This is a genomic window from Bradyrhizobium sp. USDA 3262 (genome assembly GCF_054060035.1).
In genome coordinates this window covers 1-55149 of the sequence record NZ_JBSSCT010000001.1, presented here as the reverse complement: position 1 = coordinate 55149, position 55149 = coordinate 1, and the positions used below count along the sequence as shown (strand labels likewise).

54 protein-coding genes, 1 tRNA gene and 3 pseudogenes (1 of these 58 only partly in view) are annotated in these 55149 nt (G+C 63.7%); 37 read left to right on the top strand and 21 right to left on the bottom strand.

Going from position 1 to position 55149, the window contains the following annotated elements:
• Positions 1-571 carry the 5' portion of an alpha/beta fold hydrolase gene (locus ACVWYP_RS00290; protein WP_304497316.1) on the bottom strand. Its footprint begins 239 nt before the window's first position, so only the first 571 of its 810 coding nucleotides appear in the window; the start codon lies at positions 569-571; its stop codon lies off the left edge, out of view.
• Positions 572-715: 144 nt separating this feature from the next.
• On the opposite strand from ACVWYP_RS00290, the gene ACVWYP_RS00285 reads away from it, so the two are divergent.
• A complete protein-coding gene (locus tag ACVWYP_RS00285) occupies positions 716-1258 on the top strand; it encodes a methylated-DNA--[protein]-cysteine S-methyltransferase (RefSeq protein ID WP_028341914.1) in 543 nt (180 codons plus the stop codon).
• 251 nt (positions 1259-1509) lie between these two features.
• On the opposite strand, the gene ACVWYP_RS00280 is transcribed toward ACVWYP_RS00285, so the two are convergent.
• From ACVWYP_RS00280 to ACVWYP_RS00260, 5 genes are all read right to left on the bottom strand, one after another.
• On the bottom strand, positions 1510-2379 hold the full coding sequence (locus tag ACVWYP_RS00280) for an MBL fold metallo-hydrolase (RefSeq protein WP_304497315.1): 870 nt from the start codon (positions 2377-2379) through the stop codon (positions 1510-1512).
• Positions 2380-2452: 73 nt separating this feature from the next.
• Positions 2453-2629 carry a hypothetical protein gene (locus ACVWYP_RS00275; RefSeq protein WP_155258589.1) on the bottom strand — a complete coding sequence of 59 codons (177 nt, stop codon included), beginning with the start codon at positions 2627-2629 and terminating at the stop codon, positions 2453-2455.
• A 21-nt stretch (positions 2630-2650) separates the two neighbouring features.
• Positions 2651-3265: a glutathione S-transferase family protein gene (locus ACVWYP_RS00270; protein WP_038385276.1), complete on the bottom strand. Its 615-nt coding sequence runs from the start codon at positions 3263-3265 to the stop codon at positions 2651-2653.
• Between the two features lie 297 nt (positions 3266-3562).
• Entirely contained in the window at positions 3563-4405 is an 843-nt protein-coding gene (locus ACVWYP_RS00265; RefSeq protein WP_026191869.1) for a fumarylacetoacetate hydrolase family protein, read from the bottom strand.
• Between the two features lie 152 nt (positions 4406-4557).
• The gene (locus ACVWYP_RS00260) at positions 4558-5211 is read right to left on the bottom strand and encodes a TetR/AcrR family transcriptional regulator (protein ID WP_304497314.1); all 654 of its coding nucleotides are present in this window, start codon (positions 5209-5211) and stop codon (positions 4558-4560) included.
• A 157-nt stretch (positions 5212-5368) separates the two neighbouring features.
• Between ACVWYP_RS00260 and ACVWYP_RS00255 the strand changes: the two genes are divergently transcribed.
• Entirely contained in the window at positions 5369-5740 is a 372-nt protein-coding gene (locus ACVWYP_RS00255) for a hypothetical protein (protein WP_304497313.1), read from the top strand.
• Positions 5741-6176: 436 nt separating this feature from the next.
• Here ACVWYP_RS00255 and ACVWYP_RS00250 read toward each other — a convergent pair whose 3' ends face one another.
• Positions 6177-7028, bottom strand: a complete 852-nt coding sequence (locus ACVWYP_RS00250; RefSeq protein WP_304497312.1) for an MBL fold metallo-hydrolase — start codon at positions 7026-7028, stop codon at positions 6177-6179.
• 118 nt (positions 7029-7146) lie between these two features.
• Here ACVWYP_RS00250 and ACVWYP_RS00245 point away from each other — a divergent pair, with 118 nt between their 5' ends.
• A complete protein-coding gene (locus ACVWYP_RS00245) occupies positions 7147-7560 on the top strand; it encodes a DUF3775 domain-containing protein (RefSeq protein ID WP_304497311.1) in 414 nt (137 codons plus the stop codon).
• A gap of 212 nt (positions 7561-7772) precedes the next feature.
• Here the strand turns inward: ACVWYP_RS00245 and ACVWYP_RS00240 are convergent, their stop codons facing one another.
• The 3 genes from ACVWYP_RS00240 to ACVWYP_RS00230 form a co-directional block, all read right to left on the bottom strand.
• Positions 7773-8762 carry an NADPH:quinone reductase gene (locus ACVWYP_RS00240; protein WP_304497310.1) on the bottom strand — a complete coding sequence of 330 codons (990 nt, stop codon included), beginning with the start codon at positions 8760-8762 and terminating at the stop codon, positions 7773-7775.
• Positions 8763-8942: 180 nt separating this feature from the next.
• Positions 8943-9725 (bottom strand): SDR family oxidoreductase, encoded by a 783-nt coding sequence (locus tag ACVWYP_RS00235; protein WP_304497309.1) that lies wholly within the window; start codon positions 9723-9725, stop codon positions 8943-8945.
• Positions 9726-9873: 148 nt separating this feature from the next.
• Positions 9874-10389, bottom strand: a complete 516-nt coding sequence (locus ACVWYP_RS00230) for a CvpA family protein (RefSeq protein WP_028341925.1) — start codon at positions 10387-10389, stop codon at positions 9874-9876.
• A 112-nt stretch (positions 10390-10501) separates the two neighbouring features.
• Here ACVWYP_RS00230 and ACVWYP_RS00225 point away from each other — a divergent pair, with 112 nt between their 5' ends.
• A complete protein-coding gene (locus tag ACVWYP_RS00225) occupies positions 10502-11263 on the top strand; it encodes an SDR family NAD(P)-dependent oxidoreductase (protein ID WP_304497308.1) in 762 nt (253 codons plus the stop codon).
• Between the two features lie 449 nt (positions 11264-11712).
• On the opposite strand, the gene ACVWYP_RS00220 is transcribed toward ACVWYP_RS00225, so the two are convergent.
• Positions 11713-13320 (bottom strand): GMC family oxidoreductase, encoded by a 1608-nt coding sequence (locus ACVWYP_RS00220; protein ID WP_304497307.1) that lies wholly within the window; start codon positions 13318-13320, stop codon positions 11713-11715.
• Between the two features lie 114 nt (positions 13321-13434).
• Positions 13435-14868, bottom strand: coding sequence for a coniferyl aldehyde dehydrogenase (locus ACVWYP_RS00215; RefSeq protein WP_304497306.1), 1434 nt, complete (start codon positions 14866-14868; stop codon positions 13435-13437).
• A gap of 317 nt (positions 14869-15185) precedes the next feature.
• Between ACVWYP_RS00215 and ACVWYP_RS00210 the strand changes: the two genes are divergently transcribed.
• Positions 15186-15262 (top strand) — tRNA-Met (locus ACVWYP_RS00210).
• Here ACVWYP_RS00210 and ACVWYP_RS00205 read toward each other — a convergent pair.
• On the bottom strand, positions 15219-16877 hold the full coding sequence (locus ACVWYP_RS00205; RefSeq protein WP_129964784.1) for a recombinase family protein: 1659 nt from the start codon (positions 16875-16877) through the stop codon (positions 15219-15221). The genes ACVWYP_RS00210 and ACVWYP_RS00205 overlap by 44 nt on opposite strands.
• A 556-nt stretch (positions 16878-17433) precedes the next feature.
• Between ACVWYP_RS00205 and ACVWYP_RS00200 the strand changes: the two genes are divergently transcribed.
• Positions 17434-17736 carry a hypothetical protein gene (locus ACVWYP_RS00200; RefSeq protein WP_028343822.1) on the top strand — a complete coding sequence of 101 codons (303 nt, stop codon included), beginning with the start codon at positions 17434-17436 and terminating at the stop codon, positions 17734-17736.
• Positions 17733-18182: a type II toxin-antitoxin system VapC family toxin gene (locus tag ACVWYP_RS00195; RefSeq protein WP_028343823.1), complete on the top strand. Its 450-nt coding sequence runs from the start codon at positions 17733-17735 to the stop codon at positions 18180-18182. Before ACVWYP_RS00200 ends, ACVWYP_RS00195 begins: the two co-directional genes overlap by 4 nt.
• Positions 18183-18255: 73 nt before the next feature.
• Here the strand turns inward: ACVWYP_RS00195 and ACVWYP_RS00190 are convergent, their stop codons facing one another.
• The gene (locus ACVWYP_RS00190; RefSeq protein ID WP_129964776.1) at positions 18256-18468 is read right to left on the bottom strand and encodes a hypothetical protein; all 213 of its coding nucleotides are present in this window, start codon (positions 18466-18468) and stop codon (positions 18256-18258) included.
• Between the two features lie 202 nt (positions 18469-18670).
• Complete coding sequence (locus ACVWYP_RS00185; protein WP_129964775.1) at positions 18671-18934, bottom strand: DNA -binding domain-containing protein; 264 nt, start codon at positions 18932-18934, stop codon at positions 18671-18673.
• A 289-nt stretch (positions 18935-19223) separates the two neighbouring features.
• Between ACVWYP_RS00185 and ACVWYP_RS00180 the strand changes: the two are divergent.
• From ACVWYP_RS00180 to ACVWYP_RS00145, 8 genes and pseudogenes are all read left to right on the top strand, one after another.
• A pseudogene (locus ACVWYP_RS00180) lies at positions 19224-19502 on the top strand (helix-turn-helix domain-containing protein); the annotation flags it as partial.
• Between the two features lie 691 nt (positions 19503-20193).
• Positions 20194-20671, top strand: a pseudogene (locus ACVWYP_RS00175) (DUF932 domain-containing protein); the annotation flags it as partial.
• 102 nt (positions 20672-20773) lie between these two features.
• On the top strand, positions 20774-21748 hold the full coding sequence (locus ACVWYP_RS00170; RefSeq protein WP_051448100.1) for an ArdC family protein: 975 nt from the start codon (positions 20774-20776) through the stop codon (positions 21746-21748).
• A 255-nt stretch (positions 21749-22003) separates the two neighbouring features.
• Positions 22004-24139 carry a ParB/RepB/Spo0J family partition protein gene (locus ACVWYP_RS00165; RefSeq protein WP_028343827.1) on the top strand — a complete coding sequence of 712 codons (2136 nt, stop codon included), beginning with the start codon at positions 22004-22006 and terminating at the stop codon, positions 24137-24139.
• A gap of 99 nt (positions 24140-24238) precedes the next feature.
• A complete protein-coding gene (locus ACVWYP_RS00160; RefSeq protein WP_028343828.1) occupies positions 24239-24652 on the top strand; it encodes a hypothetical protein in 414 nt (137 codons plus the stop codon).
• Positions 24653-24928: 276 nt separating this feature from the next.
• A complete protein-coding gene (locus ACVWYP_RS00155) occupies positions 24929-29254 on the top strand; it encodes a strawberry notch family protein (RefSeq protein WP_028343829.1) in 4326 nt (1441 codons plus the stop codon).
• Complete coding sequence (locus ACVWYP_RS00150) at positions 29254-30321, top strand: DUF7146 domain-containing protein (RefSeq protein ID WP_028343830.1); 1068 nt, start codon at positions 29254-29256, stop codon at positions 30319-30321. Before ACVWYP_RS00155 ends, ACVWYP_RS00150 begins: the two co-directional genes overlap by 1 nt.
• A 332-nt stretch (positions 30322-30653) precedes the next feature.
• On the top strand, positions 30654-31583 hold the full coding sequence (locus ACVWYP_RS00145; protein WP_028343831.1) for a DUF2493 domain-containing protein: 930 nt from the start codon (positions 30654-30656) through the stop codon (positions 31581-31583).
• A gap of 68 nt (positions 31584-31651) precedes the next feature.
• On the opposite strand, the gene ACVWYP_RS00140 is transcribed toward ACVWYP_RS00145, so the two are convergent.
• Entirely contained in the window at positions 31652-32320 is a 669-nt protein-coding gene (locus ACVWYP_RS00140) for a hypothetical protein (protein ID WP_028343832.1), read from the bottom strand.
• A gap of 295 nt (positions 32321-32615) precedes the next feature.
• On the opposite strand from ACVWYP_RS00140, the gene ACVWYP_RS00135 reads away from it, so the two are divergent.
• Positions 32616-33056: a hypothetical protein gene (locus ACVWYP_RS00135; protein WP_028343833.1), complete on the top strand. Its 441-nt coding sequence runs from the start codon at positions 32616-32618 to the stop codon at positions 33054-33056.
• 111 nt (positions 33057-33167) lie between these two features.
• Entirely contained in the window at positions 33168-33323 is a 156-nt protein-coding gene (locus ACVWYP_RS00130) for a hypothetical protein (RefSeq protein ID WP_210291445.1), read from the top strand.
• On the opposite strand, the gene ACVWYP_RS00125 is transcribed toward ACVWYP_RS00130, so the two are convergent.
• Entirely contained in the window at positions 33320-33598 is a 279-nt protein-coding gene (locus ACVWYP_RS00125) for an HU family DNA-binding protein (protein ID WP_028343834.1), read from the bottom strand. The genes ACVWYP_RS00130 and ACVWYP_RS00125 overlap by 4 nt on opposite strands.
• Before the next feature lie 601 nt (positions 33599-34199).
• On the opposite strand from ACVWYP_RS00125, the gene ACVWYP_RS00120 reads away from it, so the two are divergent.
• Positions 34200-34337, top strand: a complete 138-nt coding sequence (locus ACVWYP_RS00120) for a hypothetical protein (protein ID WP_155258729.1) — start codon at positions 34200-34202, stop codon at positions 34335-34337.
• A 594-nt stretch (positions 34338-34931) separates the two neighbouring features.
• A complete protein-coding gene (locus ACVWYP_RS00115; protein ID WP_456683974.1) occupies positions 34932-35258 on the top strand; it encodes a DUF736 domain-containing protein in 327 nt (108 codons plus the stop codon).
• Here the strand turns inward: ACVWYP_RS00115 and ACVWYP_RS00110 are convergent.
• Positions 35215-35805 carry a hypothetical protein gene (locus ACVWYP_RS00110; protein ID WP_245466956.1) on the bottom strand — a complete coding sequence of 197 codons (591 nt, stop codon included), beginning with the start codon at positions 35803-35805 and terminating at the stop codon, positions 35215-35217. The two genes, ACVWYP_RS00115 and ACVWYP_RS00110, sit on opposite strands and share 44 nt — an antisense overlap.
• A 161-nt stretch (positions 35806-35966) precedes the next feature.
• The gene (locus ACVWYP_RS00105; protein ID WP_028343837.1) at positions 35967-36200 is read right to left on the bottom strand and encodes a helix-turn-helix domain-containing protein; all 234 of its coding nucleotides are present in this window, start codon (positions 36198-36200) and stop codon (positions 35967-35969) included.
• 241 nt (positions 36201-36441) lie between these two features.
• Between ACVWYP_RS00105 and ACVWYP_RS00100 the strand changes: the two genes are divergently transcribed.
• The 14 genes from ACVWYP_RS00100 to ACVWYP_RS00035 all read left to right on the top strand — a co-directional run bounded on the left by ACVWYP_RS00100 (position 36442) and on the right by ACVWYP_RS00035 (position 47026).
• Positions 36442-36705: a DNA -binding domain-containing protein gene (locus ACVWYP_RS00100; RefSeq protein ID WP_028343838.1), complete on the top strand. Its 264-nt coding sequence runs from the start codon at positions 36442-36444 to the stop codon at positions 36703-36705.
• 138 nt (positions 36706-36843) lie between these two features.
• Positions 36844-37053 (top strand): transcriptional regulator domain-containing protein, encoded by a 210-nt coding sequence (locus ACVWYP_RS00095; protein ID WP_028343839.1) that lies wholly within the window; start codon positions 36844-36846, stop codon positions 37051-37053.
• 61 nt (positions 37054-37114) lie between these two features.
• Complete coding sequence (locus ACVWYP_RS00090) at positions 37115-37630, top strand: DUF2285 domain-containing protein (protein WP_028343840.1); 516 nt, start codon at positions 37115-37117, stop codon at positions 37628-37630.
• 204 nt (positions 37631-37834) lie between these two features.
• A complete protein-coding gene (locus ACVWYP_RS00085; protein WP_028343841.1) occupies positions 37835-38086 on the top strand; it encodes a helix-turn-helix transcriptional regulator in 252 nt (83 codons plus the stop codon).
• Between the two features lie 13 nt (positions 38087-38099).
• Entirely contained in the window at positions 38100-39197 is a 1098-nt protein-coding gene (locus ACVWYP_RS00080) for a replication initiator protein A (protein WP_028343842.1), read from the top strand.
• Positions 39194-39832 (top strand): ParA family partition ATPase, encoded by a 639-nt coding sequence (gene parA, locus ACVWYP_RS00075; protein ID WP_028343843.1) that lies wholly within the window; start codon positions 39194-39196, stop codon positions 39830-39832. Before ACVWYP_RS00080 ends, parA begins: the two co-directional genes overlap by 4 nt.
• The gene (locus ACVWYP_RS00070) at positions 39829-40083 is read left to right on the top strand and encodes a hypothetical protein (protein ID WP_028343844.1); all 255 of its coding nucleotides are present in this window, start codon (positions 39829-39831) and stop codon (positions 40081-40083) included. The genes parA and ACVWYP_RS00070 overlap by 4 nt, the downstream gene beginning before the upstream one ends.
• Positions 40080-40598 (top strand): DUF2840 domain-containing protein, encoded by a 519-nt coding sequence (locus ACVWYP_RS00065; protein WP_028343845.1) that lies wholly within the window; start codon positions 40080-40082, stop codon positions 40596-40598. The genes ACVWYP_RS00070 and ACVWYP_RS00065 overlap by 4 nt, the downstream gene beginning before the upstream one ends.
• Positions 40595-41140, top strand: a complete 546-nt coding sequence (locus ACVWYP_RS00060; RefSeq protein WP_028343846.1) for a S26 family signal peptidase — start codon at positions 40595-40597, stop codon at positions 41138-41140. The genes ACVWYP_RS00065 and ACVWYP_RS00060 overlap by 4 nt, the downstream gene beginning before the upstream one ends.
• A gap of 35 nt (positions 41141-41175) precedes the next feature.
• Positions 41176-41511 carry a DUF736 domain-containing protein gene (locus tag ACVWYP_RS00055; protein ID WP_028343847.1) on the top strand — a complete coding sequence of 112 codons (336 nt, stop codon included), beginning with the start codon at positions 41176-41178 and terminating at the stop codon, positions 41509-41511.
• 4 nt (positions 41512-41515) lie between these two features.
• Complete coding sequence (locus ACVWYP_RS00050; protein WP_244980935.1) at positions 41516-42436, top strand: lytic transglycosylase domain-containing protein; 921 nt, start codon at positions 41516-41518, stop codon at positions 42434-42436.
• A 354-nt stretch (positions 42437-42790) separates the two neighbouring features.
• The gene (locus ACVWYP_RS00045; RefSeq protein WP_028343849.1) at positions 42791-44530 is read left to right on the top strand and encodes a relaxase/mobilization nuclease domain-containing protein; all 1740 of its coding nucleotides are present in this window, start codon (positions 42791-42793) and stop codon (positions 44528-44530) included.
• A 41-nt stretch (positions 44531-44571) separates the two neighbouring features.
• Positions 44572-46554 (top strand): conjugal transfer protein TraG, encoded by a 1983-nt coding sequence (locus ACVWYP_RS00040; RefSeq protein WP_028343850.1) that lies wholly within the window; start codon positions 44572-44574, stop codon positions 46552-46554.
• A gap of 7 nt (positions 46555-46561) precedes the next feature.
• Positions 46562-47026: a hypothetical protein gene (locus ACVWYP_RS00035; protein WP_028343851.1), complete on the top strand. Its 465-nt coding sequence runs from the start codon at positions 46562-46564 to the stop codon at positions 47024-47026.
• Between the two features lie 50 nt (positions 47027-47076).
• Here the strand turns inward: ACVWYP_RS00035 and ACVWYP_RS00030 are convergent, their stop codons facing one another.
• Together ACVWYP_RS00030 and ACVWYP_RS00025 are read right to left on the bottom strand one after the other, a co-directional pair.
• Complete coding sequence (locus tag ACVWYP_RS00030; RefSeq protein WP_028343852.1) at positions 47077-50715, bottom strand: DEAD/DEAH box helicase; 3639 nt, start codon at positions 50713-50715, stop codon at positions 47077-47079.
• A gap of 8 nt (positions 50716-50723) precedes the next feature.
• Positions 50724-51674, bottom strand: coding sequence for a hypothetical protein (locus ACVWYP_RS00025; RefSeq protein ID WP_028343853.1), 951 nt, complete (start codon positions 51672-51674; stop codon positions 50724-50726).
• A 384-nt stretch (positions 51675-52058) separates the two neighbouring features.
• Here ACVWYP_RS00025 and trbB point away from each other — a divergent pair, with 384 nt between their 5' ends.
• The 4 genes and pseudogenes from trbB to ACVWYP_RS00005 form a co-directional block, all read left to right on the top strand.
• Positions 52059-53009 (top strand): P-type conjugative transfer ATPase TrbB, encoded by a 951-nt coding sequence (trbB, locus tag ACVWYP_RS00020; RefSeq protein WP_051448102.1) that lies wholly within the window; start codon positions 52059-52061, stop codon positions 53007-53009.
• Positions 53006-53347: a TrbC/VirB2 family protein gene (locus ACVWYP_RS00015; protein WP_028343855.1), complete on the top strand. Its 342-nt coding sequence runs from the start codon at positions 53006-53008 to the stop codon at positions 53345-53347. The genes trbB and ACVWYP_RS00015 overlap by 4 nt, the downstream gene beginning before the upstream one ends.
• On the top strand, positions 53347-53622 hold the full coding sequence (locus ACVWYP_RS00010; protein WP_028343856.1) for a VirB3 family type IV secretion system protein: 276 nt from the start codon (positions 53347-53349) through the stop codon (positions 53620-53622). The genes ACVWYP_RS00015 and ACVWYP_RS00010 overlap by 1 nt, the downstream gene beginning before the upstream one ends.
• A 7-nt stretch (positions 53623-53629) precedes the next feature.
• Positions 53630-55149, top strand: a pseudogene (locus ACVWYP_RS00005) (conjugal transfer protein TrbE); the annotation flags it as partial.

Below are 55149 nucleotides of genomic sequence, written 5' to 3'. Positions count from 1 at the left end.
TCAGCGTGGTCGCATTGTCGCGCAACAGCTGCTTGGAGGTTGCCGGAATCCGCTTCCACGCGCCGGGGCCTTCGAGCGCGTCCATGAATATCTGCAGGCCGCCGTCGATATCGCCTTTGGCGATTTCCGCCGCACAGGCCGCGAAGCGTGCTGCCAGCGGTGAGGGGCCCGGCTTGAAATCTGGATCAAGGGTCTCGTCGAGCTCGCCGCCCGGCTCGGCGAGGATCAGCTTGCGCAACAGGTCGGGCCGCCGCTGCGCGGCGCGGAAGCAGATATGACCGCCGCGGGAATGCCCCATCAGGTCGACCGGTCTGGTGTCGAAGGCCTCGATGAAGCCGATCACATCATCGACATGCTGCGCGATCGAATAGGTGTCGCCAACGCCGTCCCACCGCGCCGGGAAGAAATGCCGCAGGCTGACCGCGATCACGCGGTGCCGGCGCGTCAGCGGGCCGAGCACCGCCGACCAGATCCGGAAGTCGCACAGCGAACCGTGCACGCAGACCAGCGGCGGGCCCTCTCCGACATCAAGATAGGGCATATCGAAACCGTTGACGTGGAGGCTGTGCATTTTGGGCTCGCGGAGAGGAGGTAGATGTTGTTGATTTGACCGAAGTTCCCACGGAATTCGGGTGGATAGCAACATTCTCCAAGCCTAGATTCCGGATCAACAGCAAGCTCACGCGAGAGCTGAAGGGAACATCTGGAGCGAGCCATGACCGGCCAGCATTTTGCAATCTTCGAGACCATGATCGGCGCCTGCGGCGTCGTCTGGGGCGAGCACGGCGTTACCGGCGTGCAGCTGCCGATGGGCACCGAGGAGAAGACCCGCAAGCGGATCTTTCAGCGCAACGGCGAGGTCACCGAGGCGGCGCCGCCGGCGGAGGTGCAGCACGCGATCGATGGCATGATCGAGCTGCTCGCCGGCAAGCCGAACGACCTTGCCGACATCGTGCTCGATCTCGACGGCGTGCCGGAATTCAACCGCGGCGTCTACGACATCGCGCGGAAAATTCCGCCCGGCAAGACCATGACCTATGGCGACATCGCCAAGCAGCTCGGCGGCGTCGAGCTGTCGCGTGACGTCGGCCAGGCGCTCGGCCGCAACCCGTGCCCGATCGTGGTGCCCTGCCACCGCGTGCTGGCGGCGGGCAACAAGCCGGGCGGCTTCTCGGCCAATGGCGGCGTGGTCACCAAGCTGAAGATGCTGCAGATCGAAGGCGCGATCGTGAACCACACGCCGAGTTTGTTTGATTGATCTTCTCCCTCTCCCCGTTCTTTACGGGGTCGAGACGAGCGAAGCTCGCTCTTAGAGGGTTGGGGTGAGGGGCTCTCTCCGCGAGGAGGTGTAAGCCGAGAGACCTGTACCCCCCTCACCCGGATAGCATTTTGCTTCGCTGCATGCGACATAGCCGAAACTCCGTTTCGGCGTTCTTCAAGACGGCCGCTGAAAGCGGCCTGTGCCTCTCCCCGCAGGCGGGGCGAGGTAAGCGCAGCAGGAGGCGCTAGCTACACCGTCTCGCACACAAACCCGTTGCCCTTCCGCCTGATCTTGCCAATCGACGGCGAAGGGAAATGCGCCGGGCAGCACAGCGTGTCGGTGTCGCAATAACGCTCCAGGAAACCGCGCCGCGTCTTCGCGGCTTGCGCCTGGTCGACATCGAACTTCGCCGACAGCTCCGGATAATGCGTCTGGATCGGCGAGTGCATCAGATCGCCCGAAAAGACCGCAGCGTCCTTGCCGCGGCCGAAGGCGAAGGCGACGTGGCCCGGCGTGTGGCCGGGCGTCGGCAGGATGCGGGCGTGGTCGCCGATCGCAAAGTCATGGCCGACGATCTCGGCGCGCTTGGCCTCGACCACCGGCAGCACGCTGTCCACGAAAGGCGGGACCTCCGCCTTCGCGTTGCTCTCGGTCCAGTAGTCGAACTCGGCCTTGTCGAACACGTAGCGCGCGTTTGGAAAGGTCGGCACCCAGCGGCCGTTCTCCAGTCGCGTGTTCCAGCCGACGTGATCGACATGCAGATGCGTGCACATCACATAGTCGATGTCACCGACGGAGAAGCCGGCTGACGCCAGACTGCGCAGATAGTTGTCGTCGGTCTTCATGTTCCATTTCGGCCGCGCCGGCCGCGGCTTGTCGTTGCCGATGCAGCTGTCGATCAGGATGGTGTGGTGCGGCGTCTTCACGACATAGGACTGGAACGCCAGGATCAAGGTGTCGCTGTCGTCGAGCGCGCCGGTGGCCTGCATCCAGCCGCGGTTCTCGGCGAGGACTTCCGGCGTCAGCCCGGGCAGCATGTCGTGCGCGGGCAGGAACGTCGTCTCCTGCTCGACGATGCGATGAATGGTGAGATCGCCGGCGGCAAACTTCAGGCTCATGGTGATTCCTTGGCGTTGGTGTTTTCGAGCGAAGTGGAGTCCGGTTCGCGTGAAGAAGACGCGAAAAAAGATTCTAGTGCGCGTCGCGCACGGCGGGAATGATGATGTTGGCGAGGATATCCATCGCCGCAAGGCCTTCCTTCGGCAGCCCGGTACGGCCGTCGTCGGCCCTCACATCAGTGCCCAGGACGGTCAACGCGAGCACAAGGCTCGCGCCGAAGAAATGGAAGAGGGGGAAGCGATCGCGCATCTTGCTTTCCCCCTGCCTTGGCTACGCCGCCGGCGGCGCCGAGATCTTCACCGACGGCCGCTCCAGCATTTTCTGGTAGAAGGCGTCGAGCTTGGGATAGGCCTTGCGCCAGCCGCAATCGGCGAAGCGGAAATCGGCATAGCCGAGCACGCAAACGAGGCCGATCTGCGCGATGTCGAACGACGAGCCGTTCAGCACGTCCGGCCGGTTCTCGAACCGCGCCATGCCGGCCCAGGCCCTATTCCAGTGATCGTCGTGCCAGGCCTGCCACAGCGAGCCCTGCGGCCGCACCATCTTCTCGTAGCGGCACAGCAGCATGGAATCGAGCATGCCGTTGAGCAGGGAGTGATCGGTCTTCAGCTTCCAGCGCCGCGGGCCGTAGCCCGGGATCAGCCGGCCGCCGCCGAGCTCGTTGAGATATTCGACGATGACATAGGAATCGAGGATGACGTCGCCGTGGTCGAGGATCAGCACCGGCAGCTTCTTCAGCGGTGAGATCTTGGAATATTCGTCGTTGGCCGTGCCGGGCGCGACGGTCGCCGGCACCAGCTCGATCTTGTCGATCAGGCCAAGCTCGATCGCCGCGATGCGCACCTTGCGGGCGAACGGAGAGGCGGGAGAGAAGGTGAGTTTCATGAAGATGACCTCGTTTCGCAAACACGGTCGTCATCCTGAGAGACCGTGAATGTATGACTCTCGATGACGCAACGTGCTCGATGTCGTCCCGGCCTAGTGCGCAATTGCGCAAGGGAGCCGGGACCCATAACCACCGAAGGTCATTGTTGCGCGACGCTGGGGCCACAGCCTTCTAACAACTCAACCCTGTGGTTATGGGTCCCGGCTTTCGCCGGGACGACGAGGGGAGAGATTGCGCTGTATCCCCGTCATCCCGCGCAACGGCAAAGCCGTTGCGCGGGATGACGATCCCGTAAACTACGCCCCAACGATTTCCTGGCGCTGCTCGCCGAGGCCTTCGATGCCGAGCGTCACGACATCGCCGACATTGAGGTATTGCGGCGGCTTCATGCCGGTGCCGACGCCGGGCGGGGTGCCTGTCGTGACGATGTCGCCGGGCAGCAGCGTCATGAACTGCGAGACGTAGGAGATGCACTTCGCCATCGTGAAGATCATGGTCGAGGTCGTGCCGGTCTGACGGCGCTGGCCGTTGACGTCGAGCCACATCGACAGCTTCTGCACGTCGGCGATTTCGTCCTTGGTGGCGAGCCACGGGCCGACCGGGCCGAACGTGTCGTGCGACTTGCCCTTGGTCCACTGGCCGAGGCGTTCGATCTGGAAGTTGCGCTCGGAGACGTCGTTGCAGATGCAGTAGCCGGCGACGTGGTTCAGCGCGTCGGCCTCCGAGACGTATTTGGCGCGGGTGCCGATGATGGCGGCGATCTCGACTTCCCAGTCGAGCTTGGTCGAACCGCGCGGCTTCTCGACCGGATCGTTGGGGCCGGACAGCGCGGTATTGGCCTTCAGGAAGAAGATCGGCTCGGACGGGATCGGGTTGCCGGTTTCCTTGGCGTGGTCGGAGTAGTTCAGGCCGATCGCGACGAATTTGGAGATGCCGGTGACGGGGGCGCCGAAGCGCGGCTTGCCGGCGACGGCGGGCAGGGAGGCAGGATCGAGGGCAGCAAGCTTCTTCAGCGACTCCGGCGTGTAGGCATCGCCGGTCAGGTCCTTCAGATGGGCCGAGAGGTCGCGGAGCTGGCCGGATTTGTCGATGAGACCGGGCTTTTCCGCACCCTTTTCGCCATAACGAACAAGCTTCATGTTGATCACTCCCTACGATGTCCTGAGGATTGTTACTGGTATACCTCGACACGCTTCATGGAACAGCGCGCCGGGAAATTCAACCGCTTCACAGCCATGGCATTGCAGCCATCACCTTCCGGGGTGGCCGCTTTGAGCCCTTCGATCGTCGGTCATGATCGCGGATGGGGCGCCGCCAGCATCCGCGTGAACATCTCTTCCAGCAGCCGGCACGGTGGCTCGGGATCGCGCGTGCCCGCGACGATCGCATCGTCGGCCACGGCATGCATCCCGTCGAACACGATCAGCGCCGCGCTGCGGGCGTCCGGGAAAGCCCAGACGCCGGCTGTCCTGCCATCCTCCAGCACGGCGACGACCTGGGCGATCACGTCGTCCTTTTCTTGCGACTGCCGCTGATGATGCGGGAAGTCGTGAAACACGACGTCATGCAGCTCGACATTGGCGAGATAGGTTCCGACGGCACCGCGCAGCCAGGCCGACAGCCGTCCGGGATGATCGTCCGCGGCGCGCTCGGCGATCGCCGCCGCCACCCGGGCGAGGAAGTCCTGCGCGAAGCGCGTACGCAGGGCGATGATCACATCCGCCTTGGTCGCGAAGTAATGGTAGAAGGTGCCCTTCGCGACGCCGGCCCGGGCGGCGATGTCGTCGATCGTGGTGGCCTCGATGCCCTTCGCGATGAAGAGGGCCGCCGCAGCCGACATCAGGTCGTCGACCCTGACCTCGGCGGGCTGGGTCCGTCTCCAGCGTTGCGCCGCGCCGCGCGTGGCTGCTGCCTGCCGCTTCCCGATCATACCGTCAGCATCCATCCGTACCTGATATCCGATTCTTGGATCGCATATTTAGAATGACTTTGAAATGGCTTAGATACATTGACCGACCGTCAGTCGATAGATATTTCTGCCGGCGGCCGTCCGGGTCTGCGCGATCGGCACGGTCTGGCGTCGTCATCATGAGGAAGCTTCCATGAAATTCTTTCGCGAGGCCGAGCCCGGCATCTTCATCGCAACCGGCCGTCTGCAGACCGAGCAGGACGGCTGCGACTGGACCGCGGAATACAGCGAGCTGCTTGCCGCGGACCGTCCGATTGCCGTGATCGTCAACGTCAACGATCAGCCGGAGGTCGCCGCCGGCAAGCCGATGGTGCTGTGGATGAAGGCGCGCAAGGCCGAGCTCGGCCGGTTGATCCGGGTCACCATCTATATCGCCGATGACGAGGAGGAGCGCGCCGAGCTCGAGCGCAATCTTCCCGGACGGGCCAAGGCCTTGCCCTATCCGGCCGCGATCGCCGCCAGCGAGGCGGACGCGCTCTTCCTCGCGCGCGCCAGTTTGATCTAGGAAACGAGGCTGGATAAAACTGCGCTCCCTCTCCCGCTAGCGGGCAGGGCTATCGCATTTCGTGGCGGTGCCCTCGTGGCCATCCTTCGAGACGCCCGCCTTCGGCGGGCTCTTCAGGATGAGGTCTTGTTTTGCGGCACAACAGTAGACCCTCATGGTGAGGAGCGCCGCTTGCGGCGCGTCTCGAACCACGAGGCCCAGCACTTGCGCGGTCGCCAAGGGGCATATGCGATAGCCCTGCGCTTGCGGGGGAAGGCTGGGGTGGGTCTCGCCGCGAGTCACCTGGTGGAGAGAGCCTCCACCCGCCGCGCTCTGGCGCGCAAGTGCGCTGCCGAGCGCGTCGACCTAAGAGCGAGCTTCGCTCGTCTCGACCCCGCAAGCGGGAGAGGTGCAGCGAATCTGTTGCGACACTGATTCAACCGAGAAACATCACGCTCTATGCCTCCAGCGCGATGAACCTGAACGCGTCGCCATCACGTCTGATGTGGCCGGCGTTGAAATGCCCGCCGATCACCAGCGTCGGCGTGTCGGCAAAGCGCGAGAACAATTCGCGCCGCGTCGCGGCCGATTGCTTCTGGTCGGAGTCCGCGGTCGACGACCAGTCGAGGTGGTACATCTGACAGGGATGATGCGCGACATCGCCGGTCAAGAGGCCTTCCTCGCCGCCGGACCTGATGTGGATGCTCATATGGCCGGGGCTGTGACCTGGCGTCGGGATCAGCGTGATCTCCTCGGTCAGGCGGTGGTCGCTCGACACCAGCTCCGCTTTGCCGGCATCCGCGATCGGCTTCACCGAATCGGCGAACACAGCGGCATGCGCGGGATCGTCGCTATGGTCACGCCAGTGCTCGTATTCGGTCTTGCCGAACACGTAGCGCGCATTGGCGAAGGTCGGCACCCATTTGCCGCCGACGAGTTTTGTGTTCCAGCCGACATGGTCGACGTGCAGATGCGTGCACAGCACGGTGTCGATGGTGTCGGGCGCAAATCCGGTCGCGGCCAGTTTTTCCAGGAACGGATCGCTGCGGTTGTTCCAGGTCGGCACATTGCGGCCCTGCTTGTCGTTGCCGAGCCCGGTGTCGACGATGATGCGGTGCTCCGGCGTCTCCACCAGCAGCGAATGGATCGACATTTTCAGCCGGCCCTCCTCATTGGCGAAATGCGGGATCAGCCAGGGCAGGCTCTGGATCTCCTCCCGGCCGGCCAGCGGCAGGATGAAGCGGGTGCTGCCGACGGTCTCGAGCTCGACGACCTTTGTGATTTTGACCTTGCCTACGGTCCAGTGCATGCGGCGTGCCCTCCGTTTCTTGTTGCTCTTGCCGGACCATGCGGGTTTCCGCGCGCCGGCGCAATGGATCAAGTCGGCGCCTCCCGCGTTACCGCCTCGTTGGAAGAAGGAGTGTGCAATGCCGGAACTCGCAATCTCCCCTGAAAAAGTTGGCTTCTTGATCGAGAAGGCGCGGGAATTCGATGTCAAGGAAGGGATCGTCGATCCCGACTCCGGCTCGAACGGCGCCGACGACGAGATGATCGACGTGCTGGAGGACGACGGCAACGATCCGGTGGCGCGCGAGATCACCGGCTTCATCAACGCGCTCAGCGAGGACGAGCAGGTCGACCTCGTCGCCTTGATGCGGCTCGGCCGCGGCGACGGCACGATCGAGGAATGGGCTGATCTCCGCCGCGAGGCCGCGCGCGGACGCAACGGCCGTACCGCGAGCTATCTGCTGGGCGAGCCCATGCTCGGCGATTTCCTCGCCGAAGGGCTCGACGAGTTCGGCCTGTCGCCGAGTGACGAGCGCATCACGCCGATCCAGTAGGTAGTAGAAGCGTGCTGTTCTCCTTACCTCGCCCCGCTTGCGGGGAGAGGTCGGAATTCAAGCGAAGCTTGAATTCCGGGTGAGGGGGCCTCCGCAGTCTTTGTCTTCACCGCCTTTGCGGTGACGGCCCCTCACCCCGACCCTCTAAGAGCGAGCTTCGCTCGTCTCGACCCCGTAAGAACGGGGAGAGGGAGAAGGAAAACATTCGCTTGCTAACGCGCGCAGTCGACGATCACGGTGCCGATCTTGTCGCCCTTCTCGACGGCGAGATGGGCGTCGGCGGTCTCGGCGAGCGCGAATTGCCCGGCGATATTGTGCACGCGGGTACCCGACGCCAGCCATTGGGTGATGTCGGCCTGCGCGGCCGCGAGCAGCGGCGGCGGCAGCGCGAACAGCACCAGCGACCGCACGGTGATGCATTTCTCCATCAATTCGCGCACCGGCAGTGTCGGCGTGCGGTTGCCGTTGGTGGCGTAGACCGCGATCGTCGAGTTCATCGCCATGATCTTCAGCGTGGTCGCGAGATTGCCGCCGAAATCGACGTCGATCACGCGGTCGACACCGCGGTTCTCGGTGAAGGCCATCACCTTCGAGACGACGTCCTCGGTCCGGTAATTGACGACGGTGTCGGCGCCGGCGAGCCGTGCCTCGACGTCCTTGACCTGCGAACTGACGGTCGCAATCACGCGCGCGCCGCCCCATTTTGCCAATTGCACGGCGTAGTGACCGACCGCGCCGGCGCCGCCGGTGACCAGCATCGTCTGCCCCGAGATCGGGCCGTCCGCGAACAGCGCGCACCACGCGGTCATGCAGGGGATGCCGAGCGTAGCGCCGGCCGCGAACGACACGTCCTGCGGCAGCGGCGTCACCAGATAGTCGGCCAGCGTGATGTATTCGGCCGCGGTGCCGAAGGCGCGGCCATTGCGCTGGCCGTTGAACAGCCAGACGCGATCACCGACCGCAAAGCGGGTGACGCCTTCGCCGACCTGGTCGATGATCCCGGCGCCGTCGCTGTTCGGGATCACGCGCGGGAATTCCATCGCGCGATAATTGCCGCTGCGGCGGCCGACATCGGCCGGGTTGACGCCGGACGCCTCGAGGCGAACCCGGACTTCGCCGGGACCGGCTTCCGGCGTCGGCATCTCGCCGACGGTGAGCACCGTCGGCGCCGCACCGGTCCGTTCGTACCAGACCGCTCTCATCTAGCGTCCCTTTTCCGAAGTTCGTGAACTCGTCCAGCGACCTCTTGCGCGAACTGCGGAAAGCAAGAGGGCGCTGGCAAGAGTCATAGGTCTCTGTGCCGCTTGACCGATTTGAAGCTCCCAATCGGTCTCGCCGCATATAGTGCAGGAGCTTAGTGCAGGAGCTTCAAATCGGCGGCACTAGAGGGTGCCCGGGAAGGCGCCGCCATCGAGCAGCAGGTTCTGCCCGGTGATGAAGCCGGCCTTGGCGCCGCACAGGAATGCGCAGGCATAGCCGAATTCGTCGGGATCGCCGAAGCGGCCGGCGGGGTTCAGCTTGGCGCGCTCGGCCAGGACCTGCTCGGCCGAGATGCCGCGCTTCTCGGCCTCGGGCTTCGCGGTGCCGCGCAGGCGGTCGGTCTCGAACGGGCCCGGCAGCAGGCCGTTGATGGTGACGTTGTTGATGACGGTCTTGCGCGACAGGCCGGCGACGAAGCCGGTGAGGCCGGCGCGGGCGCCGTTGGACAGGCCGAGGATCTCGATCGGTGCCTTCACCGCGGCCGAAGTGATGTTGACGATGCGGCCGAACTTGCGCGCCATCATGCCGTCGACGGTGGCCTTGATCAGCTCGATCGGCGTCAGCATGTTGGCGTCGATCGCCTTGATCCAGTCGTCGCGGGTCCAGTTGCGGAAATCGCCCGGCGGCGGGCCGCCGGCATTGTTGATCAGGATGTCCGGATCGGGGCAGGCCTTGAGCACGGCTTCGCGCCCGGCCGGGGTCGTGATGTCGCCGACGATCTCGGTGACGGTGACGCCGGGGTGGGCTTTGCGGATTTCGGCGGCGGTCTGCTTCAGCGCCTCGGCGCCGCGCGCCGTCAGGGTGACATGCACCCCCTCATTGGCGAGCGCGATCGCGCAGGCGCGGCCCAGTCCCTTGCTCGATGCGCAGACGATGGCGCGGCGGCCTTTGATTCCAAGATCCACGGTTCACTCCCTGTCATGTCGGGTAGGTTTGTAAAGGTTTGATGGCGGCATTCTAGCCAAGCTCGGCGGCGCCGATAAGGGACGTGCAATGCATAAGTGCATGCCGGGCAGGAACAGGCGGGTGAGCACGTTGGCGCAGGGCAGGAGGCTAGATGCGTTGCTCGCGCCGCAGCCGCTCGATCGCCATGGTGGCTTCGGGCGGCAGCGAGCGGAATCCGGCCTGTCCGGCCGCGGAGAACAACGGCCGCAATTGCGATCCATTGAGGAACTGCGGCTGCCTGGCGAGCGGCACCAGCTGATCGAACACCAGTACCAGCGTGGTCACGACGAGACCGACCCTGATGGCGCCGAGCAGCGCGCCGCCGAGGCGGTCGCCGATCCCGATCTCCGAGCCGATGGTGTCGTCGAGCATCGTCCGCGCCATCTTTCCGAGGATGACGCCGATCAGGAGGAAGAGGCCGAACAGCAGCACGCCATTGGGCGGAAACGGCGACGACGGCAGCGTCGCGATGTGGGGCCCGATCATCGCCAGCGCGGCGACCGCGAGCGGCATGGCGACGAGATAGGCCAGGATGGTGACCGCGCTGCGCAACAGGCCGGTCGTGAAGCCGGTCACCACCGCGAACACCAATCCGACGATGATGGCAAGGTCGAAGAGGTTCATGGATTAAGGAATTCCCTGCCCCAATCTCCTACTGTCCCCTGGTTGAGCAAACCTGCTTACATCAGGGACAATTGTCGCTATCACTCGTCCGCTTCAATCCGGGAACCTGTCGATGTCCGACCTATTCGATGTCAGTAAAGAAATCATCCTCATCACCGGCGCCTCGCAGGGGCTCGGGCGACAATTCGCCCGCGTGCTGGCGGCGCATGGCGCTGCGGTGGTGCTGGCCGCGCGCCAGGTCGCGAAGCTGAAAAGCCTCGAGGAGGAGATCAAGGCCAAGGGCGGCCGCGCCGCCGCAGTGCAGATGGACGTCGCGGAAATTTCCGGCATTGCGAAGGCGCTCGACGCCGCTGAAGCCGCGCTCGGTCCGGTCACGGTGCTGATCAACAATGCCGGCATCGCAATCGAGAAACTGTCGACCGAGCAGACCGAGGCGGATTGGGACGCCGTGATTGGTGCGAATCTGAAGGGCGCCTACTTCCTCGCCACCGAACTTGCGCGGCGCATGATGGCGCGCAAGCAACCGGGCAATATCATCAACGTCGCATCCGTGCTCGGACAGGGCGTGCTCAAGGCAGTGTCGCCCTATGCGATCTCCAAGGCCGGCATGATCCAGGGCACCAAGGCAATGGCGCTGGAGCTCGCCGGCAACAACATCCGCGTCAACGCGCTGGCGCCGGGCTATATCGACACCGAGATGAACCATGATTTCTGGTCGACGCCAGCGGGCGAGCGGCTTGCCAAGCGCATTCCACAGCGCCGGGTCGGCGCCGAGTCCGATCTTGACGGCGCGATCATGCTGCTGGCCTCGAACGCCTCGCGCTACATGACCGGGACGGTGGTGACCGTGGATGGCGGGTTTCTGCTGAACTAGCTTTGTAGCCCGGATGAAGCGCAGCGAAATCCGGGGAGCATGCGTGAAGGTCCCGGATTACGCTTCGCTCCATCGGGCTACGATTGCAACGGATCCGCGTATATCGTCGTCCACCGCCGTCATCGCCCGGCCTGTGCGCAATTGCGCACATGGACCGGGCGATCCAGTACGCCGCGGCCGCTCGGCTCAAGCACTGCGGTCTCTGGAATACTGGATCACCCGCATGCGCGGATGATGACACGGAGCAAGCTGAGGGCGTCTGCGCAATTTTCGGGATAATAGAATAATGCCGCTGATTTGCCCGACGAGTCAAGTCGCCGTGTCGAAGCCGGCAGCCCCGGCTCCTTTGCATGGGGTTGTTTTCGATATTTTGGCAGTGCGGCCCTGCGACGGCAGCCTCACAGGGTGGGCAAAGGCGCTCTTTCGCCGTGGCCACCCTACGCATCTGGTCACCCCGCCCGCATCTCCGCCCCGATCATGTCCGCCGCCTTCTCGCCGATCATGATGGTCGGTGCGTTGGTGTTGCCGCCGATCAGGGTCGGCATGATCGAGGCGTCGACCACGCGCAGGCCTTCGAGTCCGTGCACGCGCAGCTTCGGATCGACCACCGCAAGCGGATCGCCGGTGCCCATCTTGCAGGTGCCGACCGGATGATAGACCGTGTCGACGCGCTCGCGCAGGATGCTGCGGATGTCGTCGTCGGTGCGGACGTTGGATGTGAATACATCCTTCTGCTGCAGGGCGCGCAGCGCCGGCGCTTCCATCAGCCGCCGTGTGGTCTTGTAGCCCGCCACCATCGATTCGAGATCGTCTTCCTCGCCGAGGAAGTTCGGGTCGATCAGCGGCGCCTGCATCGGGTCACTGCCGGCCAGCGCGACGCTGCCGCGGCTCTTCGGCCGGAGCAGGCAGACATGGCAGGAGAAGCCGGTGCCGCCGTGGCGCTTGCGGCCGTGGTCGTCGACCATCGCCATGCCGAAATGCAGCTGGATGTCGGGGATGTCGAGATCGGGCCGCGTCTTCAGGAAGCCGCCGCATTCGGCGAAGTTCGAGGTGAGGGGACCGCGGCGTTCCCGTCGATACTGCATGATGGCGCGGACGAGCCGCGGCATGCCCTTCAGCGAGAGGCCGGCGAAGTTCGGATTGTCGGACATGTAGCCGAAGATGAAGTCCGGATGGTCCTGCAGATTCTGTCCGACGCCGGCCAGGTGATGCACGCTGGCGAGACCATGCTTGCCGAGCGCTGCGGCATCGCCGACGCCCGACAGCATCAACAGCTGCGGCGACTGGAACGCGCCGGCGGCAAGCAGGACTTCGCGCCGCGCGCGGAGTTGCTTCAGCTCCTTGCCCTGCCGGTATTCGACGCCGACCGCGCGCTTGCCCTCGAACAGGATGCGCGTTGCGTGCGCATTGGTCTCGACGCGCAGATTGGCGCGCCTGCCGATATGCGGATGCACATAGGCGCGCGCCGCGCTCCAGCGCTCGCCGTTGCGTTGGGTCACCTGGTAGATGCCGAGGCCCTCATGGTCCTCGGCATTGAAATCCTCGCGGATGCGGAATTGCGCCTCCTGCGCCGCCTGCAGGAAGGTCTGCTGGATCGGATTGCCGGAGCGCAGCTTGTTGACGGCGAGCGGGCCGCCCTTGCCGTGGTACTCGCCGTCGAAATCGGCGTTGTTCTCCGAGCGCTTGAAATAGGGCAGTACGTCGGCGAACGCCCAGCCGGTATTGCCGAGCGCGGCCCAGTGGTCGTAGTCGGCGCGATGGCCGCGGATGTAGACCATGGCATTGATCGCCGAGGAGCCGCCGAGCCCCTTGCCGCGCGGCTGATAGCCGATGCGGCCGTTGAGCCCCTTTTGCGGCACGGTGTTGAAGGCCCAGTTGTTGACGGTGCCCGCAACCATCAGCACCAGTGCGCCGGGCGTGGTGACGACCCAATTGTCATTGGTGCCGCCGGCATCGAGCAGCGCCACCGAGGTCGCCGGATCTTCCGACAGTCGTCCCGCCACCGCGCAGCCGCCGGAACCTGCGCCCACCACCACGAAATCGAATGTGTCAGTCACGAATGTTCCCCCTGGTCTTCGTTTTGCGTCATTGCGAGCGAAGCGAAGCAATCCATCTATCCGTTATGCGGCGCCATGGATTGCTTCGCTGCGCTCGCAAAGACGGTGTGAATCCTACGACAACAACCGCATCAGCTTCTCCAGCCGCGCGATTTTCGCGCCATAGGGCGGATAGAGATCGGCAAGCCGGTTGAACCGCGAGCGGTAGAACACCGGCTTGAACTTGGTCAGCGCCTTGAATCCCCACTCGCCGTGATAGGCGCCGGTGCCGGAGGCGCCGACGCCGCCCATCGGCTGATAGGCCTGCGCGAAGTGGAACAGGCAGTCATTGACGGTGACGCCGCCGGACACCGTACGCGCCAGCACCGCATCGCGGGCGGCGCTGTCGGTGCCGAACCAATACAGCGCCAGCGGGCGATCGCGCCTGTTGACGAAGGCGATCGCCTCCGCCGCATCGCGCACGCCGATGACCGGCAACAGGGGCCCGAAGATCTCCTCCTGCATCACCGTCATGTCCGGCGTCGCGTCGACGATTACGGTCGGCGGAAATTTGCGCCTCGCCTTCCACTCGCGGTCGTTCGGCGCTGCCGGCTGCATGATGGTCGCGCCTTTCGCGGCGGCGTCGGACACCAGCCCCTCGAGCCGCGCATAGTGCCGATCCGAGACGATCGACGTGTAATCGGCGTTATTCGGATCGGTACCGAACATGTGCTGCATGTGACCGTGCAGCCGCATCGCGAAGGGCTGCACCGCGGCCTGCGGCACCAGCGCGTAATCGGGCGCGATGCAGGTCTGGCCGGCATTGAGCAGTTTGCCATAGGCGATGCGCTGCGCGGCTTCATCGATGTCGGCGGAGCCGTCGACGATCACGGGCGATTTGCCGCCGAGCTCGAGCGTCACCGGCGTCAAATTGCGGCCACAGGCTTCGGCCACCAGCCGGCCGACGCGGGTCGAGCCGGTGAAGATCAGATGATCGAACGGCAGCGCGGCAAACGCCCTTGCGATTTCGTCGTCGATATCGGTGACCGCGAGCTCGGTGACGTCGAATTTCTTGGCGATCGCCTCGGTCAGCAGCTCGGCGAAGCGCGGCACCAGCTCGCTCGGCTTGATGATGGCGCGGTTGCCGGCCGCGATCGCGGCGACTGCGGGCGCCAGGGTCAGCTGCAGCGGATAATTCCACGGCGCGATGATGCCGACCACGCCGAGCGGCTGCGGCATCAGCCGGTTCTTGGCCGGCGCGAACTGCACCGTGGTCGGGACCTTCCGCGGCGCCATCCAGCCCTTGAGGTGCCTGGCCGCGTGCTTGATCTCGCCGAGCACCAGCATGGTCTCGGCGATCGCCGTCTCGACGGTGGAGCGGTGGCCGAAATCGGCCGAGATCGCCGCCTCGAATCGCGCCTCATTCTCGGTCAGCGCGGCGCGCAGGCGGCGCAGCCGGTCGAGCCGTGCCTGCAATGTCGGCGCCGGCTCGCCGCGTGACAGCTCGAACTGGCGAAGAAAGGCCTCCTCAAGCGCATGCAGCCCCGGGCTCTTCAATGGCCGGTCCATGGCATTTCCCCCTCGGATGACGTTTTCTTGACGGATTTGTTGCGCGCCAAGCTCCGCTTTTGCGCGCGGTCTGGCAAGGCCCGGTTCCCGGCGGTAAATCCTGCCGGGGCAGCCGGCGATTTCGACGTCACAAAATCCTCAAAAACCCGCATCCGGGGCTTTCCAAACCGGGCTCACGTTGATACATACGCCCCGCACCCGACGGCTTCGGCCCGGGTCGCCTTCTCAGGAAGCCCCCGGACGGATCGATCGGCGCCGTTGAAAAGCGTTGGCCGGCCGGCTCAGGCACCCTTTCTGCAAGGCACGCAACGGTTTAACGCGGGGTGGAGCAGCCCGGTAGCTCGTCAGGCTCATAACCTGAAGGTCATAGGTTCAAATCCTATCCCCGCAACCAACGATTCTTGCGAAAGCAAGGCACCCAAAACCCCGGCCTCCGCAAGGACGTCGGGGTTTTTCTTGTTCGCGGCGAACCGAAGGATCGCAGCCAGGTCGCCGCGCAGCACGATCGCAAGTTCGGCTTCGTTAGGCACGAGCGTCACCTGATCGACCAGCGTCCGGAACAGCTCAGCCGCCTCGGCCGTGCCGTCCGCGCTCAGTAGGCTCTCATAAAGCGCGGCGACCCGCTGGCGGTATATCTCCGCCATGTTCGGATGCAGAAGGGGCGGCGGTTCCTCAGCGTTCGCCAGCAACTCGGTCAGTTCGGCCTTGCGGGCTTCAAGACCACCAATCTTTTCCTTGAGCTGAGCGCCGGGCACACCATCCAGGATGGCTTGGATCGCTCGATCCAAGTCCCGCTGGACGCGCTCCAACTCTTTGCGCTGACTGGTGATGTCTGCGCTGCGCTCAATCCGCAGCCGGTTCACCTCGCGAGTAAATTCGTCGCAGAACTCCTTGAACAGCTCGGGCTCCATCAAGTGTGTCCGGAGGCCGCTAAGCACGGAGGCTTCAAGGGCGTCTCGCCTTATGTTCAGGCGGTTTTCGCAGGTGCCCTTATTCCGCGAGGTCGCGCAGCCAAGCAGATCTTTCGAGATCATCGTATAACCGCCACCACAGCAGCCACACTTCACGAGGCCGGCAAACAGGTGCTTCGGGCGCCGCCGCTCATTCAACGGGTTGTCGCCGGGCTCAGACGCCTCATAAGCGAGCGACTTTTGGCGTGCTTTCACCGCATTCCAAACTTCCTGGTCGATGATACGCATCTCCGGAACCTCCTGAATCACCCACTCGGATTCAGGATTGAGACGCGACACCCGCTTTCCCGTATCCGGGTCTTTCAGATAGCGGAGCCGGTTCCAGACGAGGCGCCCGACATAAAGTTCGTTGTTGAGGATGCCGACGCCGCGCTTCGGGTTGCCATGGATCGTTGACGGCCCCCATTCGGCGTCCTGTGGTCCAGGCACGCCTTCCTTGTTCAGCTCAAATGCAATCGCGCGGGACGACTTGCCGGCAATGTAGTCTGCAAAGATACGGCGTACGACGGCGGCTTCCGCCTCGTTGATCGTCCGATCGCCCCGGATCGGCTCGCCATTTGCCGCGAACTGCTTCACCACGTCATACCCAAAGCAGAGCCCGCCACCGGACTTGCCATCCGCGACGCGGCCGCGCAGCCCACGGCGCGTCTTATCGGCGAGATCCTTCAGGAAGAGGGCGTTCATCGTGCCCTTGAGACCGACGTGCAGATGCGTCACGTCACCCTCCGACAGCGTAACGATACGAACACCGCTGAAGGCCATACGCTTGAACAGTCCGGCGATATCCTCCTGATCGCGGCTCAGGCGATCCATCGCTTCTGCGAGCACGACGACGAATTTGCCGCGCATCGCGTCGCCGATCAGTTCCTGAATGCCGGGACGCAACAGCGACGCGCCAGAGATTGCGCGATCGGTATAGCTGTCGACGACCGTCCAGCCTTGCTTCTCGGCGTGCAGGCGGCACAGCCGCAACTGATCCTCGATTGAAGCGTCTCGCTGATTGTCTGATGAGTAGCGGGCGTAGAGCGCGACTTTCACGAGGCGACCTCCTTACTCCGGAAGGCGGTCTCGCGTCCGGCTATCAGTTTCGGCTCGAACGAAGTCCCGCGCGGCCTGTCGCGCCAGCAGTCGGACCAGATTGACGAGGCGTGGATCGGGTTTTGATGACGAAAGCGCAACCGGTTCGCGGGTCGCGTCAGCGACCACAAGAAGCTGTTCCGCTGTTGTACGTCTCGGTCGCGCCACGATCGCGTCCTTGTCCTAGCGCGGAATACCCCGCTTCGCGACGATGATGCCCAACAACAGCGCGTCGGCAAGGTAAAAATGTATTGCAAGTCAATGGCTTGCGGCGAATCGGAGCGGATTCTGGCGGGTGACAGCGCAGCGGCGGGACGCGGGTCGACCGTCGTCGTAGCCATAATATTTTTGTGATCGCCCCCCTTGGAAGAGGGGCGTCTTGTCATGGTGGCAACCCCCCGCGGCACCCATGCCTTTGAGGGGCCATCTTCATTTGGCGAGACCGATAACAATTCCACCAGCCTTGCACTCCAAAGAAAATACGGTTATATATCTGGATATAGCATGGAGGGACGCGATGAGCAACAGTGCGCAGAAGAGAGCCCTCGAGAATTATCGGTCGCGCCTGACTAAGCGTGGCATCGCGCGGTTCGAGATCCAGGCGCTCGACGCCGACCGCGATCTGCTTCGATCCCTTGCCCGGAAATTGACGGAGGACGGTCCGGAAGCCGGGCAGCTTCGCCGGACCATACGGCAGGCAGTGGCGGGTGAGCCTCCAAAAGCGGGGGGGATTCTCGCCGCGCTGCGTCGCTCACCGATGGTCGGCGCAGATCTCGGCCTCAGCCGCCCGCGAGAAGAGGGGCGTAAGGTCGATCTGTGACGCGCTACCTCCTTGATACCAATATCATCAGCAACATCATAAAGCCGGAGCCGTCGGACTCGCTGCTGGCTTGGATGGGTGCTCAGAAAGACGATGACCTCTTCATTGCTTCGCTTACCGTCGCCGAAATCCGCCGAGGCATCTTAGAGAAACCAAAGGGCAAGAAGCGCAATAGCCTTGAAACTTGGTTCGCAGGCCCCGAAGGTCCGCAAGCGCTGTTCGCTGGCCGCGTGCTGTCGTTCGACGAGAAAGCTGGCCTCGTGTGGGCGCGGCTGATGGCCAACGGCAAAGCCAAAGGCCGTTCGCGAAGCGCGCTAGACACAATCATTGCCGCTGTAGCCGAAGCCAACCAGTGCGTCGTCGTGACCGATAATGAAAAGGACTTCGAGGACATTCAGATCATCAACCCGCTCCGTAGCTCTGGGAGCCAGGAGGTAGGCAGGTGACGATAGCTCGGACGGTCCGGCCGATTCACTTCGAGGATTTCAGCGGCACCGAGTTCGAACGCCTCGTGTTCGCCTACCACCTTTGCGATGGCTGGCCTTCCGACGCACCGAGGTGAATCGCCAGAATTTCTTCCGGCGTTTCATTCACCTCGATGGTCTGGGCGTTGCTGCCGACGAATTCCAGGATCGTCTTTCCGCCTTCGCGCGACATCCCGCCGACCAGCGAGATATTCACGTAGTACGGCTCCGCTTTGCCAAAGCGGGTGCACTTGATCCAGAACTGCATCGACATTCTCCGTAAGCGTTAGGAAGCCGCCCGCAACTCACGTGCGGCCGCAACCATGTTGACGAGGACCGGACGAACCTCCTCCCATTTGCGGGTTTCTGGTGACGAAGCGCGACAGAAAGATCCGGATCAGCGAAGTCCATTTAAGGCCGCGCAGCACTACACGGCCGTCTCCCTGCGTGCGGAAGCCGTCCTGCGAGGCCTAATCGAGGGCTAGGCCCAAACCACTCCGCAACAACTGCCGGTACCCGTGCCTGCCCATCCATCTGGCACGGGAGAGGTGGCTCTCATAGGCAAGGCGTGCACGCTCCGGCTCCCGTTTGGGATCGATCTGCAGCACGATCTCTGCGACTTCTCGCCAGTCGGCGCCTTCTGCGTCTGCATCCAGCATACGCATATAGGTCACCGCATGCTCGCGGTCATAAGGGGTCAGGGTCGGTTCGCTCGGTGCGGTGTCGCGTCGCATAGGAGTCTCCCAACTGAAGCTGAGAAGGATTTCTGAAGATTGTGGGCTTTTTATAGTCGTTCTGTCGTCTCCCCGTGAAGCCAAGCTCACTCATGGGCAAACGCGAAATTTCGCTGTCGGAAGATGAGCGCTACCAGAAACGGAGCCCTGCTCATTGCCGACATAACGGCGCGACCGTCCACGATATCTCGACGGTGTCGTGTGCGGCGGTGGTTCTGGTGAGCCTGGTCCCTAATAGTTGGGTTATAGCCAGTGGTTTGACGGCACAAGCGAAAGGCATGCTTGGCGCATGAAACCTCGTGCGCTTGTGGCCTGGAATATTCGTCGGATCCGCGTGGATCGCGGCATCTCGCAAGAGAAGTTGGCTTATCAGACCGGGATTGATCGCTCCTACATGTCTAGCCTCGAGCGGCAATCGACAAACCCGACGATCGATCTGCTTGACCGCATCGCCAAAACGCTGGACGTTCATTTGTCGGAATTCTTTGTTCGTCCAGCCAAGCGTGCGAAGGCTCCCAAGATATTGCCGAAAGGCCGTAAGCCAGCGCGTCCACGTCGTAGGAAGGAACCCGAAGCGGTGACCGCGGACATCCTCGGGACCAAGACTGAGATGGTCAAGACAGCCAAACGACCGACGAAACGACCAGGCCGCGGACGCAATGGTTCACATAGAACGAAAGCGTTCCGCAGCTAGCCCGCCTGTCTGCAATAGGCGCACTGTAAGTTCTCTGTCGAGTTAAGCCCGGTGCAGTAATCAATGCACACTGATCAGTGTGGCCACGTCCTGAAAAAGGACGGGGCTTTTTCGTTGGGCTGTCGTTCAACAGGAGTGCGTGCGACGCACTTCTCTGTGAATTTCGTGTGCACAAAAATCGGTGAAGCTACGCCCTCAAATTTGAGGTTCGCCGTTACCGTTGAAGTTCGCCACTGAACTTGGTGAATGTCCACCATCGGGATTGCGTCTCCTTCGCCGTGAAGATCACTGATCATCTGCTCGAAAGATCGCTGCTTCATGTTCGCGGCCGCTTTGTCGCAATAGACGGCAAGGCCGCCGAACACGCACGGATGTCGCGTATTCCGCCCTTAAATGCGCTTTGAGGGGAAAGCCTTCCCCTACGCCCGAGCCTGAGGTCTCGGCCGACCCCTTCTGTGGGGAGAACCCCACAACGCCCCCCTTAGAGTGAGAGGGCGGACGGGCTTCGCCATGACGGGTTGAAGAACGGAGGAGAGGCCTCCGGCGCCTGTCGTGGAGATAACCCATGATCCAAGTCGAAGTTCTGAGCGCCGCCCGCGACCATGTCGGCGGCTACAAGGTGGACGTGACCCGCGGCGAGCGCGTCGGCCGAGTATCGTCGGAATGGTTCTCGCGGCCAGCGGACGAGCGCTATCTATCCCTGTCGGACCTCTATGCCATGGTGCGTAGACGGACCGAGCGAAGCTGGACCCGAACGCTCGAGAGCGCTGCGATCCGGGTTGAGGCCGCCGCGACGATGCCGAGCGCCTTGCTCTGCTGCTGCCCGGTTCCGACGCGCCGACTCACTGGAGTATCGGTGGTCGGAACGCCGGCGGCTTACCTCCGTCAGTTTCCGGTGCCCGCTCGCTGGCATCAACCTGCGGTTCGGCCTCAACTCTCACCGAGCCGAGCAGCTCAAGACGCTCGAGATAGAGGATGGTCGCGTCGAGCTTCGCGCCGTTACTGGCCCCGAATATAGCCGTTATCTAAACAGTCAAGCTGTATCACCAGCTTTTTCACTGATCCCTTCCCATCGACGTTGAGCCTGACGCCGCCCGCAAGCGGTGGCGATCCCGTGCGCTCGCGTCGCTCCCAAGGAGCTCACGATGTCTTTCAGGATGCAGTCCGGAGCGCGTGCCGATGTTTACACGCGAGTCACCGCCGAGATCATCGCGGCAATCGAGCAAGGTGCAGGCGAGTGGCGTGCGCCGTGGTTCCACAACGGGACGAGTGTTGCCCGCCCAACCAACGTCGCTTCGGGCAAACGCTACCGGGGCATAAACACGGTGGCGCTCTGGGTCGCAGCCACGGCCAGCCATTACAGCGATGGCCTGTGGGGCACCTATCGGCAATGGCGGGACGCTGGCGCGCAGGTGCGCAAGGGCGAACGCGCTACCACTGTTGTGCTGTGGAAGCAGGTCGCTCCGTCCGAGCCGGCTGACGACGATGACGATGATAATGGCGGCCATCGGCGGATGTTTGCCCGAGCATTCTCGGTGTTCAACGTCGCTCAGGTGGACGGATACGAACGCCCGCCGACGAACGTCCTGCCAGAGAGCGAGCGCCTGGCGCATGCGGAAGCTTTCATCGCCAACTTCGGGATCAAGACTATATTCGGTGGATCCGAGGCTTACTACCTCCCGTCATCGGACACGGTATTCATGCCGGACTTCGCGTCCTTCCGCGATGCCGTGTCATTCTATGCTGTCTGGCTGCATGAGAACGGCCATGCCTCAGGGGCAAAGCACCGGCTTGACCGCGATCTCTCGGGTCGGTTCGGCTCGGCTGCCTATGCCGCCGAGGAATGTTGCGTGGAGATTCTCAGCGGGCTTGTCCTTGCCGATTTGGGCATAGCCCATTATCCGCGTCCCGATCACGCAGCGTATATTGCGTCGTGGATCGAAGTGTTGAAGGACGATCCTCGGGCCATCTTTACTGCCGCCAGTAAGGCGCAGCAGGCCGCCGACTGGATGCACGCGCAGCAGCCCGTATCTGCTGAGGAGCGTCAGACTTCATCCGCAGTTCCCGACGAGACAGATGCGTGCCAGTCTCATTTTCCTCTTGTCGCTGGCCCGTTGTAGCGGGGCGCGGACCTGAAGATGCTGGCGATCGCGTTCTCCAGCTGGAGGCCCGCGCGATGAAGCTGCTCGACCGCGCGACCTGACACCCGGAAAGCCGGAGATGCGAAACGGCGTGTCTCCGGCTTCGTGCCTTTCCGTCTTTCCTGATCGTCAGTTTGCGGCGCTGCCCTTGAGAGGAAGAGAGCGGCGCCGCGCTGCGTGACGGGTTGGAGGTCCAGAGAGAGACTTTGGGTCGCCCGTCGCGGAGTATCACCTATGGCTACTGCCGTTCAGAAGATCACGCTGTCGTCCTCGCGCGACATTCCCTTCAACAAGCTGGTGCTCAGTCAGTCAAACGTCCGGCGTGTGAAGGCCGGCGTCTCCATCGAGGAGCTGGCCGAGGACATCGCCAGGCGTACCTTGCTCCAGAGCCTCAACGTCCGGTCGGTCCTCGACGCCAAAGGCGCCGAGACTGGCATGTTCGAGATCCCGGCCGGCGGCCGCCGCTATCGCGCGCTGGAGCTGCTGGTGAAGCAGAAGCGCCTGGCCAAGACCGCGCCGGTGCCCTGCGTCGTTCGCGACAGCGGCGTCGCCGAGGAAGATTCGCTCGCCGAGAACGTCCAGCGAGCTCCGCTGCACCCGCTCGACCAGTTCCGTGCCTTCCAGGCCCTGCGCGAGAAGGGCCGTACCGAGGAGGACATCGCCGCGGCCTTCTTTACGTCAGTCAACGTGGTGAAACAGCGCCTGCGGCTGGCCTCGGTCTCGCCGGAGCTGCTCGACATCTATGCCGAGGACGGTATCTCGCTCGAACAGTTGATGGCCTTCACCGTCACCGCGGATCATGGACGCCAGGAGCAGGTCTGGCAGGCCATCTCCGGCTCTTGGCAGAAGGAGCCCTATCAGATCCGCCGCATGTTGACGGAGAAAACCGTGCGCGCCTCCGACCGTCGCGCCATGTTTGTTGGCCTCGACGCTTACGAAGCGGCCGGTGGCGTGGTGCTGCGCGACCTGTTTCAGTCCGACGATGGTGGTTGGCTCGAGGATGTCGCTCTGCTCGACCGCCTGGTCGCTGAGAAGCTGAAGGCAGAGGCGAAAACGATCGCCGCCGAAGGTTGGAAGTGGATCGAGGTCGCGATCGACTTCCCCTACGGCCACACGCGTGGCTTGCGCGAGCTGGACGGCGTATCCGCCGATGTCACCGCCGAAGAGCAGGCGACCATCGAGGCGCTCAAGGCCGAATATACGAGGCTCGAAGCCGAGCATGATGGCGCGGACGAGCTGCCCGACGAGATTGACCAGCGACTTGGCGAAATCGAGACGGCTCTCGCCGCCTTTGACGATCGACCCATCAGCTATCAGCTTGCCGACATCACGCGCGCGGGTGTGTTCGTCGGCATCGACGCCGAAGGCACGCTCTTGGTTGATCGCGGTTACGTCCGGCCTGAAGACGAGCTGCCCGTGGCCGAGCCAGAGCAGGGCAGCGATGGCGAGCCCGCTGCCGCGACCCTCGACGGCGCCGAACCATTAGCGCCGGGAATCCAGCGCGCCGTCATCACTATCGGCGGGCAGGTCGCGGAGGCAGAGGACGAGGATGATGATGCGATGAAGCCGCTGCCGGACCGCCTGCTGACCGAGCTTACGGCCGAGCGGACGCTGGCGCTGCGCGACAGGCTGGGGATCACGCCTTCGGTCGCTTTCCAATCGGTGCTGTACAAGTTCTGCCTCGATGTCTTCTCCCGCTATTCCTCCTACGGGACGGCGATGGAGGTCTCCGTGCGTAGCGCTAGCTTCCCGGTGCAGGCACAAGGGCTGAACGACACGCCGGCGGCCAAGGCGATCGACGCGCGCCACAAGACGTGGGAGGAGCGCCTGCCGAAAGACAAGGCCGATCTCTGGGACTGGCTCACCGGTCTGACGGGCGAGGAGCAGGCGGCGCTCTTCGCACACTGCGCCTCATTCGGCGTCAACGCGCTCTACGAGAAGGGCGATCGCTACGGCGGCGGTGCCACCCCGCACACCATCGAGCAGCGGATCACTGAGGCCGATCGCATCGCCCGGGCTGTCAACCTCGACATGGTGAATAGCGGTTGGCGCCCGACCGTCGAAAACTATCTCGGCCGCGTGCCGAAGCTCCGCATTTTGGAGGCGGTGCGGGAGGGCGCCGGCGAGCGGGCCGCCCAACTCATCGACCATCTGAAGAAGGGCGACATGGCTAAGGAGGCCGAGCGCCTCCTGGCCGAGACCGGCTGGCTACCCGAGCCGCTGCGGATGCCCGACGCCCAACTGGCGGCGGCTGTCGATGGCGCGGAGTCCAAGGGCGATGGCGAGGCGCTGCCGGAATTCCTCGCCGGCGACGAGGAGGAAACCTCGGCCAATGAAGCGGACGAGTCGCGCATGATCGCGGCCGAATAACTCGACCACGCGGGGCGGCTTTCGCCGTCCCGCGTCTTTTCATTGCCATTCACCCCAAAGCCCTGGCGCAAGCCGGGCTTTTGCATTCTGGAGGCCCTCGTGCCCCTCTTTACCATCGAGACGACCTATCGCTTGCCGATCTATCGCCAGCGAACTTACGACGCCGAAACGCTCGACCAAGCCTGCGATCTTGCGATCGCTGACAAGGGCTGGGACGACAATAAGTCGGGCGTCGAAACATCCGGCGATACCTATGTTAGCGCTGCCTGGGAAGGCCGCGACGCCGCCTATAGCGGCCCGCGCCTGCCGTTTCCCTCACGTTTCGGCGAGCAGGTCCAGCGCAAGGTCGGCCATTTCGAGTTGCTGCTCGGTCTGCTCAAGATACTCATCCACGCTCCGGAGGACGGCTCAGTGGATGTCGAGCTTTGGCGCCGACGGGCGGACGCCGCCATCGCCAAGGCCGAGGCCATTCTCGCGGGCGAAGACGACCCGATCGAGGGAGCTGCGTCATGACGAAAGACATCGTCGCTATCGGCGAGGCCGACGCGATACCTCGCGTAAGCGGTCGCCGCCGCTGACGGCGGTCGGGCCTCGCCATCTCGGCAGTTCGGGTACTGAGGAACGCTCTGCGCGCGGCGCGCCGCCACCCGGTGGGGCGCCGTTTCTCATGTCGGGCACCGCCGCCTTGATGCTGAGAGGGAGAGGGCGGCCGGGACGGGTTTGAGCCGGCGCGGTCAGAGAGAGCGCCGATCGGCTCGGACGTTCCCGGCTCTCCCGAAGGCTTCCTCCATGACTGACCTTTCCCCGATCGCCGCCGACCAACTCGCGCCATTCTCGCCTGTTCGTACTCCCGAGGGCGCCATCATCGCTGCGGCCGAACGGCTTCTCCCGCATCTCGAGCGCGGCCACCGCATCGACGCCGCAATCCTGCGCGCCGCGATGGAAGTGGCCTTCGGCGCATCCGATGCGACGGGCGCCTGGGACTGGAAGATGGCCTATGACGCTTGCGAGGTCACCACCGTCCTGTTCCTGCGCAAATACGGAAAGGCGCTCTTCCGCAAAGCTGATTCTGCGGCTTCACGACTTTCCGCTTTGGACAAGATCGCGGGACTTCTGCCGACCCACACGCGCCGCACTGTCGAAAGCGAGACTTTCCAGCAATTCTCGACGCCGATCCCGCTCGGCCTGGCGGCGCTGACCGCGGCCGCCATCACGGCGGCGGATCGCGTGCTGGAGCCGTCCGCAGGCACCGGGCTGCTTGCCATCCTCGCCGACGTTGCCGGCGGCGGGCTCGTGCTGAACGAACTGGCCGAGACCCGGGCCACCTTGCTCTCTTCCCTCTTTCCGGCCATCTCCGTCACGCGCTTCGACGCGGCCCAAATCGACGACCACCTCGATCCCTCGATGGTCCCGAGTGTCGTGCTGATGAACCCGCCATTCTCAGCGATGGCGAACGTTTCGGGCCGGATGGCCGACACCGCGTACCGTCACATCGCCTCGGCCCTGGCGCGTCTCGCCGACGGCGGCCGGCTGGTCACGATATCAGGCGCAAACGTCTCACCCGAATCCTTAGCCTGGCGTGGCGCCTTCGCCCGATTGCAGGAACGCGGCCGCGTGGTGTTCACCGCGGCGATCGCCGGCGCGGTCTATGCCAAGCACGGGACCACGATCGAGACGCGCCTCACGGTCATCGACAAGCTGCCTGCCGATGACCGGAACGCGTTCGTGGCGTCGCCGGGAATGGCGCCCGACGTCGCGACGCTGCTCCGCTGGATCGGCGAACACGTTCCACCTCGCCTGAGCGTCGCATCAACCGGCGCGCTTCCCATGTCAGCCTCGCCGGCGCCTCGCACCGTGCGCGGCTATCTCGCGCGGGCCGCCACACAGTCGGTCAATGCCTCGGTCACCGACCCTGAAGCGATTGACCTCGTCTATGAGACGACCGATTGGACGCCGCCCGAGGGCGCGCGCATGAGCGACGCCATCTACGAGGAATACCGGCTCCAATCGGTCCGGATCCCCGGCGCGCAGGCGCACCCGACCAAGCTGGTGCAGTCGGCCGCGATGGCCTCGGTCGCGCCGCCGAAGCCGAGCTACAGGCCCCGGCTGCCGGCCAACCTCCTCAGCGGCGGCGTCCTCTCAGACGCCCAGCTTGAAACGGTCATCTATGCCGGCGAGGCGCATGGCAACTATCTCGCCGGCGCCTGGACCGTTGATGAGACCTTCGACCTCGTCACGGCCGCCCGCGACGACGCACCAAACGCCGTCCGCTTCCGTCGCGGCTTCATGCTCGGTGATGGGACCGGCGCCGGCAAGGGTCGCCAGTCCGCCGGCATCATTCTCGACAACTGGCTGCAGGGCCGGCGCAAGGCGGTCTGGATCTCGAAGTCCGACAAGCTGCTCGAGGACGCGCAGCGCGACTGGTCGGCGCTCGGCATAGAGCGTCTGCTGGTCACGCCGCTCTCGCGCTTCCCCCAGGGGCGTGAGATTCGGTTGGCCGAAGGCGTCCTATTTTTAACCTACGCTACGCTGCGGTCCGACGACCGCGGCGAGAAGCTTTCGCGCGTCCGGCAGATTGTTCAATGGTTGGGCTCCGACTTCGACGGCGTCATCATTTTCGACGAGAGCCATGCCATGCAGAATGCCGGTGGCGGCAAGGGCGAGCGGGGCGATGTCGCGCCCTCGCAGCAGGGCCGTGCGGGCTTGCGCCTGCAGCATGCGCTGCCCAATGCCCGCGTCGTCTATGTCTCGGCGACCGGCGCCACCACGGTCCACAATCTCGCCTACGCTCAACGGCTCGGCCTGTGGGGCGGTGAGGATTTTCCGTTCGCCGCGCGCGCCGAGTTCGTTGAGGCGATCGAGGAGGGCGGGGTCGCGGCGATGGAGGTGCTCTCTCGCGATCTTCGTTCGCTCGGTCTCTATACTGCACGCTCGCTCTCCTATGACGGTGTCGAATATGAGCTGGTCGAGCACCAGCTCGCCGACGAGCAACGGCGCATCTACGACGCCTACGCCGGTGCCTTCAGCGTCATCCACAATCACCTCGACGCGGCGATGCAGGCCGCCAACATTACCGGCGAGAGCGGCACCCTCAATCGCCAGGCTAAGTCGGCCGCGCGCTCGGCCTTCGAATCGGCCAAGCAGCGATTCTTCGGTCATCTGCTCACCAGCATGAAGACGCCGAGCCTGGTCCGCTCCATCGAGCGGGATCTGGCCGAGGGCCATGCTTCGGTGATCCAGATCGTATCGACCGGCGAGGCCCTGATGGAGCGCCGGCTCGCCGAGATCCCACCTGCGGAATGGAACGACGTGCGCGTGGACATCACGCCGCGCGAATACGTGCTGGATTACCTTGCCCATTCCTTCCCGGTGCAGCTCTATGAGCCCTTCACCGACGCCGAGGGCAATCTCTCGTCGCGGCCCGCCTTCCGAGACGGCCAGCCGGTCGAGAGCCGCGAGGCCGTCGCGCGCCGCAATGAGCTGATCGAGCGGCTCGCTTCGCTTCCGCCCGTTCCCGGCGCGCTCGACCAGATCGTGCAGCGTTTCGGCACGGACCTCGTGGCGGAAGTGACCGGCCGTTCGCGGCGCGTGGTGCGCAGGGGTGACCGCCTTGCCGTCGAGAACCGTGCCGCCTCCGCCAATCTTGCAGAGACCGCCGCCTTCATGGACGACCTGAAGCGCGTGCTTGTCTTCTCGGAGGCTGGCGGCACGGGCCGCAGCTACCACGCCGAACTCTCGGCGCGGAATCGCCGGCTTCGGGTCCATTATTTGCTCGAGCCGGGCTGGAAGGCCGATGCCGCGATCCAGGGGCTCGGTCGTACGAACCGCACCAACCAGGCACAGCCGCCGCTCTTCCGGCCGATCGCGACCGACGTGAAGGCGGAGAAGCGCTTCCTGTCGACCATCGCCAGCCGGCTCGACACGCTGGGTGCGATCACGCGCGGCCAGCGCCAGACCGGCGGCCAGGGCCTGTTCCGGCCCGAGGACAATCTTGAGAGCCACTACGCCCGCGACGCGCTGCGCCAGCTCTATCTGCTGCTCGTGCGCGGCAAGGTCGAAGGCTGCTCACTCCAGACCTTCGAGGACGCTACGGGCCTGAAGCTCATCGACGCGAACGGCATCAAGGACGAGCTGCCGCCGATCACGACGTTGCTGAATCGCCTGCTCGCGCTCACCATCGACCTGCAAGGTCTGCTGTTCACGGCCTTCGAGCAGTTGCTGAACGCGAAGATCGAGGGCGCCATCGCCAGCGGCGTCTACGATATCGGGCTGGAGACCCTGCAGGCTGAGAGCTTCATCGTCACCGATCGGCGCACGATCTACACGCACCCTGCGACTGGCGCGGAAACCCGGCTGCTCACGATCATCGAACGCCGCCGCAATCGCCCCATGACGCTCGATCAAGCGCTCGATTATCTCGCCGATGCTCGGGCGGTGCTACTGGTCAACGAGCGCTCGGGGCGCGCCGCGGTGCAGATTCCGGCTCTGAGTCTCATGCTCGATGACGGCGAAATCGAGAGCCGCGTGCGGCTGATCCGCCCCATGGAGCACCATCATGCTTCGATGAAGATGATGGACGAGAGCCACTGGCAGCCTGCGGATCGCGAGATATTCGCCGCGGCATGGAACGGCGAAGTCGTCGACGTACCCGAGTTCGCTGAGAGCACGCTCCACATCGTCGCCGGCCTGCTGCTGCCGATCTGGAAGCGGTTGCCGAACGAGTCGACGCGCGTCTATCGGCTCCAGACCGACGATGGCGAGCGCATCATCGGTCGCAGGGTCTCGGCAGCCTGGGCGGCAAGCGCTTGCGCGACTGCTACCTGCAGCTTGACCCCACACGAAGCTTTCTCGGCGCTGATGGAGGGGCGCACCGTCCTCGACCTCGCTGAGGATCTGCAGCTCCGTCGTGTCCGCGTGATGGGCGCCCATCGCATCGAGCTATCCGGCTTCACCGATACGATGCGTGACCGGCTGCGCGCCTACGGCCTCTTCACCGAGATTATCTCGTGGAAGCTGCGCATGTTCGTGCCATCAGATGCGACCGGCGCCGGAGTGTTGGCAAAGGTGCTCGACCACTATCCGATCGTGCGCATCGGCGAGCGGGAGGCCGCCTGATGGCCCGCGACAACGCCTCCGAACTGGCCTGCCGTCTCGCGCGTGACGCCGAGGCGGTGTGCCGCCATTATTTGTCCAACGGGCGGCGCCAGGGCCGCTATTGGACGGTGGGCGACGTCCGCAATACGCCCGGCCGGTCGATGTTCGTCCGGCTCAGCGGACCGGAATCCGGACCTGGCGCCGCGGGGCATTGGCGAGATGCTGCCTCGGCCGAACATGGCGATCTCCTCGACGTGATCCGCGAGAGCTGCGCTTTTTCGAACTTTCGCGATGTCGCCAATGAGGCACGACGCTTTCTAAGTCTGCCGCGTCCAGAACCGGAGCGAGAGCCAAATCGCCTGCGGTCGAGAACGTCGCCCGCGCCCCTCGGATCCCCAGAGGCGGCGCGGCGGCTCTTCGGCGCGTCGCAGTCGATCGCAGGCACACTCGCAGACACGTATCTCCGCAATCGCGGCATTACGGCTTTGCACGAAACCGGAAGTTTGCGCTTTCACCCACGTTGCTACTACCGGCCCGACGACCACAGCGCGACCGAGACATGGCCGGCGATGATCGCCGCCGTCACCGATCTCCGCGGCCACCTGACCGGCGCGCATCGCACCTGGCTTGACCCCGGAGGCTTCAGCGAGACGACGCTCGGCAAGGCGCTGATCGATACGCCGAAACGGGCGATGGGCGACCTGCTTGGTCACGCCGTTCGATTTGGCGTAGCTGGTGAAGTCATGGCGGCCGGCGAGGGCATTGAGACGATACTGTCGCTCCGCAGCGTGCTGCCGACCATGCCGATGGTCGCGGCCCTCTCGGCGGCGCATCTCTCAGCCGTCCTTCTCCCGGACACGCTGCGCCGGCTCTACATCGCCCGCGATGACGATCCTGCCGGTGACGGCGCGATGGCGACCTTGATCGATCGGGCGCAGGAGGCCGGCATCGAGGCGATCGTGATCTCGCCACGGCTTGGCGACTTCAACGAGGATCTTCGCCTGCTCGGAATTGATGCCCTTCGGGCCGCGAGCCGCGTGCAGATCGCGGCGCAGGACGTCGCCCACTTTATTGAACTGGCGGCATAGCCGGAACGGGGATGAGGTGCGACGCACCCGCTTCGTTATCGCAAGGCCGGTGGTCCTGCTTCCCCTCCAGCGCCGGAGAGGACCGCCCCCACGGCCTTCCGAGAGGGCGATCGGGCGGCAAGCGGCCCGGACCGGCAACCTCGTGGGCCGACTATTTTCCGTCGGCGGCAGAGCCGCCTTTACATCGCGAAGCAAAATAGTCGGCCCCATTCGGTCCTCCGCTAACGCTCCGGCCCACAGCTCGCGCTGCGGGTGCAAGTCCGTTCCGCCCGCCGCTTTCGTCGCCATGAAGGCCGCGATGGGCGCGGTCGATCCGACGAGGGAAAGCCGCAATGACCACCGACCACAACGACGATTTTGAGCCGCACCAAAGCTCATCCCCAACCGACCAAGTGCTCCAGGAACTCCAGCTCTTTGGCTACCGTCCCTTCCACGATGAGCCCGATCCCCGGCGGCTCCCTGAAGCGGGAGTCCTCGCCGGCAGCATCGCCGACATCTTCGATGCCCTGGTGGTGGCGCTGTCCGATACCCGCCTTGAGCCGGACCTCGAAGACCTGCTCTGGTCGACGGTGAACATCTTCCACCGCGCCAGCGACAGGATCGAACGAGAGCTCGACGGCAATGAACTGGCCCAGCAGCGCTCCCAGCGCGAACAGGACGGCAGCGAGGTGAAATCCGTCGAATTGGAGCGCCTGACGGCGGAAGGTCAAACACTGATCGAGCGACGCAACGCGTTCGAGCTGATGCGCGACCAGGCCGCCGACGAGTTCGAGCGCCACACCCATTCCGTCTGGCGGCCCCGCAACGGGTCGAGGGTCAACCACCGCAATCTGACCTCCGCGATGATCGACAGCCGCGACTTCCTGGTCGCGAAGAAGCGCGCCGACAATCAGGTGCTCATTCCGCCCGGACCGAAAGTCGCGCTGACCGGTGGTCTCGACTTCAACGATCACCGGTTGATCTGGGCCAAACTTGACCAGGTGCACGCCAAGCATGCGGACATGGTGTTGCTGCACGGCGGATCGCCCAAGGGCGCCGAGCTGATAGCCGCCAAGTGGGCCGACAACCGCAAGGTTCCGCAGATCGCCTTCAGGCCCGACTGGACGAAGCATGCCAAGGCCGCTCCGTTCAAACGGAATGATGCGATGCTGGAGGCGTTACCGATCGGGGTGATGCATTTCCCGGGCACGGGAATTCAGGACAATCTTGCCGACAAGGCGAAGAAGCTCGGCATCCCGGTCTGGAGGTTCGGCGGCGCATAGGCGCCGTCGTACCTGCAGAACGACGGGCGAGCTGAGAGCCCAATCGCACCATGAATCTCTAACGGCCCTCAGGCGTCCTCATCATAGTAATGTGAATCATCAATGGCGCCCGATGTCTCCAGCTCGGGCCGCATATACCCGACCCGACCGGCGACACGCTCAAATGACATGATCGTTGTGAAAGCGATCGAATCTCCGTGAAACGGCTTATCCGGATCGCTCTCCCCATTGAGCGCACCTGAGACATTTGCCACAAGGACATCGTCTCCAACGTCCAGACTTACTTCTTTGATGTAAAGCTCGTCAAAAAAAGCGTTCGTCATCGCCATCTCACCCAAGAGGGCGTCCTCGATCATCATGGGATCTTCTTGAATGAAGGACACGTTGATGTACTCGTCGAGGTCTCGGGTGTACCAAACCTCACCAGAAAAGTAGCCGTTTGCGCTAAGAAAGTTGGAGAGCTGCGACGCCAGTTCGTCAACTACGGGTAGGCCCGCGGGAAGACCGTTGAGCTGTTGCACGCGCTGATCCATCAAGCGCAGATCAGGCATTAGGATCGCGGCTTTGTCCAAAGCCGCAAGCTGGTACTTCGGCTCGGCCCTTAGAGCCGCCGCGGTACCATAGCCAAAATACGCAGCCACGATCTCATGGGCGTGACCTGATCCGAGCTTACCGCCGGTCAGATTGTTGAACGTCACACGCAGAAAGTCTGCGCAGTGCTTTTGGATGGTAGACATGGCAAATCCATTTTACTCCGGCGTCTTAGTGGCAGTCACAAGCGCTTCATGACCACCACGCGCCAGCAAAATGGATGCCGTTCGGGTGTTCGATTAGGGAATCGAGATGCCGCCTTTTGGGTCGCTTGCAGCCCGGGCGATCGGCTCCTGACCGTCAATATGGGCGTTCCGTCTGTCGCGCGCAACGGATTTGTATCGATTCCGGTCGCTGGCGTTTGTCGCTATAGTGTTGCTCGCGCCGTGGTGGTGGTGGAAGGCGCGACCGTCAGACCATTATCTCACGGAGCCCACCGCCATGATCACCCTCGGACCACTGCTCGTTATCCTAGTTATCGGCTTCTTCGGCTGGCTACTCTTCACGCTTGCTGTCTTCGCACTGCCCTTCTTCGCCGGCGTGATGATCGGCATGTGGGCCTTCCACACGGAGGCCGGCGTGCTCGGCGGCATCGCGCTGGGCCTCGTGGCGGGCGGCTCAACCTTCGGCATCGGCCAACTCGCGCTCGTCTTTGTGACATGGACTTGGCTTCGGTTCCTGATCATCATCCTCTATGTCGCCCCCGCTACCATCGCCGGCTACAGCGCCACCCATGGAATCGCCCAGATAGCGATACCTTCACCCGCCTGGCAGACGATTTTCGGGGTCGTCGGGGCCATTGCCGTTAGCATCACGGCGTTCGTCCGCCTGACCGGAATGGCCGCACGCGGACCAGCCAAACAGCGCTTGGCGCGCGGCTGATATCGGTAAGACGGTGGGTCCCGTCCAGCATCCAGACTGGCACCAATCCTTCATCATCGAGCCTGCGCTAAGCGCGGCTTTAGCGCTGATGGTGCGAGCGCGAAAACAGAGATGAAGGAAGACACTGTGGCGACCATCAACACCTTCCGGAAGACCGGCAACAACGAGTTGGCCGGTCCAATCCGCACGCTCGCCTTCCTCAAGGCACGGCTGGTCCGCATCGAGAACCGTCGGACAAGGGGCCCGGCCTTGCGCCCCTGCCTTTAGCCGTTCAGCGCATCCTTGAGAGCCTTGGCCGGGGCGAACGTCAGTTTCCTCGACGCCGCGATCTTGATCGCCGCGCCAGTCGAGGGATTGCGGCCTTCGCGCTCCGGGGTGTGCTTCACCTTGAACTTGCCGAAGCCCGGCACATTGGTTTCACCGTCGCTCGCTGCTGCATCGGCGATAGACTTGAAGACACCGTCCACGATGGCCTTGGCTTGCGCCTTTGGCAGATTGTACGCCTTGGCGATCTCGTCGGCGATTTCAGCGGCGGTGGTCATGGTGTGACGTTCCTCGGGGATGTCGGTTGCAATTGGCTGCGCGCAGCCTCGGCGCTATCAGCATAGAGGAGCGCGCATCGCAGCCACGTCAAGACGCGGCCTGGCCGCATGCGCGAATTATCCCATAGATTCGGCTTACGTGGGCAGCTTTCGGGAACGGGTCTGGCGCGCAAGCCGGCGATTGGCTGCATTCTTCTGGGTGATGGCCGGAGCGAGCTCGTCATAATTAGCGCGGCTCTTTTGTAGCGCGCCTTTGGCATCGGCGAGTTCGATTCAACGGCCAATCCAAAATGTCTTGCAGTGGCGGACTTTCGAACTCCTTGAAAACGAAAAACCCCGGCATGAAAGCCGGGGCCCCGTGATGCCACGGCGTACATCCGGCCGCGACGATCAGGCGACAGATTGCATTTGGTTCTTAAAGAAAATGTGACCTTTGCGGCCGTCGCTCTTGAATGTCGCGCCAATCAATCGCGATCACACACTGTTCCATCCGCGCGTTCACCCTGTCCGGTATAAGATATCCGTGTCACGAAGGGAATTCGTGAGGTTACGTCGGGCCCGCCACCGACGCCGGTACGGCGTCACGTATGGAATCGTCCAGATGGCGATGCCTTCACCGACCTCGTACACAATATCTGCTGCCGTCTGCACGATTGCCGTCAGCGCCACGGCGTTCATCCGCTTCACCGGCATGACCGCGCCCGACCCAACAGGGCAGATCTTGCCGGGCGGCTGCTAGCGTCACACCAGAAGGGGCTGGGCTGGATCAGGCACCCAGAGTGCTCGCCGTCCTCATCTTTGAAGCTGGACCGAGAGTGGCCCAAGCGTCGAGGCTCGACCGATCATCGCAGAGAGGCAGGTTCGTGGCGGTCATTGTGAGCGGCATCAACCAAACGGCGGCGGATCACAGATACGGCGAACGACTCTCGTGAGCGTGGTGTGTTGCGGAGGCTTGACCGCGGAGCGGAGATTCGCAATCGCCGGGTCAGAGAGCCAATCACCATTGCGTTCGTTGGGCCGGTTTCTCGGCGGGGACTCGCTATCGCCACGCTTCTCCTTGATGTCAGCTCTGTCAGGCCGAGCGCACCGAACGGCCTCTTCGATGGATGGATCTGGCCGAAGGACGGCTGAAGCCTCGACCGCCTATGGCGCAACAGCGGCGTCACAACTTTCTTCCCCTGCCGGCTGCGCCGTCATTCCTCGCGCAAGCCAAGAAAGTTCCTCCTCTGCTGTCGAGCCCCTTCGGGGTGCGCCGTCGATCGCCTCCGGCCTTTCGATCACCATCGAGGCCGCAAGGTGCGGGCTCGGAAAACAGAGATCAAGGAGAACTACCATGGCGACCATCGGCACCTTCAAGAAGACCGGCAACAACGAGTTCACCGGCGAAATCGTCACCCTCTCGGTCCAGGCCAGGAACGTCCGCATCGTCCCCGAAGCCAGCCGCTCGGGCGACAACGCCCCCAGCCACCGGATCTATGTCGGCCGTGTGGAGATCGGGGCCGCCTGGTCCAAGCGCTCCAACGAGGGCCGCGAATATCTGGGTCTCAAGCTCGACGATCCGAGCTTCACCGCTCCGATCTTCGCCAACCTCTTCGACGACGAGGACGGTGAGGGCTTCAGCCTGATCTGGTCCCGCCCCAGCCGCCGCAACGGCGACTGACCCGACCCAAGATGCCTCGCCCGGCTGGCCCGGGCGGGGCATCGCTCAGCTCAAGAGCTGGCCGCGCAGAGCTTCCGTCCGTGGCGAGGGAGCAGGTGTGGCCGGCGGAGCAAATTCCGATCAGCGACCGCGGACCTGTCGCGCCCTTGCTCGGCCGTTTTCGATTAGCTTCCAAAACGGTTTCGACGATGTCTTCCCAGTCAGGACAAACTGCAACCAAACGATCCAGCAGCGTGGGATCCCGCTCGATCTGGCCGAGCGCTTGAGCGCGCCATTGGTCGTTGAAGCTGATGCTCATCAGCGCTAGGCATTCGACGACCGAACTGTCAGGCGGCAAGTGTTCCAGGATTGCCGTCACAATGCCGGTCCATTCTTGAAGCAGACGCCACTGCGTAGCGGCGGCCCCGGTCTCCAATTTCTCTTGAAGGAGATCAATCAGCAAGAGGAAGCGAATTCGCCAAGGTTGGGGCCTGAGGTCCTCGACGTAAGCGTCCACGACTTCCACGACTTCGCGGATGTCGGCTGGAAAGTGCTCGTATAAGGTCATGGTGGCTCTCCATCCGTCCAATGCCCTCTAGTTCCTTTGGCTAGCAGGTGCCTTTGCAAGCAGAGCAGATTTGCCCGGAGCCGCCTATCCACTTGTGCGTGACGCAACGCGGAGTTGGTTCTCTACGTGTCAGTGCGACGATGCAGCACAAATACACTCTGTCATCGAGTCCGGTGAGGATGAACCGCCGTTCGTTTAATCAGATCGGTTGCTTCGATGCCTAGCGCCTCCGCGATTCGGCCGAGCACTGTCACGCTGGCCGATACATCGGCCCGTTCAATCGCACCGATGTAACGGACACTCAGTCCGGCGCTATCGGCCAACTCTTCCTGCGTCATCTTCTTCACATGGCGTATCCGACGCAAATTGATCGCCATGATCCCCTTTAGATCCATGGCGACTAGGGAACCGACATCGGAACGATCGTGCCAGGAACGATCGTCCCGATTCGTGCGCCGCCATGTTATTCATTTCTTCTGAGGGTGGGCCTGGTTTACCGCTTCCGGGGAGCCCCGTGATGCGCCCCATGCATCGCGCCGCGACAAAACGTCTCCCGATTCTTTCGCATTCTGCGAAAGTTTCGCAGTACATGGAACTGTGTGCAACGTTGCTTCGGCCGGAGAGGGGATGATCGCAATGGACGGGATTGCATTCCAAGATCAGCCGCCGTTGACCGACCGCGTCAACGCGTATGACGAGGAACATCTTGCAATTTATCTTCGGTTGCTAATGGCTGAAGAAGAGGGCGCCGACTGGCGTGAGGTCGTCCAGGTGATCTTCGGTCTCGACCCTGCTCGAGAACCCGATCGTGCCAAAATTGTCCATGACAGCCACCTCGCTCGCGCCAGATGGATGACGGAGGCAGGTTATCGGTATCTGTTGGAACCGCGGATGCAGTGAGCAGGCCGTCGTGCTCTGTATTACGCAAATTGCGATCACGCGCGATGCAACCTTTGGGTCTAGTTTGCTGGACGGTCTTTCCGGATCGTGGCGTGTCCCTCGTTCGGGACGACAGAACAAGAAACGAGAGGAAACACCATGCCCACCCAGTACTGGCGCTCGCCGGAGACCATCGAACGCCTGAATCGCCTTGAGCGCCCCGGCTTCGCCCTCGAATTCCTCCGCCGCAATGCTGACTACCGCCGCGACTTCGCCCACACGCAGCGCCAGATTGCGCGTGACGGCGGTGATGCCGAGACCCTTCGTGCGACTTTCGCACGGCGATGGAGGTTGCGGTTTCGCACATGACCCCGCCGCTCCTGTTGGTCAAGAACCAACCATCTGGCTGCCCGAGGCATCACCTGGAACTTTGCTCCTGGAGCCCGCGCCGCCGGGCTTCGATGCTCTTCGTTCCATCGACCGCAGTGCTTTTGGGCAGTCGCTCCTCGAGTGGACGGATCCCGACGGTCGCGAACTGGTGATTGCGGACGGATCGGGTGAGCTTCATGTCCGGATGCGTGACGAGCAGGGCGTACGACGTCCCGCCGTGCTTCTGCCTATCGACAGCATGGCGGAGCTGCGGCTCGACGTCGCGTTACACTTCGTCCGCCGGCTTGGCGGCCAGAGTATCGGCCTTCTACCAGCGGCCCTGCAGCTGACGTCCTTTCAGAGACGGCGATTGATTCAGCTCCTTCACGCCTTCGACGTTCACGACCTGGGCGGCGGTCCGCGAGACGTGGCAGCGAAGGTGCTCGCCTCCGACCACGCCCAGCGTCGTTCGGTCGAGTGGAAGGATTCGCATGCCCGACGTAAGGCGAACCGGCTCATTCACGATTCGATCGCCCTGGTCGAACGGGGCTATCTGAAACTCCTGCGCGGCCTCTGACCGGCCCTTCGATCCCTCCAAGCTATCCGCCATGACGACGTTAGCCTGCGCCCCGCTGGTAGCGCCCGGGTTCGGCTGGTCGCGAACGGGGGACACGCATGTTCAAAAACTTTCGTCCACCCCCAACGCCCGAATTCTCCGCCATTTTGGCCCCGACACGCCGCGCCTTGGCTGCGGCGCTTTCAGGCAAGACGGAGATCTCCCATGCTCGACAGGCCCGCGCAGCTTTCCACGCGCTACGTGCGCACCCCCGAGGCCGCGCGCCTTCTCGGAATCTCGCCACGCACGCTCGAGAAATATCGTTGCCATGGCAATGGCCCGACCTTTCGCAAGCTCGGCGGTCGCGTTGTCTACGCCATCGGCGATCTCGAAGCCTGGGCCGATCGGGCCGCCTGCAGCTCAACGTCGGATCCGCGCTACGTGGAGGCCCGCGCCGCTAGCCACGCGCATCGCTAAAGCAAGGCCCGCCATGTCGTCGCGTCGCCTCATCACTCCCAGCGAGCGAAGCAAGCTCGACCCGTTCGTTGTCGCCACCGGCGACGCCAGCCCGCGCGACCAGCGAGACCTGATGGAGCGGCCATTCTTCTCGCTTGCCAAGGCCAAGCGGACGGCGCCGATCGTCTACCAGGCCGGCGACGTGCGCGTCGAGGTCTATGCAGTCCCAGAGCACGGTATGGCGACCATTTGGGATGCCGACGTGCTGATTTGGGCGGCAAGCCAGATTGTCGAGGCCGAGAACCTTGGTCTGAAAACCTCGCGTTTCCTGCGCTTCACGCCCTACCAGCTTCTGACCGCAGTCGGCCGGCGGACCGGGGCCCGCGACTACAAGCTCCTGAAGGGCGCGCTGGCCCGCCTGCAGGCGACCGTTATCCGCACCAGCATCCGGCAGGACGAGCATTGGCGGCGCCACCAATTCTCCTGGATCAACGAATGGGAAGAATGCGCGCGGCGCGATGGCCGCGTGCAAGGGATGGAATTTGTTCTTCCCGACTGGTTCTATCGCGGCGTCATCGATCGCTCACTCGTTCTCACGATCGATCCCGCTTACTTCAGCCTGACTGGCGGGATTGAGCGTTGGCTTTACCGCGTCGCGCGCAAGCATGCCGGCCGACAGCCGAAAGGCTGGATCTTCGAGATCGCACACCTTCACGCGAAATCCGGCAGCCTGGTGCGTGTCTCTGATTTCGCGCTGCAGATCCGGCGCCTCGCGGTACGCCAGCCGCTTCCCGGCTACCAGTTGCACATCGAACGCGAGGCGCGCCGCGAACTGCTCCGCATTGTGCCATCGAAATTATCCACAATCCCTGTGGACAGTGCTGTGGAAGCACTCGGGACTCCGCACGCAAACCGTATCGGTATTTCGCACGCAGCCCTATCGGGACTTCGCACGCATGACTCTTATTTAGAGTCTAACTTAGAGTCTAACTTAGACTCTAACTGTTGTAGTGGGCCCGTGCGTCTTGCGGATAACGCCGACGCGTCGTCGTTCGCTGACCCGCCGTCGACCGCGCTCCCAAGTCAACCATCTCTGCCCCTTCTCGACGACAAGGCGGGAGGCAGGAGATGATCGTCGCGCTCCTTAACCAGAAAGGCGGTGTCGGCAGGACGACGCTCGCTCTTCACCTCGCCGGTGAATGGGCGCTGCGCGGCAAGCGGGTGACCCTGATCGATGCCGATCCGCAGAGCTCGGCATTGGACTGGTCGAAGCAGCGGGCGCGGGAAAACGTCGCACGGTTATTCGGCGTCGTTGGCCTCACGCGCGATACGCTCCACCGCGACGCGCCGGAGATCGCACGCACCGCCGACCACGTCGTCATTGACGGCCCGCCGCGCGCTGCCGGTTTGACGCGTTCGGCGCTGCTGGCGGCTGACCTGGTGGTGATCCCCGTGCAGCCGTCGCCGCTCGACGGCTGGGCCTCGGCGGAGATGTTGTCTCTGCTGCGCGAGGCCCGCATCTATCGTCCACAGCTTGCCGCGCGCTTTGTGCTCAACCGCTGCGACGCACGCACGGTCATCGCCCGCGAAACAACCGAGGCGCTTGCCGATCATGATCCGCCGGTGCTCGTCAGCGCCATTGGCCAACGCGTCGTCTTCGCGGATGCCGCGCAGTCCGGCCGACTCGTCTTCGAGCTTGCCGAAGGGAGCGCTGCCGCCCGCGAGACCGCCGCGTTCGCCGCTGAAGTCGCGAGGATCGCACCATGAGAGAGCGCTCCACCAAGCGCGGTTTTGCGACGCGACCTGGCGATGTGGAGCGCTGGATCAAGGCCAGCGATACGCCGCAGCGTTGCATGGATGATGCCGCGGCCTTCACCGCGAGGCTGACAATCGATGTCACGCCGACGCTGCGCGGCCGCATCAAGATCGTCGCGTTCAAGCGTCGCGTGACCGTCGCCGACATGCTGCGCGAATTGCTGGCGCGAGAATTCCCCACTGATGCCGGAGAGCTGTCATGAACGACGATGAGGCCTTACCGCCGCGTGCTGTGTCGTCCTCGCATCGGCGCGGCGTTGCGCTCACTCAAGTCGAACTAACCTGGATCGAGAAGAGGATCGAGCATTGGCTGCGCTTCGGCCGGCGCACTGAAGAGAAGATCCTCGACCGTCGCCGCAGCATATCAAGTTTTGCACCCGGCAGCATCTTCGGCTTCGTGCGCTGGGCATCGAACGACTACGGCACTGTCATCTCACGCATGGATATCGTGCGCGCGATGGAGGTCGGTAGACCCAATCAGACGCTGCCTTTCGTGCGGCCCGGCGGCGAGATCCTGCTGCGTGTCGACAGCTGGCCGAAAGTCGAGCGTGTGCTACAGGCGGTCGACGCCATCGAGGCGCTCAACATCGATCCGGCCGACGTCGCGCCGGAATACTGGCGACATCTCCACAACCGCCTCACCGCCGGCCACGAGCCGCGCGCCTACACGCGCGAGCAGCATATGGCCTGGCTCAAACGCTGGAGCGTCACGCCATGACCCCCTTCGGCTACGTCATGGTGACGTACATCGCGATGCTGGCCGCCAGCTGCCTGGCGTTGTTTCATCCCGCGCCGCGGCTGATCTGGAACGCCACCGCGAGCACGCCGACAGGGTTTTACGCGCTGCATCCGGTTGGAGAGCTGCACGCCCTGGAGCTGGTCGTGGTGCGGCTACCGGCGCCGATCGCGAGCTTCCTCGATGATCGCGGCTTTCTTCCGAACGGTGTGCCGCTGCTGAAGCACGTGATGGCGCTGCCCGGGCAGACCGTGTGCCGGTCCGACGACGCCATCACGGTGGATGCTGTCGATGTCGGCGCCGCACACAATAGCGACCATCTCGGCCGTCCGCTGCCGCGTTGGAGCGGTTGCCACACCCTCGAGCCGGGCGAGGTCTTCCTCATGAACCCGACCGTCCCGGACAGCCTGGACGGACGCTATTTCGGCCCGCTCCCCGTCACTTCGATCGTCGCGCGCGCGGTCCCGCTTTGGACCGACGAGGCCGGCGACGGCCGTTTCGTCTGGCGCGCCGCCACCCATTGACCCGCTTCCCAACCCAGCAACCAAGGAGGATTCCCATGGCTCAAATCGGTCAGTTCACCCGCGATAAGTCTACCTTCACCGGCCGCATTCAAACGCTTTTCTTCGAGCGCCATCTCATCCTCACCCCAGTCGAATCCTCGGATGCCGAGAATGCGCCGGACTACCGCATCCGCCTCGGCGATGCCGACGGTCCGGAGATTGGCGCGGGCTGGAAGCGCACCGGAGAGAAGGCCGGCGATTACGTTTCGCTCATCATCGACGACCCGACGCTTCCGCGGCCGATCCGCGCCAATCTCTTCCAGTCGGGCGATGACAAATCGGTCTGGACGCTGAACTGGAATCGTCTGCCCCAGCGCGCCGAACGGGACTGATCGCATGCAGGATCCTGTCGCGCGTGCCGGCAACCAGGCGCATCAACGGTCCACCTCTTTGTTCGGAGGAAAGCCGTCTCACCCCTTCGTCCCGCTCGAACGCCAGTCGGCCTCCGTGCAGACCAGCGGTCGAGGGCGGGGCCGCCCGCCGCGCATACCCTTGCCGGACGAGAGCATGACGGGTTGCTCGCGTCATGGTGGAGACGCGGCGGGCCTTGCCATTCTCCTGATAACCGTTCTGCTGATGATTGGCGGCACGATGCCGGCAGTGTCCGCAGAGAGAGCGCCGGCGCGCGGTCAACCTGCGAGCGACCGCTATGTCACTTATGTGGCGGAAGCCGCGCTGCGCTTTGGCATTCCGACTGCATGGATTTGCGCCGTTATGCGCATCGAGAGCAATGGCGATCGGCGTGCCGTCTCACCTAAAGGCGCAATCGGTCTGATGCAACTTATGCCCAAGACCTGGGCGGACATGCGCGCTCGCTATGGTCTCGGACGCGATCCCTTCGATCCGCATGACAACATCTTGGCTGGCGCCGCATTCCTTCGTGAACTGCACGACCGCTACGGCTCGCCGGGCTTCCTCGCGGCCTACAATGCGGGTCCTGGCCGCTACGAGGATTACCGCGACAGACATCGTCCGCTGCCGGCGGAGACGAAGGCCTATGTCGCGGCCATCGCCCCTTTTGTCGATGCGGAGGGGACGCCAGAGCCTCTCCTCCTGGCGGCCTCCTATCGTTCATCCTGGACACGGGCGCCGCTCTTCTTCGCCCGCGCTGACGTTCCGCCTGCTGCCGCGTCACCGACGCCCGATGGACCGCCGCACGGCATGCCGACTGCAGTTCCAGTGCGCGATCTCTCGGCCATCGCGCCGCAGTCGGAGGGCCTGTTCGTCGCGCTCTCGACACCGGGACGATCGCAATGAATGCGCGGCGTCGCCAACATCATGATGCCGATCGACACGCGCCCGTAAGCACCCACGCTGCGGACACCGGGACCGTTGTCGTGCAAAGGCGGCTAGCCACGGCCATCCGTTGCCAATTCGTCCTTCGGCGTGTTTCAGGGAACATCGGCGAACAGGAAGGAGCAGGCGAGGGAGAGGAGCAGGCAACGACCGAACGAGGGCGAGATAAAAGGCCGCAATGTGCGGCTCGGTCGGTCGGTTGTTTGTGCTTCCATTTTTCCTCGGGTCCGCAACGTGCGGCTTCGGCGCGCAATGTGCGCCTCACCATCAACTCATTGCACGGATTCTGCTTCTTGCACATTACCGAGGTAGCCAATGGCTGAAGAGAATGACTTTCAGCCTCGGCCTGGCCGCATCCGCTCTTCGCGCGCCCAGCGGGCAAAACCCTTTATCGCCCAAGCGCTCGCTGCCGCTCAGCGCGCCGGTGGCGGCATTTCACGAGCCGGCCATCTCGTGAGCCACCGTCATTCGCGCTTCGGCCGCGGCCGCCTCGCCAGTGTGCGGGCAAACCGCCTGCTTACCGGCCGCTCGCGTCTGGTGACGATCAAGACCCGGGTTGTCAGGCATAGGGCGAGATCAGCGCCGCTCACCGCGCACCTCGGCTATCTCCGGCGCGAGGGCGTCACCCGGGACGGGGAGAAGGCCCACCTGTTCGGCCCGGACACAGAGGATGCCGATCCCAAGGCCTTCGCTGAGCGGTGTCAGAATGACCGCCACCATTTCCGTTTCATCGTCTCGCCCGAAGACGCGCCGGAGATGACTGACCTCAAAGGTTTCGCCCGCGAGTTGGTCGGCCAGATGGAAAAGGATCTTGGCACCAGGCTCGACTGGCTGGGCGTCGATCACTGGAACACCCAGCACCCGCACGTCCACATCATCGTGCGCGGCGTCGCCGAAGACGGCCAGGACCTCGTCATCTCCCGCGACTACATCAAAGAGGGGATGCGCGCTCGCGCCCAGGACCTGGTCACGCACGAACTTGGACTGCGCTCCGATCTCGACATCCGCCGCTCGCTCGAGCGCCAGGTCGAAGCCGAACGCTGGACACAGCTCGACCGCCAGCTTGTTCGCGACGCTGACCGGCATGGCGTCATCGACCTTGCGCCCAATCCGGCCGAGCCGCCTGATCAGTTCCATGCGTTGAAGGTCGGCCGGCTGCGCCGCTTGGAGAGCCTTGGCCTCGCTCATCAATTTGGGCCAGGCCAATGGGGCATGGACGAGACCGCCGAGACGACGTTGCGCGCACTCGGCGAGCGCGGCGACATCATCAAACGCATCCACCGCAGCCTGACCGAACGCGGCATCGAGCGCGGGACGGCGAGCTACGTGCTGGCAGGCGAAAGCCTCGACGTCCCCCTTATCGGACGCCTCGTCGATCGTGGTCTTGACGACGAACTCAAGGGGACCGCCTATGCCGTAGTCGACGGCGTCGACGGCCGCACCCATCACATCCGGTTGTCCGACCTCGATGCCGCTGACGACAGCGCACCCGGCTCGATCGTCGAGCTGCGCAAATTCGAAGACGCGAGAGGGCAGCGTCGCGTGGCGCTTGCCGTCCGTTCCGATCTCTCGATCGAAGCGCAGGTGACGGCGAGCGGCGCGACATGGCTCGACCGCCAGGCCGTTGCACGCGACCCTGTGGCGCTCGGCCAGGCCGGCTTCGGCGCCGAGGTCCGCGACGCCATGCAACGGCGGGCCGAGCAGCTTATCGAGCAGGGTCTCGCCGAACGCCAGGCGCGTGGACTGGTGTTTGCGAAGAACCTCATCGGCACGCTGCGCCATCTTGAGATCCAAGCTCTCGGTAACCGGCTCGCTGCCGAGACCGGCCAACCGTTCAACCCGTCGGCCGCCGGCGAATATGTCACCGGCACCTATCGGCAGCGCTTCGCGCTTGCCTCCGGCCGCTTCGCGATGCTCGACGACGGTCTGGGCTTCCAGCTTGTGCCTTGGACGCCCTCGCTCGACAAGCAGCTCGGCCGGCATGTCTCCGGCATCGCTCGCGCCGACGGCGGCATCAATTGGGATTTCGGGCGGAACCGGGGGCTCGGCCTGTGAGCGATCCTTCCAATCACCGACGTCAGGAAAGCACTGCCGCCATGTCCGCGACCAAGATTCTCTGGGGGCAGGTCATCACTGTCTTCGCGATCGTCCTGCTGACGATTTGGTCTGCGACGGAATGGACCGCCTGGCGGCTCGGCTTCCAGCCGCAGCTCGGGCAGCCCTGGTTCGAACTGCTCCATTTTCCGTTCTATCTCCCGCCGGCCTTCTTCTGGTGGTGGTATGCCTACGATGCCTACGCACCCTCAATCTTCATCGAGGGCGGCTACATCGCCGCATCCGGCGGCATCATCGCGGCCGCCGCTGCGATTGGCATGTCGGTCTGGCGCGCTCGTGAAGCGAAGAACGCTGAGACCTACGGTTCTGCGCGCTGGGCTGAGGCAAAGGAGATCGAGCAGGCCGGATTGCTTGGACCTGACGGCGTCGTGCTCGGCCGGTTCGAGCAGACCTATCTTCGCCATGATGGGCCGGAGCATGTCCTGTGCTTCGCGCCAACCCGGAGCGGGAAGGGCGTCGGCCTCGTCATTCCTTCGCTGCTGACTTGGCCGGGCTCGGCGATCGTCCACGATATCAAGGGAGAGAATTGGCAGCTCACCGCCGGCTTCCGCACTCGGCATGGCCGCGCGCTTCTGTTCGATCCCACCAACGCGAAATCGTCGGCCTACAATCCGCTGCTGGAGGTCCGCCGCGGCGAGTGGGAGGTTCGCGACGTCCAGAATATCGCCGACATCCTGGTCGACCCGGAGGGCAGCCTCGAGAAGCGGAACCACTGGGAGAAAACCAGTCACGCGCTCCTGGTCGGCGCGATTCTCCACGTCCTCTATGCCGAGGAAGACAAGACGCTCGCTGGCGTTGCTGCGTTCCTGTCCGATCCCAAGCGGCCGATCGAGACGACGCTTGCCGCGATGATGCGGACGGCGCATCTCGGCGAGGCCGGCGTCCATCCAGTGGTCGCTTCCGCTGCGCGAGAACTGCTGAACAAATCCAGCAACGAACGCTCCGGCGTCCTGAGTACCGCCATGTCGTTCCTGGGTCTCTACCGAGATCCGGTGGTGGCGCAGGTCACCCGGCGCTGCGACTGGCGGATCACCGACATCGTCGGCGGAGAGCGAGCGACCACGCTTTACCTCGTCGTGCCGCCCTCAGACATCAACCGCACCAAGCCGCTGATCCGCCTAATCCTCAACCAGATCGGCCGCCGCTTGACCGAGGATCTCCAGGCCAAGGCCAGCCGGCGCCGGCTCCTCCTGATGCTCGACGAATTCCCGGCGCTCGGCCGGCTCGACTTCTTCGAGTCCGCGCTGGCCTTCATGGCGGGTTACGGCATCAAGAGCTTTCTGATCGCCCAATCGCTGAACCAGATCGAGAAAGCCTATGGGCCCAACAACTCTATCCTCGACAACTGTCACGTTCGGGTCAGCTTCGCGACCAATGACGAGCGGACCGCGAAGCGGGTGAGCGATGCCCTCGGCACGGCGACCGAGATGAAGGCGATGAAGAACTATGCCGGCAGCCGGCTCGCGCCTTGGCTGGGTCACCTGATGGTGTCGCGGTCGGAGACCGCCCGCCCGCTGCTCACCCCAGGCGAGATGATGCAGCTCCCGCCATCCGATGAGATCGTCATGATGTCGGGTCTCCGTCCGATTCGGGCCAAGAAGGCGCGCTATTACGAGGACGCGCGCTTCCAGGAGCGCATCATAGCGCCGCCGACGCTGACCAAACCCAATGGCGGCCGGCTGGACGATTGGAGTTCACGGCCGCTGCCGCCGCGCCCATCGGCATTGCAGGCGCCGACTGACGGCCAGACGGATGACGAAGATCCAAAGACCGCCGATCGCCGGCGGCAGCCGGAACTCGATCGAGACACGGTGGAGAATAAGGAACCACTCGAGAACGAGTTCGCTTCGGACCTCGTCGATGAGCTCGATGAAGATGTCCCGCGAATCAGGCGCATGAACGACATGATGCAGGGCGTCGCTCGCCAAGCGTCGCTCGATCCCGGCGACGATCTCGGATTGTGAGGCAGGCATGACCGCCCCAAAGAAGAAAGCCCAGATGTCAGTTTATCTCGACCCTGACGTCATGACCTCGCTGTCTGCTTACGCCGCCCGGCGCGAGCAGCCGCTTTCGCTCATCGCCGAAGCCGCCATTGCATCCTTTCTGTCGCCGGACGCCGATGAGCGGCGTGAAGCCGCCATCGCCAAGCGCCTAGACCAAATCGATCGCCGGATCGCGCGCCTTGAGCGGGACGTCGGGATTTCAGTCGAGACCATCGCTCTCTTCATCCGCTTCTGGCTCACGACGACACCGCCGCTCCCCGAACCAGCCTCCAAGGCCGCGAGGGCACAGGCCGGAGCGCGTTATGATAACTTCGTCGCGACGCTGGGCCGGCGACTAAGCCACGGGCCACAGCTGAGGCAGGAGATCCCGGGTGACGTGGATAGCGTTCAGTCTTATTCCCGCCCAGAACCAGCGGGGTCCGAAGGTAATTAGGGAACCGCAACAGTCGCCAGCCCCGCTCCGGCCCCATTCGTCTCAGCGGATTATTGAGCGCCTGCGCGAAAAGTTCTGTTCACGGAGGCGCCGCGCTGCGTGGCGCGAAGCTCGTAGTCGTTCCGAATGGAACTATTGTCATAAGCGCCGGCAATATCCTTCGACGTTGCGAGCTCAAAGCCAGCGGGGTCAAGCCAACTAACGCGGGCGCCGTGGGGAACAGGTATCACGTTGTATCGTGGTCGCGCGCCATTGGTTCCAGTCAATTCGACCGTCTCGGGAGCAAATGGTACGGCGGCGTGCTCTCGCCTGGGCAAGCTGTTCTGCCACTCGAGAAAAAGCTGCGGATCGATGTAGTCGTCGGGCTCGATATCCACGTGGTTTGCGTGCAACCAAGTTTCGAACTCTTCACGACGTTCGGCAGCGCGCTCTCGTGTGTGAGCTAGCCCTTGTGCAAGCACATAGGCGACGAACGGATCGTGTGTGCCCCATCGCAGCAGTTCGCGAGCCCAAAAGCCAAACCACGGTAAACCCGTGGTAACGCGCCACTCTGAAAGCGACGGTACCGCGTAGGGGTCGCCCGCGCCTGCCGACCAGGCCTGCGCGACGGCCGCTCCTATGGCGACACCCAACTTGAATTCGAGGTTGTCGGCAACGAAGCGCTGCCAGCTCCGAAGCTGATCCGCATCAGGTCCAGCGGCGTCCGCTGCTTGCATCCACCATGCCAGCACGTCTCGCCAGTTTGCGAGCAGCGCCTGATCGCCGACCGTGGCGCGCACCCGAAATCCGAACCCGCGATCATTAGAGAGAAGCATCCCGATTTGTTCGAATACGCGCAGCCGGGTGCCAGCATCATCAACCCCGTAGCTGTGTGCTGCTGCCATCAAAACTCGGATTTGAGGAGCAACCCCCTCGAAGCGACGGCCAACGATCGGAGAGAAGCCATATTGATAGAGACGCCGACGTTCGTCCGCGTCCGGGTAGACGGTTTCCACCACCGCGCGGCCACGCCGTATAAACGCTTGCTCCATCCATTCTTCTTGGGCGGCAGCAACCGCGGTGAATGTTCGCCGCCATAGTTCGATGAGCTGAGCTTCGGCTTCGGCGCCCGTCATGCTCACTTCGTCTGCGCGTGCGACCTCCTCCAGCGCCGCGAGCAGCACGCCGTCAAGTTCATCAAGACTATCTGCTAGGCGAGCGCGAAGTCCGCTCGCTCCCTCACCAGCCTCGGGACTGATATTCGGCGGAAGGACCTGATCGAGCCAGTCCAGAAATCGGTTAGGCGGCAGCCCAAGAACGCTGATTGCACGATCGCGGATTGCGGTCAGGAGCATGGCCAACGGACTCTCGACCGCATCAGCATCGCGTTCCTCGATCAGCAACGCCGTTCGGAGCTGTTCATAGTCTGTCACGAGATCACGACGTTGCCTGCGCTGAACCCCGACGAAACTGTCTGCCGTCGTGGAGATCGTGGTTGGGAGCGCTACAAGCGTCATACCCTCGATCCCTCGGGCGGCTCCGGGCCGTCCAGCCCGGCCTGCGAGATTGCGGAATTCCGCAGTGGAAAGTGGCGTTATTATCTGTTGCTCGTTCTCTGCGTCCCAAGAGCGCCGCTTCAGCGACGTAAGAAGAATTAAGTCGAACGGAAGGTTAACTCCCTCTGTCAATGTCGCGGTTGCGACCGTTATCGGGCAAATTCTCCGCTCGATCATTTCGGTCATCAGGCGCCGAAGCCGTTGCGGCATTTGGCCGTGGCTCGTCGCAATGCCCCGATCAAGGAGCGCGAGCTCGAAGGAGTCGACGCCGCAATAGTCGATACAAGCAGCCCGTGCTTCGTCGTAGCGCCCGCGCATTTCCCCGTCAGGCGCCGAGAAGCCAGGCGCTGTCGCCCATGTCGGCAGTTCGAGAGCTTCCTTGAACCAGCGCATCGTCTGTTCTGGTTCCTGCGCTACGGAGATAAGAATGCGTTGATCTTCCTCGACCAAGTGAAGAGCCGTCCAAAGTACGGTTAGACTATTGAAGCGATTGAGACTATTCCGCATGCCCGCTGGCAATTGCGGCATTTGTTCGATTCGAAGCCGGAGATACAAGGGCTGCTCCTGGCCACGCAGATACAGCGGTCGCCCGTTCATGATATCGAGAAGGATCCGGCACGGGCGGTTCGGTGTTGTTTCCAAAACGCCGATAACCTGTCGAGTGCTTCGATAACGCACTCCTACGGCTTCAGCGTCGGGCCGCCCCTCGACCCAACGTGCTACAGGCAGGGATGCGCCTCCTGCCACCGCAGTGAGCGCGATTCGCACGACGTCCGGCCGCCTTGCGAGAACGCGCGATATGAAGCTTTCGAGCCGGAGCGAGCGATTGCGGTGCTCCGAAAAACTGATCCTGGTGTTCTCCCCACTCTCCGGAACCACCTGGTGTGCTTCGTCAATGACCACAAGCCGCAAGCGCCCAAGCAAAAGGGGACCAAGGTAGCGCATCAGCGCATCCGCCTTTTCTACCGTCACGATGAGCACGGTCGGTTGTTCACCGCTCAGCCAATAATCCGTGATGCCCCAGTCCGCGCCGTCATAGAGTCCGGTGACGATCATCTCATCGCCGAGCTCACCTCGAAGCTTAGCCTCCACTTCACCAGCTAGGGCGCGCGAGGGCACGAGATAGATTGCCAAGGGGGCGACGTCCTCGTGCCCCCGTAGCAGCAACTCTTTGACCAACGCCATGTTGGCGACCAGCGTTTTGCCAGATCCAGTTGGTGTACAAAGAGCAAAGGAACTGTCCCTCAACAGGCGCTCCAGCCCCTGCAATTGCGAGGTCCAGAGAATACCGCGCCCCCGGCTGAATTGTCCCCGAGCGTAGGCCAGGAGCTTCGAACGTCGGTCGGGATTGAGGTCCGATAGCGCATTGAGGGGACGATAGATGCTTGCGCGTCTGAAGCCATCCGCTACCTGCTTCAGCAGTCCCACGAGGAGCGAGGCGTCGTCGCTGAAAACACGCGCGGCCATTCCATCAAGGGCGTTGAGCTTCTCCATCGCGCGGCCGCTGCGCTCATCATCCCCACGTCGTAGACTGTCAGCCAGGAGCCCGAGGCAGCGCACGAGCTCGACGGTGAAGAGCCAAGTTACTCGGTCATCATCGTCGAACGCGTCTAGGTCGGGTCTAGCCAATTTTTCGGAGGCGTCTGATCTCGTCAGATCGCTGTGGGATGCCCAAAACTCGGCCGCCCGCTCCAGCACGTTGTCAAAATCCGCACGCAAGAAGGCAGCGTACAGAGCGACCCCATCGTGCTCGCTATCAACCTGCCCCAATAGACCGGACGCCATTGCTGGGAGGCCGCCAAGTTGGTAGGCGGCAGCAGCAAGTATCTCGATCGGAACAACGGCGCGGATGCTATCCGCTGCTCGCGTCAACCACTCAAGGATTTCGCCTGTGCGGCGAAAGCAGGCGATAGCGCCTGGCGACGCCGGCCCTTCGACTTGCTGAAATATATGTGCTGCATGAAGGAGACGCCTTGCGTCCTGCAGCTGACCGGCGGATTCCTGGTCCGTCCATTGAATTGTAGGCACTTGCCATGTCGCCTGCAGACAGCGAACATACGCTCGAGCCTGTAGGCGCGAGAGTTCATTTTCCACGGCCAGTTGGCGGCGGAGATTGTTGGCCAGGTCGAGCCGTTCAGCATCAAATTCTGGCATAGCTCAGCCTACGTCCAGAGCGAAGAATACAGGCCATCGATGAGCAATTCTCCGTCGCTCAGGATGAGCTCAACGACCTGTAGGTCATGAGGAGCGGTGTACTCGTTCGGCAGTTCCTCCCAGCCGATCAGCACGTCTCCTTCCTCTCTCCGTTGCGCGCCGTTACCCGCGATCAGAATGAGGTTCGTGCGAGGCAGCGGCCGTGGGTGATCGAGGATCAGCGCCTCATCGAGCGACAAGATCGCCGCCGCATAGCCCTCCGGATCTCGCTGTTCTAAAAGCCTCTGCAGTTGGCGCAAGCCATGCGGCATCGGTGTGTCCCGATTTATTTCAAACCACACACCTTTCCCCGAACGTGTGCGCTCTCCAGTGTCCGGGTCGGTGATAAGCTCACCGAGCATCAGCTCATTGAAGACACTATCGGTGAGCCGGCGGCGCCATTTGGCCTCTCCAGCGATAAACCTCGATACCCGACCATCATCATCCAGAACGACTCCGATGAAGTCGCTCCCGAATCGGCCAAACACCTCGCGCCGCCGCCGCCCGTCTCGAGCCAGTGAGAATAAATAGGCCTCAACATCAGCGTGATACCGAAACAGGTAGATCGGCACGCGCCAAGCGTGACCGCCGACAAACGAATCGCGAAAAGCTTCCGTGAGCATTCCCGCCATCACCTCCCCGAAAAGACCGCGAAGCGCCTTCAGGGGGAGGCAGTTCGGATAGCAAGCCTCCTCGCCGGGAGCGCCAGCGTCCGGGTGAAGGTTGATCCCGATCTGAGCGTGGAAGTATTCCCGCGCGTCTGTGTGAGCCGACTCGAAGTACGGCCTTAGCCCGGCGATCAGGTCGTTGTCGGTGTCGGATTTTTGCTCGAGGAGAAGGTGGCCGAAACGCCCCCGCACGCTGTCGAAAGATTCGAGCCATTCGTCGAGCGCCTCGCTCGGGGGCGGACAGGTGTGCATCGTTGATAAAACGCCTCAACCAAAAATTGTCGATCGCCGGGAATATACCCTGTTATCGTTCGATGAAACTAGGCCTTTGGCGGTCGCAACGACCAAAACCGGGCCTACACGTGCAGTATGACCGTCGTCCATTGCAATTCCGAAAAAGTAGTCAGTAGCAACCTGGCCCCGCATCCCGGTTAGGATATCGCCTTCTATGCAGCAAGTATTTTTTCTCTGCCCTACGCCGGCCCCCTACGACATCTGAATACTTGTTGAACTAACCTATTTCCTGCCTTTTCTATCCATCCCCGTCGCCGATCGGTTGTTGCGATTGGCGTTCGACGGGGGACGATCGTGGTGGGCATTCCACTCCATTCGGAAGCGCTTTCGCGGGGCGCGCGCATGCTGCGCACCGCGCTTGGCCCCGCGATCGCGACCTTCCTCGAAGACCCCTCGATCGTCGAGGTGATGCTCAACCCCGACGGCCGGCTCTGGATCGACCGGCTGTCCGGCGGGCTGGAGGATAGCGGACGAACGATGTCCGCCGCCGACGGCGAGCGGATCGTGCGCCTGGTCGCGCACCATGTCGGCGCTGAGGTGCATGCCGAGAAGCCGCGCGTCTCCGCCGAGCTTCCCGAGACAGGGGAGAGGTTCGAGGGGCTTCTCCCGCCCGTCGTTGCGGCGCCGGCCTTTGCGATCCGCAAGCCCGCTGTTGCTGTTTTCACGCTGGACGACTACGCGGCGGCTGGGATCATGACGGTGGGCCAGGCGGGCGTGCTCCGCGACGCCGTCGCCGCCCGCAAGAACATCCTGGTCGCCGGCGGTACCTCGACCGGCAAGACCACCCTGACAAACGCACTACTGGCCGAGATCGCCGGCACCACTGATCGCGTGGTCCTGATCGAGGATACGCGTGAGCTGCAATGCCGCGCTCCGAACCTGGTCGCACTGCGCACCAAGGACGGCGTGGCGTCCCTGTCCGATCTTGTTCGGTCCTCCCTCCGCCTACGCCCCGACCGGATTCCAGTCGGCGAGGTACGGGGCAGCGAAGCCTTGGAGCTCCTCAAAGCCTGGGGCACGGGCCACCCCGGTGGGATCGGAACGATTCACGCTGGCACGGCGCTGGGCGCGCTTCGCCGCCTCGAGCAGCTCATCCAGGAAGCCGTCCTCACCGTTCCCAAGGCACTGATCGCCGAGACCATCGATCTCATCGCGGTGCTGCGCGGCCGCGGCCGCGAACGCCGCCTCGCCGAACTTGCTCTCGTCGCCGGCCTCGATCCCGCCACCGGCGATTACCGCGTCCAGTCTGCCGAGGCGGGCGGCCAATCCTCGATTCTCGGAGACCCGTCATGATCCAGTGTCCTTCCGCGATCCGTCGCGTTCGTCGCTGCTTCGCCGACCTCGCGGAGATTGCCTTCATCTCCATCGCCTTTGCCCCGGCGGCCTACGCCTCGGGCTCCTCGATGCCGTGGGAGACGCCGCTCAATCAGATCCTGGAGTCCGTGCAAGGTCCGGTCGCCAAGATCATGTCAGTCATCATCATCACCGTCACCGGCCTGACGCTCGCGTTCGGCGATACCTCGGGTGGCTTCCGCCGGCTGATCCAGATCGTCTTCGGCCTGTCGATCGCCTTCGCCGCGTCGAGCTTTTTCCTGACCTTCTTCAGCTTCTCCGGCGGAGCCTTGGTGTAATGGCCAGCATCGTCGATCCAGAAGTGCCGGGCTTCTTCGCGCCGGTCCATCGCGCGCTCACCGACCCCATCCTGATGGGCGGCGCGCCCCGCACGGTTGCGATCGCCAACGGCACGTTGGCGGCGGCAATAGCGCTCGGCCTCCACCTCTGGATTCCCGGGGCGTTGATTTGGGCCGTGGGGCATGCCGCTGCGGTCTGGGCGGCCAAGCGCGACCCGCTATTCGTGGACGTCGTTCGACGTCACCTCCGCTATCCATCCTATCTCGGCCAGTGAGGCTTGCATGCTGCACCTCGCCGAATATCGCAACCGTCCCCACAGTCTCGCCGACTTCCTGCCCTGGGCCGCTTTGGTCGAGAAGGGCGTCATCCTCAACAAGGACGGTGCGTTCCAGCGCACGGCGCGCTTCCGCGGCCCGGACCTCGACAGCGCAACGGCTGCCGAGCTGGTCGGCGTGACGGCCCGCCTCAACAACGCGCTGCGCCGTCTCGGCTCAGGCTGGGCGATCTTCGTCGAAGCCCAGCGCATCGCCGCCCAGACCTATCCGCACAACACTTTTCCAGACGCCGCATCAGCGCTGGTTGACCTGGAGCGGCGGGACGCATTCGAGGAGTCCGGCGCGCATTTCGAGAGCCGCTATTTCCTGACCTTCGTCTGGCTGCCGCCGGCCGAGGACGCCTCGCGCATCGAGGGCTGGCTCTATGAGGGCCGCGCGCAGAGCGGCGTCGATCCGCACGAGCTGATGCGCGGATTCGTCGACCGGACCAATCGCGTCCTGCAACTGGTCGAAGGGTTCATGCCCGAGGTGGCGTGGCTCGCCGACAGCGAGACGCTGACCTACCTGCATTCGACGATCTCGACCCGGCAACAGCGCGTACGCGTCCCCGAGACGCCGATGCATCTCGACGCGTTGCTCGCTGACGAGCCGCTCGCCGGTGGCCTCGAGCCGCGCCTCGGCAGTCATCACCTTCGCACGCTCACCGTGGTCGGTTTTCCGACCGCGACCCATCCCGGAATCCTCGACGAGCTGAACCGGCTCGCCTTTCCCTACCGCTGGTCGACGCGCGCGATCCTTCTCGACAAGACCGAGGCGGTGAAGCTGCTGACCAAGATCCGCCGACAGTGGTTCGCCAAGCGAAAGTCGATCGCCGCGATCGTCAAGGAGGTGATGACCAACGAGGCCTCGACACTGGTCGATAGCGACGCGGCGAACAAGGCCGCCGATGCCGATCTCGCCTTGCAGGAACTCGGCACCGACGATGTCGGTCAAGCCTACGTCACCGCGACCGTCACCGTCTGGGACGAGGATCCCGGTCTCGCCGCCGAGAAGCTGCGCCTCGTCGAGAAGGTGATCCAGGGTCGTGACTTCACCTGTATGCCCGAAGGGGTGAACGCGCTCGAAGCCTGGCTCGGCTCTCTGCCGGGGCACGCCTACGCCAACGTCCGCCAGCCGCCGCTCTCGACACTGAACCTCGCCCACATGATTCCGCTGTCGGCGGTCTGGGCCGGGCCAGACCGCGATGAGCATTTCCGCAGCTCGCCACTCTTCTTCGGCAAGACCGAAGGCTCGACACCGTTCCGCTTCTCGCTGCATGTTGGCGACGTCGGCCACACCCTGATCGTCGGCCCGACCGGCGCCGGCAAGTCTGTGCTGTTGGCGCTGATGGCGATCCAGTTCCGGCGCTACCGGAAGAGCCAGATCTTCGCCTTCGATTTCGGCGGCTCGATCCGCACGGCGGCGCTTGCCATGGGCGGCGACTGGCACGACCTCGGCGGAAGTCTGTCGAACAGCGCTGAAGACTC

What these genes read in the sequence shown, in the direction of transcription:
- ACVWYP_RS00285 (WP_028341914.1), top strand. Translation starts at nt 716, where the DNA reads ATGACCGGCCAGCATTTTGCAATCTTCGAGACCATGATCGGCGCCTGC.
- ACVWYP_RS00280 (WP_304497315.1), bottom strand. Translation starts at nt 2,379, where the DNA reads ATGAGCCTGAAGTTTGCCGCCGGCGATCTCACCATTCATCGCATCGTC.
- ACVWYP_RS00275 (WP_155258589.1), bottom strand. Translation starts at nt 2,629, where the DNA reads ATGCGCGATCGCTTCCCCCTCTTCCATTTCTTCGGCGCGAGCCTTGTG.
- ACVWYP_RS00270 (WP_038385276.1), bottom strand. Translation starts at nt 3,265, where the DNA reads ATGAAACTCACCTTCTCTCCCGCCTCTCCGTTCGCCCGCAAGGTGCGC.
- ACVWYP_RS00265 (WP_026191869.1), bottom strand. Translation starts at nt 4,405, where the DNA reads ATGAAGCTTGTTCGTTATGGCGAAAAGGGTGCGGAAAAGCCCGGTCTC.
- ACVWYP_RS00260 (WP_304497314.1), bottom strand. Translation starts at nt 5,211, where the DNA reads ATGGATGCTGACGGTATGATCGGGAAGCGGCAGGCAGCAGCCACGCGC.
- ACVWYP_RS00255 (WP_304497313.1), top strand. Translation starts at nt 5,369, where the DNA reads ATGAAATTCTTTCGCGAGGCCGAGCCCGGCATCTTCATCGCAACCGGC.
- ACVWYP_RS00250 (WP_304497312.1), bottom strand. Translation starts at nt 7,028, where the DNA reads ATGCACTGGACCGTAGGCAAGGTCAAAATCACAAAGGTCGTCGAGCTC.
- ACVWYP_RS00245 (WP_304497311.1), top strand. Translation starts at nt 7,147, where the DNA reads ATGCCGGAACTCGCAATCTCCCCTGAAAAAGTTGGCTTCTTGATCGAG.
- ACVWYP_RS00240 (WP_304497310.1), bottom strand. Translation starts at nt 8,762, where the DNA reads ATGAGAGCGGTCTGGTACGAACGGACCGGTGCGGCGCCGACGGTGCTC.
- ACVWYP_RS00230 (WP_028341925.1), bottom strand. Translation starts at nt 10,389, where the DNA reads ATGAACCTCTTCGACCTTGCCATCATCGTCGGATTGGTGTTCGCGGTG.
- ACVWYP_RS00225 (WP_304497308.1), top strand. Translation starts at nt 10,502, where the DNA reads ATGTCCGACCTATTCGATGTCAGTAAAGAAATCATCCTCATCACCGGC.
- ACVWYP_RS00215 (WP_304497306.1), bottom strand. Translation starts at nt 14,868, where the DNA reads ATGGACCGGCCATTGAAGAGCCCGGGGCTGCATGCGCTTGAGGAGGCC.
- ACVWYP_RS00200 (WP_028343822.1), top strand. Translation starts at nt 17,434, where the DNA reads ATGAGCAACAGTGCGCAGAAGAGAGCCCTCGAGAATTATCGGTCGCGC.
- ACVWYP_RS00190 (WP_129964776.1), bottom strand. Translation starts at nt 18,468, where the DNA reads ATGCAGTTCTGGATCAAGTGCACCCGCTTTGGCAAAGCGGAGCCGTAC.
- ACVWYP_RS00185 (WP_129964775.1), bottom strand. Translation starts at nt 18,934, where the DNA reads ATGCGACGCGACACCGCACCGAGCGAACCGACCCTGACCCCTTATGAC.
- ACVWYP_RS00170 (WP_051448100.1), top strand. Translation starts at nt 20,774, where the DNA reads ATGTCTTTCAGGATGCAGTCCGGAGCGCGTGCCGATGTTTACACGCGA.
- ACVWYP_RS00165 (WP_028343827.1), top strand. Translation starts at nt 22,004, where the DNA reads ATGGCTACTGCCGTTCAGAAGATCACGCTGTCGTCCTCGCGCGACATT.
- ACVWYP_RS00155 (WP_028343829.1), top strand. Translation starts at nt 24,929, where the DNA reads ATGACTGACCTTTCCCCGATCGCCGCCGACCAACTCGCGCCATTCTCG.
- ACVWYP_RS00150 (WP_028343830.1), top strand. Translation starts at nt 29,254, where the DNA reads ATGGCCCGCGACAACGCCTCCGAACTGGCCTGCCGTCTCGCGCGTGAC.
- ACVWYP_RS00145 (WP_028343831.1), top strand. Translation starts at nt 30,654, where the DNA reads ATGACCACCGACCACAACGACGATTTTGAGCCGCACCAAAGCTCATCC.
- ACVWYP_RS00140 (WP_028343832.1), bottom strand. Translation starts at nt 32,320, where the DNA reads ATGTCTACCATCCAAAAGCACTGCGCAGACTTTCTGCGTGTGACGTTC.
- ACVWYP_RS00135 (WP_028343833.1), top strand. Translation starts at nt 32,616, where the DNA reads ATGATCACCCTCGGACCACTGCTCGTTATCCTAGTTATCGGCTTCTTC.
- ACVWYP_RS00130 (WP_210291445.1), top strand. Translation starts at nt 33,168, where the DNA reads ATGAAGGAAGACACTGTGGCGACCATCAACACCTTCCGGAAGACCGGC.
- ACVWYP_RS00125 (WP_028343834.1), bottom strand. Translation starts at nt 33,598, where the DNA reads ATGACCACCGCCGCTGAAATCGCCGACGAGATCGCCAAGGCGTACAAT.
- ACVWYP_RS00120 (WP_155258729.1), top strand. Translation starts at nt 34,200, where the DNA reads ATGGCGATGCCTTCACCGACCTCGTACACAATATCTGCTGCCGTCTGC.
- ACVWYP_RS00115 (WP_456683974.1), top strand. Translation starts at nt 34,932, where the DNA reads ATGGCGACCATCGGCACCTTCAAGAAGACCGGCAACAACGAGTTCACC.
- ACVWYP_RS00110 (WP_245466956.1), bottom strand. Translation starts at nt 35,805, where the DNA reads ATGACCTTATACGAGCACTTTCCAGCCGACATCCGCGAAGTCGTGGAA.
- ACVWYP_RS00105 (WP_028343837.1), bottom strand. Translation starts at nt 36,200, where the DNA reads ATGGATCTAAAGGGGATCATGGCGATCAATTTGCGTCGGATACGCCAT.
- ACVWYP_RS00100 (WP_028343838.1), top strand. Translation starts at nt 36,442, where the DNA reads ATGGACGGGATTGCATTCCAAGATCAGCCGCCGTTGACCGACCGCGTC.
- ACVWYP_RS00095 (WP_028343839.1), top strand. Translation starts at nt 36,844, where the DNA reads ATGCCCACCCAGTACTGGCGCTCGCCGGAGACCATCGAACGCCTGAAT.
- ACVWYP_RS00085 (WP_028343841.1), top strand. Translation starts at nt 37,835, where the DNA reads ATGCTCGACAGGCCCGCGCAGCTTTCCACGCGCTACGTGCGCACCCCC.
- ACVWYP_RS00080 (WP_028343842.1), top strand. Translation starts at nt 38,100, where the DNA reads ATGTCGTCGCGTCGCCTCATCACTCCCAGCGAGCGAAGCAAGCTCGAC.
- parA (WP_028343843.1), top strand. Translation starts at nt 39,194, where the DNA reads ATGATCGTCGCGCTCCTTAACCAGAAAGGCGGTGTCGGCAGGACGACG.
- ACVWYP_RS00070 (WP_028343844.1), top strand. Translation starts at nt 39,829, where the DNA reads ATGAGAGAGCGCTCCACCAAGCGCGGTTTTGCGACGCGACCTGGCGAT.
- ACVWYP_RS00065 (WP_028343845.1), top strand. Translation starts at nt 40,080, where the DNA reads ATGAACGACGATGAGGCCTTACCGCCGCGTGCTGTGTCGTCCTCGCAT.
- ACVWYP_RS00060 (WP_028343846.1), top strand. Translation starts at nt 40,595, where the DNA reads ATGACCCCCTTCGGCTACGTCATGGTGACGTACATCGCGATGCTGGCC.
- ACVWYP_RS00055 (WP_028343847.1), top strand. Translation starts at nt 41,176, where the DNA reads ATGGCTCAAATCGGTCAGTTCACCCGCGATAAGTCTACCTTCACCGGC.
- ACVWYP_RS00050 (WP_244980935.1), top strand. Translation starts at nt 41,516, where the DNA reads ATGCAGGATCCTGTCGCGCGTGCCGGCAACCAGGCGCATCAACGGTCC.
- ACVWYP_RS00045 (WP_028343849.1), top strand. Translation starts at nt 42,791, where the DNA reads ATGGCTGAAGAGAATGACTTTCAGCCTCGGCCTGGCCGCATCCGCTCT.
- ACVWYP_RS00040 (WP_028343850.1), top strand. Translation starts at nt 44,572, where the DNA reads ATGTCCGCGACCAAGATTCTCTGGGGGCAGGTCATCACTGTCTTCGCG.
- ACVWYP_RS00035 (WP_028343851.1), top strand. Translation starts at nt 46,562, where the DNA reads ATGACCGCCCCAAAGAAGAAAGCCCAGATGTCAGTTTATCTCGACCCT.
- ACVWYP_RS00030 (WP_028343852.1), bottom strand. Translation starts at nt 50,715, where the DNA reads ATGCCAGAATTTGATGCTGAACGGCTCGACCTGGCCAACAATCTCCGC.
- ACVWYP_RS00025 (WP_028343853.1), bottom strand. Translation starts at nt 51,674, where the DNA reads ATGCACACCTGTCCGCCCCCGAGCGAGGCGCTCGACGAATGGCTCGAA.
- trbB (WP_051448102.1), top strand. Translation starts at nt 52,059, where the DNA reads ATGCTGCGCACCGCGCTTGGCCCCGCGATCGCGACCTTCCTCGAAGAC.
- ACVWYP_RS00015 (WP_028343855.1), top strand. Translation starts at nt 53,006, where the DNA reads ATGATCCAGTGTCCTTCCGCGATCCGTCGCGTTCGTCGCTGCTTCGCC.
- ACVWYP_RS00010 (WP_028343856.1), top strand. Translation starts at nt 53,347, where the DNA reads ATGGCCAGCATCGTCGATCCAGAAGTGCCGGGCTTCTTCGCGCCGGTC.